This window comes from Pelagerythrobacter aerophilus (assembly GCF_003581645.1).
Taxonomy (GTDB): domain Bacteria; phylum Pseudomonadota; class Alphaproteobacteria; order Sphingomonadales; family Sphingomonadaceae; genus Pelagerythrobacter; species Pelagerythrobacter aerophilus.
In genome coordinates this window covers 1-53680 of the sequence record NZ_QXFK01000019.1, presented here as the reverse complement: position 1 = coordinate 53680, position 53680 = coordinate 1, and the positions used below count along the sequence as shown (strand labels likewise).

General features: G+C 64.9%; 63 protein-coding genes and 2 tRNA genes (1 of these 65 cut by a window edge). 34 read left to right on the top strand and 31 right to left on the bottom strand.

Annotated features, from left to right (window positions below; genetic code table 11):
- Nucleotides 1-578, bottom strand: partial view of a queuosine precursor transporter gene (locus tag D2V04_RS14115; RefSeq protein WP_119514370.1) — the 5' portion only. 169 nt of this gene lie to the left of the window's left edge; the window shows 578 of its 747 coding nt (coding positions 1-578); the start codon lies at nt 576-578; its stop codon lies off the left edge, out of view.
- A gap of 57 nt (nt 579-635) precedes the next feature.
- On the opposite strand from D2V04_RS14115, the gene D2V04_RS14110 reads away from it, so the two are divergent.
- Both D2V04_RS14110 and D2V04_RS14105 read left to right on the top strand, forming a co-directional pair.
- A tRNA-Arg gene (locus D2V04_RS14110) sits at nt 636-712 on the top strand.
- 226 nt (nt 713-938) lie between these two features.
- Nucleotides 939-2678 carry a DEAD/DEAH box helicase gene (locus D2V04_RS14105; RefSeq protein ID WP_119514369.1) on the top strand — a complete coding sequence of 580 codons (1740 nt, stop codon included), beginning with the start codon at nt 939-941 and terminating at the stop codon, nt 2676-2678.
- A 24-nt stretch (nt 2679-2702) separates the two neighbouring features.
- Here the strand turns inward: D2V04_RS14105 and D2V04_RS14100 are convergent, their stop codons facing one another.
- The 11 genes from D2V04_RS14100 to leuC all read right to left on the bottom strand — a co-directional run bounded on the left by D2V04_RS14100 (nt 2703) and on the right by leuC (nt 10041).
- Nucleotides 2703-3476 (bottom strand): NUDIX hydrolase, encoded by a 774-nt coding sequence (locus D2V04_RS14100; protein WP_119514368.1) that lies wholly within the window; start codon nt 3474-3476, stop codon nt 2703-2705.
- A gap of 272 nt (nt 3477-3748) precedes the next feature.
- Nucleotides 3749-4075, bottom strand: coding sequence for a Grx4 family monothiol glutaredoxin (gene grxD, locus D2V04_RS14095; RefSeq protein WP_119514367.1), 327 nt, complete (start codon nt 4073-4075; stop codon nt 3749-3751).
- 38 nt (nt 4076-4113) lie between these two features.
- The gene (locus D2V04_RS14090) at nt 4114-4347 is read right to left on the bottom strand and encodes a BolA family protein (protein WP_119514366.1); all 234 of its coding nucleotides are present in this window, start codon (nt 4345-4347) and stop codon (nt 4114-4116) included.
- A 22-nt stretch (nt 4348-4369) separates the two neighbouring features.
- Nucleotides 4370-4693 carry a DUF1476 domain-containing protein gene (locus tag D2V04_RS14085; protein WP_119514365.1) on the bottom strand — a complete coding sequence of 108 codons (324 nt, stop codon included), beginning with the start codon at nt 4691-4693 and terminating at the stop codon, nt 4370-4372.
- Between the two features lie 226 nt (nt 4694-4919).
- Nucleotides 4920-5930 (bottom strand): NADPH:quinone oxidoreductase family protein, encoded by a 1011-nt coding sequence (locus tag D2V04_RS14080; RefSeq protein ID WP_119514364.1) that lies wholly within the window; start codon nt 5928-5930, stop codon nt 4920-4922.
- A complete protein-coding gene (gene leuD, locus D2V04_RS14075; protein ID WP_119514363.1) occupies nt 5927-6529 on the bottom strand; it encodes a 3-isopropylmalate dehydratase small subunit in 603 nt (200 codons plus the stop codon). The genes D2V04_RS14080 and leuD overlap by 4 nt, the downstream gene beginning before the upstream one ends.
- On the bottom strand, nt 6529-6699 hold the full coding sequence (locus D2V04_RS14070; protein ID WP_119514362.1) for an isopropylmalate isomerase: 171 nt from the start codon (nt 6697-6699) through the stop codon (nt 6529-6531). Before D2V04_RS14070 ends, leuD begins: the two co-directional genes overlap by 1 nt.
- A 39-nt stretch (nt 6700-6738) precedes the next feature.
- Nucleotides 6739-7233, bottom strand: coding sequence for a DNA-deoxyinosine glycosylase (locus tag D2V04_RS14065; protein WP_119514361.1), 495 nt, complete (start codon nt 7231-7233; stop codon nt 6739-6741).
- Nucleotides 7230-8051 (bottom strand): N-acyl homoserine lactonase family protein, encoded by an 822-nt coding sequence (locus D2V04_RS14060; RefSeq protein WP_119514360.1) that lies wholly within the window; start codon nt 8049-8051, stop codon nt 7230-7232. Before D2V04_RS14060 ends, D2V04_RS14065 begins: the two co-directional genes overlap by 4 nt.
- Nucleotides 8052-8105: 54 nt before the next feature.
- Nucleotides 8106-8510: a GFA family protein gene (locus tag D2V04_RS14055; protein WP_119514359.1), complete on the bottom strand. Its 405-nt coding sequence runs from the start codon at nt 8508-8510 to the stop codon at nt 8106-8108.
- A gap of 97 nt (nt 8511-8607) precedes the next feature.
- Nucleotides 8608-10041, bottom strand: a complete 1434-nt coding sequence (gene leuC, locus D2V04_RS14050) for a 3-isopropylmalate dehydratase large subunit (RefSeq protein ID WP_119514358.1) — start codon at nt 10039-10041, stop codon at nt 8608-8610.
- Between the two features lie 127 nt (nt 10042-10168).
- Here leuC and D2V04_RS14045 point away from each other — a divergent pair, with 127 nt between their 5' ends.
- Both D2V04_RS14045 and D2V04_RS14040 read left to right on the top strand, forming a co-directional pair.
- Nucleotides 10169-10570: an acyl-CoA thioesterase gene (locus tag D2V04_RS14045; protein WP_119514357.1), complete on the top strand. Its 402-nt coding sequence runs from the start codon at nt 10169-10171 to the stop codon at nt 10568-10570.
- Between the two features lie 18 nt (nt 10571-10588).
- Nucleotides 10589-11107 carry a sterol desaturase family protein gene (locus D2V04_RS14040; RefSeq protein ID WP_119514356.1) on the top strand — a complete coding sequence of 173 codons (519 nt, stop codon included), beginning with the start codon at nt 10589-10591 and terminating at the stop codon, nt 11105-11107.
- Between the two features lie 3 nt (nt 11108-11110).
- Here the strand turns inward: D2V04_RS14040 and D2V04_RS17985 are convergent, their stop codons facing one another.
- From D2V04_RS17985 to D2V04_RS17980, 13 genes are all read right to left on the bottom strand, one after another.
- Entirely contained in the window at nt 11111-11251 is a 141-nt protein-coding gene (locus D2V04_RS17985) for a hypothetical protein (RefSeq protein WP_182849763.1), read from the bottom strand.
- Nucleotides 11252-11278: 27 nt separating this feature from the next.
- The gene (locus tag D2V04_RS14035; protein WP_119514355.1) at nt 11279-11938 is read right to left on the bottom strand and encodes a hypothetical protein; all 660 of its coding nucleotides are present in this window, start codon (nt 11936-11938) and stop codon (nt 11279-11281) included.
- 81 nt (nt 11939-12019) lie between these two features.
- Nucleotides 12020-12367 carry a YbaN family protein gene (locus D2V04_RS14030; protein ID WP_119514354.1) on the bottom strand — a complete coding sequence of 116 codons (348 nt, stop codon included), beginning with the start codon at nt 12365-12367 and terminating at the stop codon, nt 12020-12022.
- A gap of 1 nt (nt 12368) precedes the next feature.
- Complete coding sequence (locus tag D2V04_RS14025) at nt 12369-12788, bottom strand: SufE family protein (RefSeq protein ID WP_119514353.1); 420 nt, start codon at nt 12786-12788, stop codon at nt 12369-12371.
- A 131-nt stretch (nt 12789-12919) separates the two neighbouring features.
- Entirely contained in the window at nt 12920-13162 is a 243-nt protein-coding gene (locus D2V04_RS14020) for a hypothetical protein (RefSeq protein WP_182849762.1), read from the bottom strand.
- 41 nt (nt 13163-13203) lie between these two features.
- Complete coding sequence (locus D2V04_RS14015; protein WP_119514351.1) at nt 13204-13458, bottom strand: hypothetical protein; 255 nt, start codon at nt 13456-13458, stop codon at nt 13204-13206.
- Nucleotides 13458-13742 (bottom strand): hypothetical protein, encoded by a 285-nt coding sequence (locus D2V04_RS14010; protein ID WP_119514350.1) that lies wholly within the window; start codon nt 13740-13742, stop codon nt 13458-13460. The genes D2V04_RS14015 and D2V04_RS14010 overlap by 1 nt, the downstream gene beginning before the upstream one ends.
- Complete coding sequence (locus D2V04_RS14005; protein WP_119514349.1) at nt 13739-14086, bottom strand: hypothetical protein; 348 nt, start codon at nt 14084-14086, stop codon at nt 13739-13741. The genes D2V04_RS14010 and D2V04_RS14005 overlap by 4 nt, the downstream gene beginning before the upstream one ends.
- Nucleotides 14083-14388 carry a hypothetical protein gene (locus tag D2V04_RS14000; RefSeq protein WP_119514348.1) on the bottom strand — a complete coding sequence of 102 codons (306 nt, stop codon included), beginning with the start codon at nt 14386-14388 and terminating at the stop codon, nt 14083-14085. The genes D2V04_RS14005 and D2V04_RS14000 overlap by 4 nt, the downstream gene beginning before the upstream one ends.
- A gap of 28 nt (nt 14389-14416) precedes the next feature.
- Complete coding sequence (gene pspC / locus D2V04_RS13995) at nt 14417-14794, bottom strand: envelope stress response membrane protein PspC (RefSeq protein WP_119514347.1); 378 nt, start codon at nt 14792-14794, stop codon at nt 14417-14419.
- Nucleotides 14791-15087 carry an envelope stress response membrane protein PspB gene (gene pspB / locus D2V04_RS13990; RefSeq protein ID WP_119514346.1) on the bottom strand — a complete coding sequence of 99 codons (297 nt, stop codon included), beginning with the start codon at nt 15085-15087 and terminating at the stop codon, nt 14791-14793. The genes pspC and pspB overlap by 4 nt, the downstream gene beginning before the upstream one ends.
- A gap of 3 nt (nt 15088-15090) precedes the next feature.
- The gene (gene pspA / locus D2V04_RS13985; protein ID WP_407672110.1) at nt 15091-16023 is read right to left on the bottom strand and encodes a phage shock protein PspA; all 933 of its coding nucleotides are present in this window, start codon (nt 16021-16023) and stop codon (nt 15091-15093) included.
- Nucleotides 16020-16172 (bottom strand): hypothetical protein, encoded by a 153-nt coding sequence (locus D2V04_RS17980; protein ID WP_182849761.1) that lies wholly within the window; start codon nt 16170-16172, stop codon nt 16020-16022. Before D2V04_RS17980 ends, pspA begins: the two co-directional genes overlap by 4 nt.
- A 155-nt stretch (nt 16173-16327) precedes the next feature.
- On the opposite strand from D2V04_RS17980, the gene pspF reads away from it, so the two are divergent.
- Nucleotides 16328-17365, top strand: coding sequence for a phage shock protein operon transcriptional activator (gene pspF, locus D2V04_RS13980; protein WP_119514345.1), 1038 nt, complete (start codon nt 16328-16330; stop codon nt 17363-17365).
- Here the strand turns inward: pspF and rnk are convergent.
- Complete coding sequence (rnk, locus tag D2V04_RS13975; RefSeq protein WP_119514344.1) at nt 17362-17766, bottom strand: nucleoside diphosphate kinase regulator; 405 nt, start codon at nt 17764-17766, stop codon at nt 17362-17364. The two genes, pspF and rnk, sit on opposite strands and share 4 nt — an antisense overlap.
- A gap of 373 nt (nt 17767-18139) precedes the next feature.
- On the opposite strand from rnk, the gene rimP reads away from it, so the two are divergent.
- The 14 genes from rimP (at nt 18140) to D2V04_RS13905 (ending at nt 33066) form a co-directional block, all read left to right on the top strand.
- Nucleotides 18140-18706 carry a ribosome maturation protein RimP gene (gene rimP / locus D2V04_RS13970; protein ID WP_119514343.1) on the top strand — a complete coding sequence of 189 codons (567 nt, stop codon included), beginning with the start codon at nt 18140-18142 and terminating at the stop codon, nt 18704-18706.
- Nucleotides 18706-20370, top strand: coding sequence for a transcription termination factor NusA (gene nusA, locus D2V04_RS13965; RefSeq protein WP_119514342.1), 1665 nt, complete (start codon nt 18706-18708; stop codon nt 20368-20370). Before rimP ends, nusA begins: the two co-directional genes overlap by 1 nt.
- A complete protein-coding gene (locus D2V04_RS13960) occupies nt 20351-21106 on the top strand; it encodes a DUF448 domain-containing protein (protein ID WP_119514341.1) in 756 nt (251 codons plus the stop codon). The genes nusA and D2V04_RS13960 overlap by 20 nt, the downstream gene beginning before the upstream one ends.
- Before the next feature lie 8 nt (nt 21107-21114).
- Complete coding sequence (gene infB / locus D2V04_RS13955; RefSeq protein WP_119514340.1) at nt 21115-23655, top strand: translation initiation factor IF-2; 2541 nt, start codon at nt 21115-21117, stop codon at nt 23653-23655.
- Nucleotides 23656-23852: 197 nt separating this feature from the next.
- Complete coding sequence (rbfA, locus tag D2V04_RS13950; RefSeq protein WP_119514339.1) at nt 23853-24248, top strand: 30S ribosome-binding factor RbfA; 396 nt, start codon at nt 23853-23855, stop codon at nt 24246-24248.
- 135 nt (nt 24249-24383) lie between these two features.
- On the top strand, nt 24384-25313 hold the full coding sequence (locus D2V04_RS13945) for a bifunctional helix-turn-helix transcriptional regulator/GNAT family N-acetyltransferase (RefSeq protein WP_119514338.1): 930 nt from the start codon (nt 24384-24386) through the stop codon (nt 25311-25313).
- Nucleotides 25314-25366: 53 nt separating this feature from the next.
- Complete coding sequence (locus D2V04_RS13940; RefSeq protein WP_119514337.1) at nt 25367-25951, top strand: thymidine kinase; 585 nt, start codon at nt 25367-25369, stop codon at nt 25949-25951.
- 63 nt (nt 25952-26014) lie between these two features.
- Complete coding sequence (locus D2V04_RS13935; protein WP_119514336.1) at nt 26015-26698, top strand: site-2 protease family protein; 684 nt, start codon at nt 26015-26017, stop codon at nt 26696-26698.
- A gap of 67 nt (nt 26699-26765) precedes the next feature.
- Nucleotides 26766-27269, top strand: a complete 504-nt coding sequence (locus D2V04_RS13930; protein ID WP_119514878.1) for a DUF2239 family protein — start codon at nt 26766-26768, stop codon at nt 27267-27269.
- Nucleotides 27266-28258 (top strand): tRNA pseudouridine(55) synthase TruB, encoded by a 993-nt coding sequence (gene truB / locus D2V04_RS13925; protein ID WP_119514335.1) that lies wholly within the window; start codon nt 27266-27268, stop codon nt 28256-28258. Before D2V04_RS13930 ends, truB begins: the two co-directional genes overlap by 4 nt.
- Nucleotides 28259-28263: 5 nt before the next feature.
- Complete coding sequence (gene rpsO / locus D2V04_RS13920) at nt 28264-28533, top strand: 30S ribosomal protein S15 (RefSeq protein ID WP_119514334.1); 270 nt, start codon at nt 28264-28266, stop codon at nt 28531-28533.
- Nucleotides 28534-28747: 214 nt separating this feature from the next.
- Complete coding sequence (pnp, locus tag D2V04_RS13915) at nt 28748-31036, top strand: polyribonucleotide nucleotidyltransferase (RefSeq protein ID WP_119514333.1); 2289 nt, start codon at nt 28748-28750, stop codon at nt 31034-31036.
- A gap of 196 nt (nt 31037-31232) precedes the next feature.
- Nucleotides 31233-32294, top strand: coding sequence for a class I SAM-dependent methyltransferase (locus D2V04_RS13910; RefSeq protein ID WP_119514332.1), 1062 nt, complete (start codon nt 31233-31235; stop codon nt 32292-32294).
- A gap of 88 nt (nt 32295-32382) precedes the next feature.
- Nucleotides 32383-33066 carry a spermidine synthase family protein gene (locus D2V04_RS13905; RefSeq protein ID WP_119514877.1) on the top strand — a complete coding sequence of 228 codons (684 nt, stop codon included), beginning with the start codon at nt 32383-32385 and terminating at the stop codon, nt 33064-33066.
- Nucleotides 33067-33070: 4 nt separating this feature from the next.
- Here the strand turns inward: D2V04_RS13905 and D2V04_RS13900 are convergent, their stop codons facing one another.
- Complete coding sequence (locus D2V04_RS13900) at nt 33071-33595, bottom strand: DUF1993 domain-containing protein (protein ID WP_119514331.1); 525 nt, start codon at nt 33593-33595, stop codon at nt 33071-33073.
- A 130-nt stretch (nt 33596-33725) separates the two neighbouring features.
- Between D2V04_RS13900 and D2V04_RS13895 the strand changes: the two genes are divergently transcribed.
- Nucleotides 33726-34262, top strand: a complete 537-nt coding sequence (locus D2V04_RS13895; protein WP_119514330.1) for a metal-dependent hydrolase — start codon at nt 33726-33728, stop codon at nt 34260-34262.
- Here the strand turns inward: D2V04_RS13895 and D2V04_RS13890 are convergent.
- Nucleotides 34233-34913, bottom strand: a complete 681-nt coding sequence (locus D2V04_RS13890) for a GcrA family cell cycle regulator (RefSeq protein WP_119514329.1) — start codon at nt 34911-34913, stop codon at nt 34233-34235. The genes D2V04_RS13895 and D2V04_RS13890 overlap by 30 nt on opposite strands.
- A 74-nt stretch (nt 34914-34987) precedes the next feature.
- Here D2V04_RS13890 and D2V04_RS13885 point away from each other — a divergent pair, with 74 nt between their 5' ends.
- Nucleotides 34988-35890: an ABC transporter permease gene (locus D2V04_RS13885; protein ID WP_119514328.1), complete on the top strand. Its 903-nt coding sequence runs from the start codon at nt 34988-34990 to the stop codon at nt 35888-35890.
- 14 nt (nt 35891-35904) lie between these two features.
- Here D2V04_RS13885 and hspQ read toward each other — a convergent pair whose 3' ends face one another.
- The gene (gene hspQ / locus D2V04_RS13880; RefSeq protein ID WP_119514327.1) at nt 35905-36285 is read right to left on the bottom strand and encodes a heat shock protein HspQ; all 381 of its coding nucleotides are present in this window, start codon (nt 36283-36285) and stop codon (nt 35905-35907) included.
- Between the two features lie 163 nt (nt 36286-36448).
- On the opposite strand from hspQ, the gene D2V04_RS13875 reads away from it, so the two are divergent.
- From D2V04_RS13875 to D2V04_RS13830, 9 genes are all read left to right on the top strand, one after another.
- Nucleotides 36449-36538: transfer RNA gene (locus D2V04_RS13875), tRNA-Ser, on the top strand.
- Nucleotides 36539-37675: 1137 nt separating this feature from the next.
- On the top strand, nt 37676-38176 hold the full coding sequence (locus tag D2V04_RS13865; protein ID WP_228766460.1) for a sigma-70 family RNA polymerase sigma factor: 501 nt from the start codon (nt 37676-37678) through the stop codon (nt 38174-38176).
- Nucleotides 38177-38269: 93 nt separating this feature from the next.
- A complete protein-coding gene (locus tag D2V04_RS13860; protein WP_119514324.1) occupies nt 38270-39265 on the top strand; it encodes a FecR family protein in 996 nt (331 codons plus the stop codon).
- 185 nt (nt 39266-39450) lie between these two features.
- Nucleotides 39451-42513, top strand: coding sequence for a TonB-dependent receptor (locus D2V04_RS13855; RefSeq protein ID WP_228766459.1), 3063 nt, complete (start codon nt 39451-39453; stop codon nt 42511-42513).
- On the top strand, nt 42513-43403 hold the full coding sequence (locus tag D2V04_RS13850) for a Slam-dependent surface lipoprotein (protein WP_228766458.1): 891 nt from the start codon (nt 42513-42515) through the stop codon (nt 43401-43403). Before D2V04_RS13855 ends, D2V04_RS13850 begins: the two co-directional genes overlap by 1 nt.
- 100 nt (nt 43404-43503) lie before the next feature.
- Nucleotides 43504-45015 carry a surface lipoprotein assembly modifier gene (locus D2V04_RS13845; protein WP_228766457.1) on the top strand — a complete coding sequence of 504 codons (1512 nt, stop codon included), beginning with the start codon at nt 43504-43506 and terminating at the stop codon, nt 45013-45015.
- Between the two features lie 47 nt (nt 45016-45062).
- Nucleotides 45063-45659: a biliverdin-producing heme oxygenase gene (locus tag D2V04_RS13840; RefSeq protein ID WP_119514322.1), complete on the top strand. Its 597-nt coding sequence runs from the start codon at nt 45063-45065 to the stop codon at nt 45657-45659.
- Nucleotides 45643-46065, top strand: coding sequence for a YbaN family protein (locus tag D2V04_RS13835; protein ID WP_228766506.1), 423 nt, complete (start codon nt 45643-45645; stop codon nt 46063-46065). Before D2V04_RS13840 ends, D2V04_RS13835 begins: the two co-directional genes overlap by 17 nt.
- Nucleotides 46062-46910, top strand: coding sequence for an energy transducer TonB family protein (locus tag D2V04_RS13830; protein WP_228766456.1), 849 nt, complete (start codon nt 46062-46064; stop codon nt 46908-46910). The genes D2V04_RS13835 and D2V04_RS13830 overlap by 4 nt, the downstream gene beginning before the upstream one ends.
- Nucleotides 46911-47548: 638 nt before the next feature.
- Here D2V04_RS13830 and D2V04_RS13825 read toward each other — a convergent pair.
- Nucleotides 47549-48436, bottom strand: a complete 888-nt coding sequence (locus D2V04_RS13825; RefSeq protein WP_119514320.1) for a LysR substrate-binding domain-containing protein — start codon at nt 48434-48436, stop codon at nt 47549-47551.
- A gap of 234 nt (nt 48437-48670) precedes the next feature.
- On the opposite strand from D2V04_RS13825, the gene D2V04_RS13820 reads away from it, so the two are divergent.
- Nucleotides 48671-48991, top strand: a complete 321-nt coding sequence (locus D2V04_RS13820) for a UrcA family protein (protein WP_119514319.1) — start codon at nt 48671-48673, stop codon at nt 48989-48991.
- A gap of 358 nt (nt 48992-49349) precedes the next feature.
- Here D2V04_RS13820 and D2V04_RS13815 read toward each other — a convergent pair whose 3' ends face one another.
- A complete protein-coding gene (locus tag D2V04_RS13815) occupies nt 49350-50393 on the bottom strand; it encodes an aromatic ring-hydroxylating dioxygenase subunit alpha (RefSeq protein ID WP_119514318.1) in 1044 nt (347 codons plus the stop codon).
- 399 nt (nt 50394-50792) lie between these two features.
- Here D2V04_RS13815 and D2V04_RS13810 point away from each other — a divergent pair, with 399 nt between their 5' ends.
- The 3 genes from D2V04_RS13810 to D2V04_RS13800 all read left to right on the top strand — a co-directional run.
- The gene (locus D2V04_RS13810) at nt 50793-51929 is read left to right on the top strand and encodes an acyl-CoA dehydrogenase family protein (RefSeq protein WP_119514317.1); all 1137 of its coding nucleotides are present in this window, start codon (nt 50793-50795) and stop codon (nt 51927-51929) included.
- Nucleotides 51930-51955: 26 nt separating this feature from the next.
- Entirely contained in the window at nt 51956-52702 is a 747-nt protein-coding gene (locus D2V04_RS13805) for an electron transfer flavoprotein subunit beta/FixA family protein (protein WP_119512998.1), read from the top strand.
- Nucleotides 52703-52811: 109 nt separating this feature from the next.
- On the top strand, nt 52812-53680 hold an 869-nt coding region (locus D2V04_RS13800; protein WP_147391810.1), incomplete at its 3' end, for an electron transfer flavoprotein subunit alpha/FixB family protein.

Below are 53680 nucleotides of genomic sequence, written 5' to 3'. Positions count from 1 at the left end.
AGTTCGACCGGCCATCCCGCGAGGCCCCAGAAGGCGAGGGGATAGAAGATCAGGCTGTCGAGCCCCTGGCCGACAACGGTCGAGCCGATCGTCCGCGCCCAGAGCGCCTTCCCGGCCGTCCAGACTTTCATCTTGGCGAGCACGAAGCTGTTGGCGAACTCGCCGGCCCAGAACGCCACCATCGAAGCGATCACGATGCGCCACGAATTGCCGAACACGAATTCGTAGGCCTCCTGTCCGGGCCATCCCTCCGCCGGCGGGAGGGCGACGACGATCCAGGCCATCACCGCCATGAAGGCGAGAGCGGCAAAGCCGGTCCAGATGACCCGCCGTGCCCGTGCGTAGCCGTACACCTCCGTCAGCACGTCGCCGATGATGTAGCTGATCGGAAAGAACAACACGCCAGCGCCGAACGACCACTCCATGCCCCCCGGCAGCGTCACGTACGACGGCTTGGATGCCCCGATGATATTCGACAGCAGCAGGATTGCGACGAACGCGGCCATGATCAGATCGTAGTAGCGGAAGGCCGGCGGCGGGCCTCGCCCCGTCTCGATGCGCTGCGGTGTCTCGTCCATGGCGCTGCCTATCGCGATTTGCGCCTCCGGAAAAGCGCGCTATGGCGCATGGCGCGCGCGCCCGTAGCTCATCTGGATAGAGCGCGAGACTTCTAATCTTGAGGCAGCAGGTTCGAGTCCTGCCGGGCGCGCCACTTGCTCCAAGCTGTCCAATTGTGGGTGCTTCGGACCACAGGATCGGCGGGGCGAAATCAGGGGAAGCCAAACGGGTGCGGATCGTGTATGGAGCCGCCGTCGCCATTGAGGCGACCGGCCGGCGAAGCGGCCGCAATTTCCATGACCGAGGCCATAGGGTCCGCTTGCCGCGAACACCCTCCGCCCCGCCGTCCTTTGTGGCGGCTTGGTCCATTAGTGAGCATCATGACCTTTCCCAATCTTCCGCCAATGCTTGGCGAAGCACTCGCCGAGCGCGGCTATGCCGAACTGACTGCCGTCCAGACAGCCGTTCTCGCTCCCGAGGCTGCGGCCCGCGACCTCATCGTCTCAGCCCAGACCGGTTCGGGCAAAACCGTCGCATTCGGCCTTTCGATGGCCTGCGATCTGCTCGAGGACTTCGGGGCGCCGACCCAGTCGCCTCTCGCCCTGGTCATCGCGCCGACGCGCGAACTGGCCCTGCAGGTCAGCCGAGAGCTGGGCTGGCTCTATGCCAAGGCCGGCGCGCGCATTGCGACCTGTGTCGGCGGCATGGACGCTTCGAAGGAGCGGCGCGTGCTGCGGGCCGGTCCGCACGTCGTCGTCGGCACGCCCGGCCGTCTGCGCGACCACCTTGAGCGGGGTGCGCTCGACCTGTCGAATCTCAAGGAAGTGGTGCTCGACGAAGCGGACGAGATGCTCGATATGGGCTTCCGCGAGGATCTCGAGGAGATTCTCGATGCGACTCCGGCGGAGCGGCGCACGTTGCTGTTCTCGGCGACGATGCCGAAACCGATTGTTGCGCTGGCCGAACGCTACCAGCGAGGTGCGCTGCGGATATCGACCGCGGGCGACGATCGCGGCCACGGCGATATCGCCTTTCAGGTGATCACGGTTTCACCCGCGGAGGTCGAGGCGGCAGCGGTCAATCTGCTGCGTTTCCACCAAGCCGAAACGGCCATTCTCTTCTGCGCCACCCGCGATAATGTCCGCCGGCTTCACGCGACGCTGCAGGAGCGGGGCTTCGCCGTCGTCGCGCTGTCGGGCGAGCACTCGCAGTCGGAGCGCAACCAGGCGCTCCAGGCCCTGCGCGACCGCCGTGCGCGTGTCTGCGTCGCGACCGACGTGGCGGCGCGCGGTATCGATCTGCCAAGCCTCAGGCTCGTCGTCCATGTCGATCTCCCCCGCGATGCGGAAACGCTCCAGCACCGCTCCGGCCGGACCGGCCGCGCCGGGAAGAAGGGCACTGCGGCGCTGATCGTGCCGTTTCCGCGGCGCAGGCGGGTGGAATCGATGCTACGCGGCGCCAGGATCAAGGCCGACTGGATCGATGCTCCGACTCCGGACGCGATCCGCACGCGGGACCGCGAGCGTCTGCTCGCGGAACTCCTGCAGCCGGCCGAGTTCGACGACGAGGATCGCGCGCTGGCCCAGCGCCTCCTTGCCGAACGCTCTCCGGAGGATATCGCCGCCGCTCTGGTGCGCGTGCATCGCGCCGCGATGCCGCAGCCGGAGGAGATGCTGGAGAACACGCCCGAGGCGCGCCGTGCCGCGCAAGAGGAACGGCATCGCCCGGGTTTCGAGGATACCGTCTGGTTCCGCATGGATATCGGGCGCCGGCAGAACGCCGACCCGCGCTGGATCTTGCCTTTGCTATGCCGCCGCGGCCACATCACCCGCAACGAGGTGGGGGCGATCCGCATCGGCGCCAACGAAACCCATTTTCAGATACCGCGAGCCATTGCCGAGAAGTTCGGTGCCGCGCTCCAGCGCACGGCGCGGGACGAGAGCGAGGATGAGGTCGTGCGGATCGAGCCTTCGGAAGGCCCGCGTCAGGCGGCTCATGCCAATCGGAGCGTCAAGCCTAACAAGTTTTCGCATAAGGGCCGGAAGGCCGGCCCGGGCGCTCCGAAAGGACGGCCCGGCGGGAAGCACAAGCCGCGTGGCCGCAAGGAGCGGAATGTGTGACGATGATCCTGTCTCGCGCGTCGACTAGCCGCGATTGACGCCCCGCAGGCGTTCGCGGGTGACGGGGTAGCCGGCATCGTCGGGAATGCAGATCCAGCCTTCGCCGTCATGCTCTTCGAAAAAGGGGGTGATCGTACGCGGGGGGTGAGCGGCGCAGTCGCTCAGGGCGGCGTCGAAATCGTCGAATTGTGCCAGGCGTTCCAGATTGCGGCGGGTGGGGAAGATCACCGTGAGCTCGCCGCGTTCGGCGGCTGCGAGGGCTTCGCGTGCGGTGACCCAGAACAGGTGCGTGTTCTCCGTCGCGTCGACCGCGATGTCGACGGCGCCGGTGCCGAGGTCCGCGAGATAGAAGCGCGTGTCGAACACGCGCGGCAGCCGCTCGTTCTTGGGGAACCAGCGCGCGAAGGGGACGATCGCTGCGAGATCGAGCGACCAGTCCATCGCCTCGAGCACGGGCGCCAATGTGCCCGCCTCGAGCAGCATCTGCCGCGCTTCGGCAGCGCGCCCTGCGTCGATTTCGCCGATCACTCCGATGGCGAGTCCGGTTTCCTCCAGCGTCTCGCGGATCGCGGCGATGCGGTGGGCGGCTTCGTCCACATCCTCGATTCCGGACAGGCGCTTGGCGAGATCGCGATCCGCCGGATCGACACGGCCGCCGGGGAAGACGGCAGCGCCGGCGGCGAACTTCATGAAATTAGCGCGTGTGACCATTAGGAGTTCGGGGGGGGCGCCCCCGGGGCCGCGGCGGAAGATCACGAGGGTGGCGGCGGGGATTCCGTCTGCGGGGGTGTCGCTCATCGGAAGGACTGTGGGGCCGCGCGGGCGGGATGCCAAGAGGGTGTCGGAATTTCTGACACTCGCCCCGCAGGGTTAATGCCTCTTCACCTTCGCCTGCCGCGCATTCGCGCGATTCCGGCGAACTGGCACGCGGGATGCATCGCAGGCCGCACCCACAATGGTCTTCGAACGAGGCGGCGCCACCCCCCAGTCTCCGGCGCCGTCTCCCCGCAAGCGAAAGGGCCCGCCCGAGAAATCGGACGGGCCCTTTCTGCATCCGCCGGGGCGGAACGTCAGGCCTTGGCGACCTGCTTGTCGGTGAGAAGTTGCTGCAATTCGCCGGCTTCGAACATCTCCATCATGATGTCGCTGCCGCCGACGAATTCGCCCTTCACATAGAGCTGCGGGATCGTCGGCCAGTCGGAGAAGGCCTTGATCCCCTGCCGGACCTCCATGTCCTGCAGCACGTCGACGCTCTCGTACGAGACGCCGCAGTGATCGAGGATGGCCACCGCACGGCTGGAAAAGCCGCACTGCGGGAACAGCGGCGTGCCCTTCATGAAGAGGACCACATCGTTCCCGCCGACGATGCCGGAAATGCGTTCATTGGTATCGGACATTGGAAAAACTTCCGCTCAGGTAATTCAAGTCGTGAGAGTCAGGTGGGCGCTTGGGTGGTCAGTTGCAAGGCATGGAGCACGCCGCCCATCTTTCCGCCGAGCGCCTCGTAGACCATCTTGTGCTGCTGCACCCGGCTCTTTCCGGCGAAAGCGGGGGAGACGACGTGCGCCGCGTAGTGATCCCCGTCGCCGGCGAGATCGCGGATCTCGACTTCGGCATCGGGCAGGGCGGACTTGATCATCCCTTCGATTTCGGCGGCGCTCATCGGCATGGCAGGTTCCTCGACGCGCCGATCAGCTTTCGCTCATCAACTGGCGCTTGGCCTCGACGGTCTTCTCGTCGAGCTTGGCACGAATGTCGGCTTCGTTGACGTCGCATTCGGCGGCGGTGAGGTCGCCGAGCAGCTTGCGGACCACGTCCTCGTCGCCAGCTTCCTCGAAATCGGCCTGGACGACCGCCTTCTTGTAGGCATCGGCTTCCTCGGCGGTGAGGCCCATCAGGCCGGCGGCCCATTCGCCCAGCAGGCGATTGCGCCGCGCCGCAATGCGGAACGCGGTCTCCTCATCCATCGCGAACTTGGCTTCTTCCGCGCGCTCGCGATCCTTGAAGTCGGTCATGCAGTCCTCTCGGAGTTGGGATAGGAGGTGGAGATAGTCACCTGCCCGCGCTCGGGCAAGTCACTCCATTGCCCGCATATGCGAGCGCGGTCTTTCCCCCCTCCCGCCTGCGGGAGAGGTCGGGGGGTGAGCAGCGGCGTCGCAACAGCCCGCCCCGCTGCGACTAGGTTCGCTGCGCTCACCCAAGTCTTGCTGCCCCTCCCGCAAGCGGGAGGGGAGAGGATGTTCAAACGGACCCGCTACCCATCGTCACGACGAGCTTGCCGACCGCCTGCCGGTTCTCCAGCTTGGCGATCGCCTCGCCGCCGCGTTCGAGCGGGAACGTCTCGGAGATCAGCGGGTCGATCCGGCCAGCTTTCAGCAGGTCGAACAGCTCGTCCACCTGGGCGCGGAACCGCTCGGGCTCGCGCGCGGTGAAGGCGCCCCAGAACACGCCGCAGATGTCGCACGATTTCAGCAGGGTGAGGTTGAGCGGCATCTTCGCGATACCCGCGGGGAAGCCGACCACCAGGAAGCGCCCCTCCCACGCGATCGCGCGCAGGGCCGGTTCCGAATACTGCCCGCCGACGACATCGTAGACGATGTTCGCGCCTTCCGGCCCGCAAGCGGCCTTGAATGCGTTGGCCAGTTCCTTGCTGGCCGCCTTGTCCATTTCGCCCTTGGGATAGATGACCACTTCGTCCGCCCCGGCCTTGCGGGCGACTTCGCCCTTCTCCTCGCTGGAGACGGCGGCGACCACGCGCGCGCCGTAGGCCTTGCCGAGCTCGACTGCGGAGAGGCCGACGCCGCCCGCCGCGCCGAGCACCAGCAGCACGTCGCCTTCCTTGATGTGGCCGCGATCCTTGAGACCGTGGATCGTCGTGCCATAGGTCATCATCAGAGAGGCGGCCTTTTCGAACGGCACCCCTTCCGGCACGGCGAACATGCGCCCGGCGGGCACGCAGACCTTCTCCGCCAGCCCGCCGTTGCCGATCCCGGCGAGTACGCGGTCGCCGACCTCCCACCCTTCGACGCCTTCGCCGATCGCCTCGATCACGCCAGCGATCTCGCCGCCCGGTGCATAGGGGCGCTCCGGCTTGAACTGATAGAGGTCGCGGATCATCAGCGTGTCGGGGAAATTGATCGCGCAGGCCTTCACGTCGACCAGCACCTGCCCCTTGGCCAGCTGCGGCACCTCCACTTCATCGAGCGTGAGGGTGTCGGCTCCGCCGACGGCGTGGGTGCGCAGGGCTTTCATGCAGCTCTCTCCATAGGTTTTGCCAGCCAGGGCAATTCCTGCGCCTGGTGCTTCTCGTAATCCGCGATTGCCGCGTCGCGAGTCAGCGTAAGGCCGACTTCGTCGAGCCCTTCCAGCAGGCAGTGCTTGCGGAACGGATCGATCTCGAACGTGAAGCGATCCTGGAAGGGCGTGGTGACGGTCTGGTTCTCGAGATCGATCGTGATCGGGTGTTCGCGCGCCACTTCGAGCAGGCGGTCGACCTGATCCTGCGGCAGCGCCACGGTCAGGATACCGTTCTTGAACGCGTTGCCGCCGAAGATGTCGGAGAAACTGGGCGCGATCACCGCGCGGATGCCGAGGTCGAGGATCGCCCATGCGGCATGCTCGCGGCTCGACCCGCAGCCGAAGTTGTCGCCCGCGATCAGGACCGGCGCGCCGGCGAACTCGGGATCGTCGAACACATTGCCGGGCTGGGCCCGCACCGTCTCGAACGCGCCGCGCCCCAGGCCTTCGCGGGTTACCGTCTTGAGCCAGTGGGCCGGGATGATCACGTCGGTGTCGACGTTCTTGGCGCCGAACGGGATCGCCCGCCCCTCGATAGTCGAGACCGGCTCCATCAATCGGTCTCGGGCTTCTCGCCCGAGGGAATCGGGCCGGGCTGGGTCGGCTCGTTCTTCGGCTTGCGCTTGGAGGCGTAGAGCAGGGCGGCCGCGACGGCTGCGGATCCTATGGCCGCGCCTGCGAGCGCCGCCTTTCCGCCGAGCGATGTGGGGAGCTTCTTGGTCATCGGGCTTTCATGCGAGGCGCATGGATTCTTGGCAAGGGGTCAGGCGAGGAAATCGGCTAGGCGCGCCCAAAGGCGCTCTTTCTCGGCCAGCGGCATGGCGGCGTAGGCGGGCGAGGAGGAGGGCAGGTCGATCAGCGCCAGATCGCTGCCGGCAAGCTGCGGCCGGCCGATCGCGGCGCTCTTGCGGCCGTTGAAGGCGACGGCGCGCAAGTCGGGCAGGGTGGCGAGGAGCTCGGCGAGCGGCGCGTGCTCCGCCTCGCGGATCGCGGCGTCGCCGCTGCCGATCCGGTGCGCCGAGGCGACCGTGTCCCACAGTGCGATCCGGTGCGCCTTGAGGGCTTCGAGCCGATCGTCGTAGTCGAGCGCAGCGAGGTCCACCCCGATCGCCCCGCCGACCAGGTGCCAGAACCGGTTCTGCGGATGCGCGTAGTACCGCCGGGCGGCGAGCGAGGCTTCGCCCGGCAGGCTGCCGAGGATCAGCACCCGCGCATCGGGCGCGGCGACCGCCGCGAAGGCGGACTTGCGCGCGGTCAGCGGGCGGCCTCCGGAAACGCGGGCAGCTTGGCGACGTCCGCCGGTTCGTGCTGGATGATCACTTTCACGCCGAGGTTCTTCGCCATCTTCTTTACCCGGTCGAACGAGGCGAGGGTGTCGGCCCGGTTGGTGTTGTAGGTGGGCACCCCTTCACGCTCGTAGTTGGCGGTGAAATGCGCGACGTCGCCGGTGAGCAGCACCGGTCCGGTCTCCGGCAGACGCACGAGCAGCGAATGGTGCCCGGGCGTATGACCCGGCGTGGCGAGGATGCGCACGCTGCGGTCGCCGAAGACATCCTTGTCGCCGGAAAATGCCTCGACTTTCGCCTGGCCCGACACCCAGGCGGGAAAGTGCGCAGGGTTGGCGTTGCCGAGCGGCGGATCGTGCGTGATTGCCTGCCAGTCCTCCTTGCCGATCAGCAGGGTCGCCTGCGGGAAATCCTTCGCCTGGCCGGTGTGGTCGTAGTGGTAATGGCTCACGCCGACGAACTCGATGTCGGCGGGGGCGATGCCGAGCTGCGCCAGTTGGTCGACCAAGGTGCGATCGAGAAAGAAGCCTCCGTCGGGATCTCCGCTGGTGGCCGGGTCGATGCCCGTGTCCCAGATCATCAGTCGCTCGCCGTGCCGGATGAGGTAACACGATCCGACGATGGCCTTCTTCATGCCGTCCGCGCCGCCGGTGTCGTCGAACGAGTCGAGCGGCCAGGGCTCGGTGGCGCGCCCGCAATCGAGCCGGGTCAGGCTCACGTCGGGCGCGGGTTCCGCAGCAGTTGCCGCGATCGAGGTGCAGGCGAGTGCGACGGCCAGAATGTGTTTCATCGGCTTGTTTCTCCCTGCCTCCGGTTGTGCCGTGCAGGGCGCCTGGGTCAAGCGTCAGAAGGCCTTGCCGTCGCCGATCTGTCCGGTGGCGGTGGTGATGAAATCGTCCGTCTCGTCGATCACGCCGCGCCCGTCCTGGTAGCGGACCTCGATCCCCTCGAGCTCGTCCTGCGCGAAGAGCCGCATGTTGACGCCGATGCGCCCGAGTTCGGTGTTGCCCGTCGGCGTCCAGTGCGTGGCGCTGCCGCAGCGCGGGCAGAAGTGCGTGGTGAGCCAGACATCGGGTAGGTCGTCGCGCTCGAAGCCCTTCGTCTCGCCGGTGACCGTCAGTTCCTCGGGCGCGAAGTAGCCGTAGGCGCCGCCGGTCGAGCGGCACAGGCGGCAGTTGCAGATGTTGATGTAGTCGGGCCTGCGCGGCAGTGCCAGCGTGACGCCCCCGCAGACGCAGCTTCCCTTCATTGCCCTGCTCCTCCCGCACGCCGTTGGCCCACCGCCAGCCCTATATCACACCTTCGCGTCATCCCAGCGAAAGCTGGGATGACGAGTCCTTGGTATCTCAGCGGGCCAGCTCGCGCACGTCCGTCAGGCGGCCGGTCACTGCGGCGGCGGCGGCCATGGCGGGGCTCATCAGATGGGTGCGGGCGCCGGGGCCCTGGCGGCCGACGAAGTTCCGATTGCTGGTGGAGGCGCAGCGTTCGCCCGCCGGCACCTTGTCGGGGTTCATCGCTAGGCAGGCCGAGCAGCCCGGCTCGCGCCATTCGAAGCCGGCGTCGGTGAAGACCTTGTCCAGCCCTTCGGCCTCCGCCTGATGCTTCACCAGCCCCGATCCGGGGACGACGATCGCCCACCGGACGCCGGCGGCCTTGTGCCGGCCGCGCAGGACCTGAGCGGCGGCGCGCAAGTCCTCGATCCGGCTATTGGTGCAGCTTCCGATGAAGACGTTCTCGATCGCCACGTCGGCGAGGCGCTGGCCGGGCTCGAGGCCCATGTAGGCGAGGCTCTTGCGCGCGGCTTCCTGCTTGGAGGGATCGGCGAAGCTTTCGGGGGCGGGGATGGTCCCGCCGATCGGGGCCACGTCCTCCGGGCTGGTGCCCCAGGTCACGGTCGGCTGGACGGCGGCGGCGTCGATCGTCACCGACTTGTCGAACACGGCGCCCTCGTCGGTCCGCAGCGTGCGCCACCAGGCGACCGCCCGGTCCCATTCCTCGCCCTTGGGGGCATAGGGGCGGCCTTTCAGGTATTCGAATGTGACATCGTCCGGCGCGATCAGGCCGGCGCGGGCGCCGCCTTCGATGCTCATGTTGCAGACGGTGAGGCGACCTTCGATGCTCATCTGCTCGAACACGCGGCCGCGGTATTCGATCACGTGGCCGGTGCCGCCGGCGGTGCCGATCACGCCGATCACGTGGAGGATCAGGTCCTTGGGCGTGATCCCGGGGCCGAGATCGCCCTCGACGCGGACTTCCATCGTCTTCGAGCGCGTGAGCAGCAGGGTCTGGGTGGCGAGGACGTGCTCGACCTCGCTGGTGCCGATGCCGAAGGCGAGCGCGCCGATCCCGCCGTGCGCCGCGGTGTGGCTGTCGCCGCAGACGATCGTTGCGCCGGGGAGGGAGAAGCCCTGCTCGGGCCCGACGACGTGGACGATGCCCTGCTCGGGCGCGGTCGCGCTAATGTAGCGGATGCCGAAATCGGGCGCGTTGCGCTCGAGCGCGGCGAGCTGCGCGGCGCTCTGCGGATCGGCGATCGGGATCGCGTTGCCGGCCGCATCGCGCCGCGGGGTCGTCGGCAGGTTGTGGTCCGGCACGGCGAGCGTGAGATCGGGGCGGCGGACGGTGCGGCCGCTGGCGCGCAGCGCGTCGAAGGCCTGCGGGCTGGTGACTTCGTGGACTAGGTGGCGGTCAATGAAGATCAGGCTGGTGCCGTCGTCGCGGGTCTCGACGACGTGCGCGTCCCAGATCTTTTCGTAGAGCGTGCGGGGGGCGTTGGGCATGCCTCTCGGGCTATGCCTGCCGCGTGCGCCCGACAAGATGGGAAAACTTGGCCGCGCTCAAGGATCGGCGCGACGACGTCCCGAGATTTGCAATGCAATTGCAACGGAAATCTGATAGCTTACACGTATGTCAGCAAGGTCATTCGCATTTCCGATCAAGGTCCAGCCCGCCGATATCGATTTCATGGGGCACGTGAACAACGCGCGCTATCTTGGCTGGGTGCAGGACGCGGTGCTCGCGCACTGGCGCAAGCTCGCCCCGTCGGATGAGGTGGCGAGCAAGGCCTGGGTCGCGCTCAAGCACGAGATCACCTACCGCAAACCCGCCTTCCTGGAGGACGACGTGATCGCGCGCACCGTGCTCGAGAGCATCAAGGGCGCGCGGGCGTTCTACTCCACCGTGATCCAGCGCGGGGAGGACGTGCTGGCCGAAGTGAAATCGAGCTGGTGCTGCATCGACGCCGAGACCCTGCGCCCGGCGCGCATCGGCGAGGACATCTCGCGCTTCTTCTTTCCCAAGGACGACTAGCGTATAGTCGCGCTCGTCATGAGCGTGATTGTGCCCGCCCTGATCGTTCTCGCCACCGTCGTTGCGATGGAGGGGGTTGCCTGGGCGAGCCACAAGTACGTCATGCACGGGTTCGGCTGGGCCTGGCACCGCGACCATCACGAACCGCACGACCGGATGCTTGAGAAGAACGACCGCTTCGCCTTGGTCGGCGCGGGGCTGAGCATCGCGATGTTCGCGCTCGGCAGCCCGCTGGTCATGGGCGAGGGCGCGTGGTGGCCGGGCACCTGGATCGGGCTCGGCGTGCTCGTCTACGGCGTGATCTACACGCTGGTGCACGACGGACTGGTCCACCAGCGCTACTTCAAATGGGTGCCCAAGCGCGGCTACGCCCGGCGGCTGGTCCAGGCGCACAAGCTCCACCACGCGACCGTTGGCAAGGAGGGCGGGGTGAGTTTCGGTTTCGTCTTCGCCCGCGATCCGGCCCGACTGAAGACCGAACTGAAACGCCAGCGCGAGGCTGGGCTGGCGACGCTGCGCGACAGCGCCGGGCGCTGAAACTCAGTCCAGCCGCACGCCGAGGCTGACCCCCGCGCCGACATCCGCCGGGCCGTTCACGCCCGCGGAACCGTATACGCCGAGCGACAACCCGCTGCCCAGCGCGGTGTTGACCCCGCCGAAGACCCGCTGCTGATCGTCCACCAGGCCGCTCGCGTTCTCCTCGTAGCTTTAGCCCAGATGGGCCGAGGCCGACCTGCCGAGGCGCACGGCGGCGCCGGCATGGCCGGCCAGCGTATCCTCCAGATCGTATTCGGCCGGATCGCCGACTTTGGTGTAGCTCACCCCTGCGAATGGCGTCACCGCTCCGACCGTCTTGGAGAGATCGGCGCCGACGCGGTAATCGGTCTTGCCGGTGCCGAGGCCCTTGTCGGTCGAGGCGGTCGGAAGCTTCACCCCGCCGCTCAGTGAGGCGTTCACCCCCTGGATCGGAAGTTGGTAGGCCGCATCGACCCGTACATCGCCGATCCCCTCGCGCGTGCTGACTTCGGGCGGCCCGGCCGGGTCGACGAGGATGGGAAGGCCGAGCGGACCGCTCGGCACCACCACGTCTCCCGGCGCCTTCACGCGCATGTAGGGGACCTGCGCGGTCACGCGCACGCGCCCCGCGATCACTTGCGCCGCAACGGGAATCGAGAACTTCTCGACCTTGCGCCCGTCGTTCAGCTCGATCTCTTGAAATTCCGCACCGGTGAAGAATTCTACCGCGGTGTCGTCACCCTCGGTGGTGGCCTCGGGTTTGACCTCCTCACGCTGCTGTGCGGCAAGCGGCGCGGCGAGGACGAGCAGAGGTAAAGGCAGCAGGCAGGCGCGAAGGTAAGGCAAGATCATCGTCTCCGATCAGCAGAACAGGTTCCGATCGGACAACGGATGGCAGGCTCGGTTTAATCCCTCTCGCCGCGCCTCGCCGGTTTATTCGTTGCGGGTCGCGATCCAGCTTCCGGCGACAACGAGGATCGCAATCGAGATCCAGTACCACGGGTGGCCGAGCGTGTACCAGGTGAACACCGCGCCGATGGTCATCGCGCCGATCGCCATCGTCTTGGCCCGGCGGGAGATCGCGCGGCGTTCGCGCCAGTCGCGCACTTGCGGGCCCCAGTGCGGATGGTCGAGAATGCGCTGCTCCCACTCCGGGTTGCTGCGCGCGAAGCAGTAAACCGCCAGCAGCAGGAACGGCACCGTCGGCATGATTGGCAGGAACGCACCGACCGCCCCGAGCCCCACCGATACGATGCCTCCGATGAGGAAGAGGCGGCGCATGTCAGCTCGTCGGCCCGCTCTGGGCGATCCGCGCGGCGTGATCCTTCACCAGCGCGATCATGTTGGGCACGCCCTGCGTACGGTTCGAGCTGAGCTGGTTCTTGAGGTCGAACGGCGCGAGCGCCGCCGTCACGTCCATCGCGGCGACTTCGGCGGCCGGCTTGTCCTGCACCGCGGCGATCACCAGCGCGACGATCCCCTTGGTGATCGCGGCATTGCTGTCGGCGAGGAAGTGTAGTTCGCCGTTCCGCTCGGTCGGATAGACCCAGACCGCGGCGGAGCAGCCGCGCACCAACGTGGCGTCGGTCTTGAGCGCCTCCGGCATCGGCTCGAGCTCGCGGCCGAGCTCGATCAGCAGGCGATAGCGTTCGTCGCCTTCGAGAAACTCGTATTCTTCGCGGATATCGTCGAGCGTTCGCATGATGGGGCAGTTAGGGGGGCGAGGGCGAAAACGAAAGCCCTGGCAGCGGAGCGTTGTCGGGGGAGGGGAGCGGCCTCCCGTTTTCTCCGTGGAAAAGGGCGTGCCATCCCGGCTTTCGCTGTGACGAAGGCCTACAGGTCCACTCCGCTGGCGATCGCCTCGAGCCTGCGGATGCGTTCCTTGAGATCGGCAATCTCGATCCGTGCGCCCCCCATTTGCGCGCCGCCTTCGATCTCGCGCAGGGGCCGCGCGCCGACGCGGTCGAGTTCGCGCTCCTTGAGAGTCAACCAGCCCTGCCAGCCGCGCAAGGCGGCGAGCGCGATGATGCCGATGGCGACGAGCGCTGCGGCGGCGATGATGATCTGGTCGCTCATATGCATTGCTCCTTCCCTTGCGATTCCTTGTGGGGCCGGGCCTACCTGTCGCGCAGCCGCTCGATTTCGTCGGCGATCGCCTTGGCCTCGCGCCCGTCGACGGTGATCTGTTCCAGTACCTTCACGCGCTCGCGCAGCTCCTCCAGCTCGCGCTGGGTGCCGGGATCGGGCTGCGGTGCGGCGAGATCGTTCCCTCGTTCCGCGTGCCGGTGTCTGCGGCGTGCCTGCCGCGCCGCCATGACCTGCACGAAGCCCCAGATGGCGGCGATTACGACCAGAGCGGTCCAGAAATTCATCACACCTTCTCCCGGCTGTCGATATCGTGGCGCAGACCCTCGATCTGCATGGCCAGATCCTGGCCGCGATCCGTGGCGATCCGTTCGAGGACGCGCAGGCGGCTTTCCAGCTTGGTCACGTCCGCGTCGCCCGTCCGGCTCCGCGCTTCGGCTGCGCGGGCCTGCAATTCGAGCTCGCGCTCACGGTTCGTCAGGCGCCGCTTGTAGGCATCGAGCCAGATGCCGGCGCCCGAGATCAGGCCGATGACGAGCGCGCAGAAGGCGATGGCTTCAGCAATGTTCACTGCACCTTCTCCTTGCCTTCGCGCAGACGGTCGATCTCATGCGTGAGCTGATAGCCGCTGTCGGTGACGATCCGCTCCACATTGGCGAGCCGGTCCTTCATCGATCCGACCTCGGCGCGCAGCTCGGCGTTCTCCTGCGTCAGAAGCCTGATCCGCTCGGCGGCCTGGGCATCGGTGCTCGGCTTGAGCGACTGGCCCCACATGCCTTCCAGCGGATAGCCGTGCTTGATCCGCAACCGGGTGGTGTGGATCCACCCGAACACGCCCGCCAGACCGACGGCGGTTGCGCCGGCGATGATCCAGGGCAGATAGGGGAGAAGTTCGATGCCCTGCACTTGCATCATGCGTTCTCCCGGTTCGGCATGCGAAGCGGCACACCGGTGTCGCGTTCCTCGACCTCGCGCTTGTCGCGCAGGGCTTCGATCTGGGTGGCGATGTCGTAGCCGCGGTCGGTGACAATGCGCTCGAGCACCTGGACCCGCTGTTCGAGCTCGGCAACGCGGCTGGAGTATTGCGCGGCCTGTTCGGCGGTCTGGCTGGCGGTCGCGGCGAGGCGCTTCTCCTCCAGCTTGCTGTGCTTCACGATCCAGACGATGCCGAGCACCATCAGGAAGGGTGCCAGCGGTACGAGAATTCCAAGGTCCATTCAGACTTCCCCTTCCTTGCGTATGGTCTCAGCGCAGCCGCTCGATTTCGGCGGTCAGGCGCGGGTTGGACGAGACGTAGTAGGTTTCGACTTCGGCCAGGCGCCGGTCGATGTCGCGCATCCGGGCGCGGATCTCGCGCGCCGTGCGCTTCGGGCTCTGCCGCACGCGCTGCCAGTACTGCTGCTCCTCCCGGTCGACGTAGAGGTGCGGCGGCTTCTTGTTCAGCAGCAGGCCGGCGATGAAGTAGAACGGTATGGTACCGCCGCCAGCCACGAAGGTCAGGCCGATGAACCCGAGCCGGACCCAGAGCGCGTTGACCCCGGTATAGTCGGCGATCCCGGCGCAGACGCCCATCAGCTTGGCGTTCTGCTTGTCGCGGTAAAGCGTGGTGCGCGGGCTGTTCACTGGTGGGCTCCCTTCTTCTCGGCGAGCATACGGTCGAGCTCGCGCAGCTTTTCGTTGTCGATTTCGCGGTCGTGCATCAGCCGGGCCGGCTTGAAGTCCGGGTTGTCGGAAGCCACCAGCCGCTCGACCGTGTCCATCCGCTCGTCGAGCCGCTTGGCGAGGCTGTAGAGCTCCTCGAGGAGGGCCTCGTCGTCGGTGGTGATCGTGGCGGAGGTCTTCCACTTCGTGACGTAGTGGAAAATGATCCACGGGAGCGCGATGAAGATCGCGACGATTGCCAGTACTCCTTCCATGGATCAGTCCCCCTTGTTTGCGGCGTCGCCCTTGCCGAGCGCGCGCTTCATCTCTTCCAGTTCCTCGTCGACCCGGTCCGAGTCCTCGAGCGAGGCGATTTCGTCGGCGAGCGAGAGCTGACCGCTGCCGTCGGACAGCGAGAGCGCGTCGGCGCGCCCTTCGGCGTAATCGACGCGGCGTTCGAGCTGGTCGAAGCGCGCCAGCGCCTCGTCGGTCCGCTCGGTGCTCATCAGCGTGCGCAGCTTGACCCGGTTTTCGGCGCTTTCGAGGCGCGCGGCGATCGCGGTCTGGCGGCTGCGGGCCTCGCGTAGGCGCTGCTGCAGCTTGGCGATGTCCTGCTCGTAGGCGCGCAGCGCGTCGTCGAGCACCGCGATTTCCTGCTTGAGCTGCTCGCCCATGTCGGCGGCCTTCTTCTTCTCGACCAGCGCGGCGCGGGCGAGATCCTCGCGATCCTTGCTGAGCGCGAGCTGGGCCTTCTCGCCCCAGTCCGCCTGGAGCCGGTCGAGCTTGACCGTATGGCGATGCATCTCCTTCTGGTCGGCGATGGTGCGCGCGGCGCTCGCGCGGACCTCGACCAGCGTCTCCTCCATCTCGAGGATGATCATGCGGATCATCTTGGCCGGGTCGTCGGCCTTGTCGAGCATGTCGTTGAAGTTTGCGGCGATGATATCGCGGGTACGGCTGAAAATTCCCATCAGGGGCACTCCGTTGAAATTGAACTCGCTCGACCAGCCGCCGCCTGCACGTGCGTGTGACCGGCCCTGCGTCGGCCTTCCCTGCGTCGGGGTCGGGCTGGTACGCAAGCGCTCGACTTCCTCGTCGAGACGCGACAGGCGGCTATGGGCCGAAGCGCGATCGGCGCGCTGTCCGGCGCCGCGGGACTGGGGGGACTCGCGCTCCGGCCCAAAGGGATCGAGATCGGTCGGCTTGGTCACGCCAGTTCGACCTGTTGGCAGCCGATCGTCGCGGCCATGGCCGGGGTCGCCTGCATCTGGCCGCTCAGCGCCACGAACAGGGCCATCGCGGTGACGCTGGCGAGGGCTGCCTGTCCCAGCTTGGTCTGAAAGAAGCGGCGGTCGTACATCGTGTGGGTCCTCCCGGAACTCGGTTACGGAAACCATTTCGCAAGAGGTGTGCCAAACTCGCAGAGTGGTGGAATTTCAACTGCTTACCGGTATGTCGCAAGCCGGGTGTTGGTTTATGTTGCCAACAATCGGCGAATTTCACTATAGATTGGCCATGGATCGCGATAACCAGTTCATCGGTCAATCGAGCGCGTTTCTCGACGCGGTCGAGCGCGCCAGCCGCGCGGCTCCGATGCGCAGGCCGGTGCTGGTGATCGGCGAGCGGGGGACCGGCAAGGAATTGATCGCCGAACGCCTCCACCGCCTCTCGACCCGCTGGGACGAGCCGCTCGTGACGATGAACTGCGCCGCGCTGCCCGAAACGCTGATCGAGGCGGAGCTGTTCGGCCACGAGGCCGGAGCCTTCACCGGCGCTACCAGAGTCCGCGCGGGAAGGTTCGAGGAAGCCGACAAAGGGACGCTATTTCTCGACGAACTGGGCACGCTGTCGATGGCGGCACAGGAGCGGCTGCTGCGCGCGGTCGAATATGGCGAGGTCACGCGAATCGGATCGAGCCGTCCGATCCGGGTCGACGTGCGGATCGTCGCCGCGACCAACGAGAACCTGCCCGAGCTCGCGGAGCGCGGCGAGTTCCGCGCCGACCTGCTCGACCGGCTGAGCTTCGAGGTGATCACCCTGCCGCCGCTGCGCGTGCGCGAGGGCGATGTCGAGGTGCTCGCCGAATACTTCGGCCGGCGCATGGCGGCGGAGTTGCACTGGGAAGGCTGGCCCGGTTTCGCCGAGCATGTCGCGCGCCAGCTGGAGGAGCATTCCTGGCCAGGCAATGTCCGCGAACTGCGCAATGTGGTCGAGCGGGCGGTCTATCGCTGGGACAGCTGGCGCGAGCCGATCGGGCACGTTCAGTTCGACCCGTTCGATTCGCCGTGGAAGCCGTTCTCGCCCGCCACGCGCAAGGCGCAGACCGGCGCGTCCGCCCCGGCAGCGCCCGCGCAGCCGGGAGGAGCCGATCTCGATGGGATCGAGGACCTGCGCGCCGAAGTCGATGCGCACGAGCGCCGCATCGTCGAGCATGCTCTCGGCAAGCACCGCTGGAACCAGCGGCAGACCGCGAAGGCGCTCGGCCTCACTTACGACCAACTCCGGCACTGTATCCGCAAGCACGGCCTGGCCGAGCGGAACGACGAGGACTAGCCCGGCCGGGCGACGTTCCCGATCGTCAGCAGCCGTTCCTCCCCGCTGCGGTCGGGCCAGCTTATCGACTGCCCCACGCGCAGGCCGATCAGCCCGGCGCCGACGGGGGTGAGGATCGAAAGCCGCCCCTCGGCGATATCCGCATCCTTCGGGTAGACGAGCTTGACCGTTCGCCGTTCGCCCGTCTTCTCGACGACGAACTCGACCGTCGAGCCCATGGTCACCACGTCGCCGGGCACCTCTTCGGCGGGCAGGGTCTCGGCCCGGTCGATCTCCTCCAGCAGCATGCGGCTGACGTTGGGATGGCGGGTGCGGATGCCGAAGGCGAGATCGGCGAGCGCATCGGCTTCGCTTTCGACGAGGGTGATGGGAGGCCGTTCTGCGGCCTGCTGGACGTTCATGGATCGAATCTTTCGAGGAAGGTGCGAAAAAGACGCGCGCCGGCGCGTCAGAAGGCGGACTGCTCGCCCCGGGACCGGGGCGTGCGCGCACCGAACCCGGGGCTAGATGCCCGCGAGAAGCTGTCCCCCGTGATGTCGAAAGTACGCCCTTGTCATCGTGCGAAGCTGTCACCTTGGCGGTGCGGTGTCAAATGGAAGCGGCGCCCGGCCGAAGCGATGAGTCGAATGCAGTTGCAAATGGGGCGGGCCGAGTCTATCTGCCCATCAATCCCGACATTGTCGCGACACTGGAGGGGCTGGCGCCGCAAGGGGCCGGCCAAAGGGCCATTGAGCAACCTGCTTGTCGCATCCGTCGTGTAAACATGGAGACCGAATGGCCGATCTGACGCGCCTGACCGAGATTATCGAGCCCGAAGCGAACGCGCTCGGCTTCGATCTCGTGCGCGTGAAGATGATCGCCTCCGAAGCCGGCGACGGCGGGCAGGCGCTGCAGGTGATGGCGGAGGACCCGGCGACCGGGCAGCTCGTGCTCGACCAGTGCGCCGCGCTCTCGCGCCGCATCTCCGACCGGATCGACGAGCTCGAGGAACAGGGCACGGTGCTGGTCGAAGGCGCCTATCACCTGGAAGTCAGCTCCCCCGGGATCGACCGGCCGCTCGTCCGGCCGAAGGATTTCGAGAACTGGGCGGGGCACGAGGCGAAGATCGCGCTCGCGGAGAAGATCGACGGGCTGCGCAACCTGCGTGGCGCCCTGGGCGGTCTTCAGGACGGCAAAGTGCTGATCGAGGACCGCAAGGGGGGCGCCATCGCGGTGCCGCTCGACGCAATTCATTCGGCGAAGCTCGTCCTGACCGACGAGCTTATCGCCGCAACCAGACCGCTCGACACCACCGGTGCCGAGGAAATCGACGAAGTCACAGAAGAGAAGGCTGACGACTGATGGCCAGTGCAATTTCCGCCAACAAGGCCGAGCTGCTCGCGATCGCGAACGCGGTCGCCTCGGAGAAGATGATCGACAAGGCGATCGTCATCGAGGCGATGGAAGAAGCGATCCAGAAGAGCGCGCGCAACCGCTACGGCGCCGAGAACGACATTCGCGCCAAGCTCGACCCGCAGACCGGCGACCTGCGCCTGTGGCGCGTTGTGGAAGTGGTCGAGGAAGTCGAGGACTACTTCAAGCAGGTTGACCTCGAAGCAGCCAAGAAGCTCGACGCCGAGGCCAAGCTGGGCGACTTCATCGTCGATCCGCTGCCGCCGGTCGACCTCGGCCGTATCGACGCGCAGAGCGCCAAGCAGGTCATCTTCCAGAAGGTCCGCGATGCCGAGCGCGAGCGCCAGTACGAGGAATTCAAGGACCGCGCCGGCGAAGTCATCACCGGCGTGATCAAGTCGGTCGAATTCGGCCACGTGATCGTCAACCTCGGCCGGGCCGAGGGCGTGATCCGCCGCGATCAGCAGATCCCGCGCGAGGCCGCGCGTGTCGGCGAGCGCGTGCGTGCGCTGATCACCAAGGTCGAGCGCAACAACCGCGGGCAGCAGATTTTCCTCAGCCGCGCGCATCCCGAATTCATGAAGAAGCTCTTCGCGCAGGAAGTGCCCGAGATCTACGACGGCATCATCGAGATCAAGGCCGCCGCCCGTGACCCGGGCAGCCGTGCCAAGATCGGGGTGATCAGCCGCGACAGTTCGATCGATCCGGTCGGCGCGTGCGTCGGCATGAAGGGCAGCCGCGTCCAGGCGGTCGTGCAGGAGCTGCAGGGCGAAAAGATCGACATCATCCCCTGGAGCGAGGACACCGCGACCTTCGTCGTCAACGCGCTCCAGCCGGCCACCGTCAGCCGCGTCGTGCTCGACGAGGACGAAGGGCGGATCGAAGTCGTCGTGCCCGACGACCAGCTCAGCCTCGCGATCGGCCGCCGCGGCCAGAACGTGCGTCTCGCCAGCCAGCTCACCGGTCACCAGATCGACATCATGACCGAGGAAGAGGCGAGCGAGAAGCGGCAGAAGGAATTCGCCGAACGCTCCAAGATGTTCGAGGAAGAGCTCGACGTCGACGAGACGCTGAGCCAGCTTCTCGTGGCCGAAGGCTTCGCCGAACTCGACGAAGTCGCCTATGTGGAGCTCGACGAGCTCGCCTCGATCGAAGGCTTCGACGACGAACTCGCCGAAGAGCTGCAGAGCCGTGCGCTCGAAGCGATCGAGCGGCACGAGGAAACGGCGCGCACCGAGCGCCGCGAGCTCGGCGTCGAGGATGCTCTGGCCGAGATCCCGCACCTGACCGAGCAGATGCTCGTCACGCTGGGCAAGGCCGGCATCAAGACGCTCGACGATCTGGCCGACCTCGCCACGGACGAGCTGATCGCCAAGAAGCGCGAAGCCCCGCGCCGCCGCAACAATACCGACGGTCCGCCGACCCGGCGCCCCCCGGTGCGCGAGCAGGACAAGGGCGGCGTGCTCGGCGAATACGGCCTGAGCGAAGAGCAGGGCAACGAGATCATCATGGCCGCCCGCGCGCATTGGTTTGAAGATGAGGAGCCGGCTCCCGCGCCGGCTGCCGAGGAACCCGCCACCGAGGAGGCCGCCGATGCGGACTCCGAACAATGAGCGCCTGACGTCCGACATCGCTGACGCCGCCGGCGCGGGGAAATCCGCGCCGGAACGGCGATGCATCCTCTCAGGGGAGCATGGCGCGCGCGATGCGTTGATCCGCCTCGCGATCTCGTCCGATGGCCTGGTGTTGCCCGATCCGCTCGCCAAGGCGCCCGGCCGCGGTGCCTGGATCGGCGTCACGCGCGCCGCGCTCGAAGGAGCGGTGGCGAAAGGCCGGCTGAGCGGAGCGCTGGCGCGTGCGTTCAAGGGCGCGCCGCTGACGGTGCCCGAGGACCTGCCGCAGAAAGTCGACGATGCGCTGGTCCGCGTGCTGCTCGACCGGCTGGGACTCGAAATGCGCGCCGGAAAGCTTATCTTGGGGTCCGACCGGATTGCCGAGCACGCGCGCAGCGGCCGCGTGGCTCTGCTGCTCCATGCCGCGGACGCCAGCGAAGACGGGACCAGGAAGCTCGACCAGGCCTGGCGCGTCGGGCGCGAGGCGGAAGGGACCGGCGAGAGAGGCATCCGCTTGCCACTGGACCGAGCGGCGCTGTCTGTGGCATTGGGCCGCGACAACGTCGTCCACTTGGCGCTGGCCGGTGATGCTGCGGCCGAGCGGATCCGAGCGATCCTCGCGCGCCTGTTGCATTTCAGGGGTCTTGCGACCGTTGACGATGACGGTGAACCGGCTGCCGGTTCACCGCGATCCCCGGTCTCGGCCGGGGACAAGCTGATTGATTTGAAGGATTGACGAGTTTTATGAGCGATAGTGACAACCAGCGCCCCCGCAAACCGCTCGGCCTGAAAAGGTCGGTGGATGCGGGCGAGGTCAAGCAGACCTTCAGCCACGGCCGCACCAACAAGGTGGCGGTCGAGGTGAAGCGCCGCCGCAAGCTCGTCAAGCCGGGCGAAGCGGCGCCGCCTCCGCCTCCTCCGCCGCCACCCCCTCCGCCGCCCCCGGCGCCGGAGCCGGCCGCGAAGAAGGCTGCGCCGAAAAAGGCGCCTCCGGGTGAGACCCCGCAGGAACGCGTCGCGCGCCTTCAGCGCGAGGCCGAGGAAGAGCGCCTGCGCCTCGCCGAAGAGGCACGCCGCCGCGACGATGCGGCCGCGCGTCAGGCGGCCGAGGACGAGAAGCGCCGCGCCGAGGAGAATCGCAAGGCGGCCGAGGAAGCGGAGAAGCGCGCGGCCGAGGAAGCCGCAGCGCCTGCCCCCGAGCCTGCTCCGGCCTCCGCCGAAGCGGAAGACGTGCCGGCTTCGGCCGAGACTCAGCCGTCATCCTCTCCGGAAGCCAAGGCTCCCGCGCCGCGCCGCTTCACTCCGGTCGCGCGCCCCGAGCCGAAGAAGCCGGAAAAGAAGAAGAAGGACGACAAGCGCGGCGGTGGCAGCGCTGCCACGGAGCGCGTCGACAAGCGCCGCTCGGGCAAGCTGACCGTCACCAAGGCGCTGAACGAGGACGAAGGGCGCCGTGCGCGTTCGCTCGCCGCGCTCAAGCGCGCGCGGGAGAAGGAGCGCCGGACGCAGGGCGGACCCTCGAGGCCACGCGAGAAGCAGGTGCGCGACGTCGTCGTGCCCGAGGCGATCACCGTGCAGGAACTCGCCAACCGCATGGCCGAGAAGGGCGCCGACTTGGTGAAGGCGCTGTTCAACATGGGCATGATGGTCACCGTCAACCAGACGATCGACCAGGACACCGCGGAGCTGCTGGTCGAGGAGTTCGGCCACAACATCAAGCGTGTCAGCGAGAGCGACGTCGACATCGACACGACCGTGGACGTCGATCCGGACGAGGCACTCCAGTCGCGCCCGGCGGTGGTCACGATCATGGGCCACGTCGACCACGGCAAGACCTCGCTGCTCGACGCGCTGCGCGGCACCAATGTCGTGAAGGGCGAAGCCGGCGGCATCACCCAGCACATCGGCAGCTATCAGGTGAAGACCAAGAGCGGCGACAGGATCACGTTCCTCGACACGCCGGGCCACGCCGCGTTCACCGAAATGCGCGCGCGCGGCGCCAATGTGACCGACATCGTCGTGCTGGTGGTTGCGGCCGACGACGGGATCATGCCGCAGACGATCGAGGCCATCAATCACACCAAGGCGGCGGGCGTGCCGATGATCGTCGCGATCAACAAGGTCGACAAGGAAGACGCGAATCCGCAGCGGATCCGCGAGCGCCTGCTCGAGCACGAGGTTGTCGTCGAAGAGATGTCGGGCGACGTGCAGGACGTGGAGATTTCCGCGCTCAAGAAGATCGGCCTCGACGATCTGCTCGAGAAGATCGCGCTCCAGGCGGAACTGCTCGAACTCAAGGCGAACCCCGACCGTGCGGCCGATGCGACCGTGATCGAGGCGCAGCTCGACAAGGGCCGCGGCCCGGTCGCGACCGTACTCGTCACGCGCGGTACGCTCCGGCGCGGCGACACTTTCGTGGTCGGCACCGAGAGCGGCCGCGTGCGCGCGCTGATCGACGATCAGGGCAAGCAGATCAAGGAAGCCGGCCCCTCGATGCCGGTCGAGGTCCTCGGCCTCGGCGGCGTGCCGATGGCGGGCGACCAGCTCACCGTGGTCGAGAACGAGCAGCGCGCCCGCGAGGTTGCGCAGTACCGCCAGGAGAAGGCGACCGAGAAGCGCACCGCGCTCGCCCCGACCAACTTCGACACGATGTTCAGCAATCTTCAGTCGAACGTCGTCGAATTCCCGGTGGTGGTGAAGGCGGACGTGCAGGGCAGTGTGGAGGCGATCAATTCGGCACTGCACAACCTCTCGAACGATCTCATCAAGGTCCGCGTGCTTCATGCGGGCGTGGGCGCGATCACCGAAAGCGACGTGCAGCTCGCCGCCGCCTCGAAGGCACCGATCCTCGGCTTCAACGTGCGCCCGAATGCCAAGGCGCGCCAGCTGGTCGAGCGCGAGAAGGTGCGGATGATGTACTACGACGTCATCTATCACCTGACCGAGGAGATCGCGAAGGAGATGGCGGGCGAGCTCGGCCCCGAACGGATCGAGCATGTCGTCGGCCGTGCCGAGGTCAAGCAGGTGTTCCCGGCGGGCAAGAAGGACAAGGCCGCCGGCCTCCTCGTGGTCGAAGGCGTCATCCGCAAGGGTCTCCATGCGCGTCTCACGCGCGAGGACGTCATCGTCAGCGCGACGACCATCGCCTCGCTGCGGCGCTTCAAGGACGACGTGGACGAAGTCCGCGCCGGCCTCGAGTGCGGCGTGGTGCTTAGCGACACGAACGACATCAAGCCGGGCGATCATCTCGAAGTGTTCGAGGTCGAGGAACGCGAACGGACGCTGTAGGATTTCGCCGAAAGTGACTTTCGGCGAGGAGGTGAGATGCCGAAGAGCCGGACGCGAAAGAGGAAGGTTTCCGAGCGTCCGGCTCGCAAGCGTTCGTGGTGGTCGCGCAACTGGCGCTCTGTGGATAGCGGCGTCACCTATGGCTGCCTGCCGGCGGTCGCATGCATTTTGGTATTTCCGCTTGTGATTATGCTCTGATGGCCCGCAATCAATCCACCCCCGAACAGCAGTCGGTCCGTGTCCTCAAGGTGGGGGAGCGGGTGCGGCATATCCTGTCGGAACTGCTCGCGCGCGGCGAGGTGCACGACGAGGTGCTGACCGCGCATTCGGTCAGCGTCACCGAAGTGCGGATGACGCCGGACCTGCGCAACGCCAATGCCTACGTGAAGCCGCTGCTGGGCGAGGATGAGGATGTGGTGCTCAAGGCGCTGCGCACCAATACCGCGTTCTTCCAGCGCGAAGTCGCCAAGCGTCTCGGCCTCAAGTTCGCGCCCAGGCTGCAGTTCAAGCCCGACGAGAGCTTCGACGAAGCCGAGCGGATCGAGCGATTGCTGAACGATCCCAAAGTCGCACGGGACCTGGGCGACACCTGACTCGCCGCGCGGACGGGTGGGCAAAGTTCCCGCTGCCCGCTCCGAAGGACCGATCACCAGCCTTCCACGTTTCGCTCCCCGTCTCTGCGGGAACCAATACTTGACATAGGCAACTAAATCCTGTGACGAGGAGGCATGGAACTCGGGAGCTCCCATTCGATCGATCCGATCGTGCCGCGCGTGCGGGCGTTCAACCGCGACTTCTCGCAACTGATGGGTCTGCTCGAGCCCCGCTACATGGGCAGTGACCTGTCGGTCGTGGAAGCGCGGGTTCTGTATGAAATCGTCCAGCGGGAGCCTGCTCTGGCGCGCGATATCGCTGCGGCGCTGCGGCTCGACCCAGGCTACCTCAGCCGCCTGGTCGCGCGCCTGCTCCGGCGTGGGTTCGTGGAGCGCGGGCGCGGGAAGGACGCGCGGGAGCGGCCGCTTTCGCTGACGCCCGAGGGGCGATCGGCATACGCGGAACTCGACCGGACGACGGCCGAGCAGACGGCGCGCATGATCGCGCCGCTCGGCGAGGACGGCGCGCGGCGCCTCGGCACGCTGCTGGGTGAGGCAAGCGCGCTGCTGTTCGGCGCGGCACCCGGCGAATGGTCGCTTCGCACGTTCCGCCCCGGCGATATGGGTCTGATCACCGCGCGGCAGTCGATCCTCTATCACGAAGGCTATGGCTGGGGGCGCGGCATGGAGGCGCTGATCGGGGAGATCACCGCCGCATTCCTGCGCGATTTCAAGCCGGAGCGTGAGCAGTGCTGGATCGCTGATCGCGACGGACGAATGCTCGGCTCGGTCTTTCTCGTCGAGGACGACGCGGAGATTGCGCGCCTCCGCCTGCTCTATGTCGAACCCGAGGCGCGCGGGATGGGCGTCGGGCAAGCGCTGGTGAAGCAGTGCACGGCGTTCGCGCGCGAGGCTGGGTACCGCCGGATCGTGCTCTGGACTCACGCCGTGCTCGAAAGCGCCCGGCGGATCTACGCAGCGGAAGGCTACCGGATCGTCGAGACGCACACCCATGACGATTTCGGCAAGCCGGAACTGAGCGAGAGCTGGCTGCTGGAACTGTGAGCAATCGCGGCGTCGCGATTGGCAGGCGCGTGCCGGATGCCTAGCCAGCGCAGATGGCCAAGCTCTATTTCTACTACGCCAGCATGAATGCGGGGAAATCGACCACATTGCTGCAGGCCGATTTCAACTACCGCGAGCGCGGCATGCACACGATGCTGTGGACCGCCGCGCTCGACGACCGGGGCGAGCATCAGGCGATCGAGAGCCGCATCGGCCTCGGTGCCGATGCGCAGCGCTACGATGCGGAGACCGACCTGTGGCAGCGGGTGACCGCGGCGCACAAGGCGGAACCGCTGGGCTGCGTGCTGGTCGACGAGGCGCAATTCCTGACTCGGGCGCAGGTCTGGCAATGCGCCCGGCTGGCGGACGAGGCCAATATCCCCGTGCTGTGCTATGGCCTGCGAACCGACTTTCAGGGCGAGTTGTTCCCCGGATCCGCGGTCCTGCTCGGGATCGCCGACGCGCTGATCGAGCTCAAGGCCGTGTGCCATTGCGGCCGCAAGGCGACGATGAACTTGCGGGTGGATGCGAGCGGCGCGGCGGTCAGGCATGGCGCTCAGACGGAGATCGGCGGCAATGACCGCTATGTCGCGCTGTGCCGCCGGCATTTCTCGGCGGCGCTCGGCTCTGCCCGCTGACGATACTCTTTTATCCGAAATGAGCAGGATGTTTTCCGGCTCGGGAGCGACTATCTACCCGCCATGACGGAAACCCTCATTCTAGCCGCGATCCTGATCCCCTGCCTGGTGATCGCGATCGTGTTCCACGAAGTCGCACATGGATGGACCGCCCTCGCGCTCGGCGATCCGACGGCGAAGGAGCAGCGGCGGCTGTCGCTCAATCCGATCCGCCATATCGATCCGATCGGCACGCTGATCGTGCCGGGCGCGCTCGCGCTGTTCGGCGGGCCGGTGTTCGGCTGGGCCAAGCCCGTGCCCGTGCGCAAGAACCGGCTCGACAATCCGCGCTATGGGATGATGGCGGTCGCGGCCGCCGGGCCGGGGAGCAATCTTCTCCTCGCGGGTGTGGGCGCGGTCGCGCTCGGGCTCGTCGCGACCACGCTGACGCTGCCGCCCAGCGGCGGGGTGGAATGGGTGCTGACGGGGCTCAACTACTTCATCGTCATCAACATCTTCCTCGCGCTGTTCAATCTCCTGCCGATCCCGCCGTTCGACGGCTCGCATATCGTGGAGGGGCTGCTGCCGCGGTCGATGGCGGCGCAATATGCGCGGCTGCAGCAAGTCGGGATGTTCCTGCTGATCGCGCTGATCGCGATCACCTGGGCTTTCCCGGGCAGCGGAATCATCGAGAATGTCGTCTGGCCGCCTGTCGAATGGTTGCGCGAGAAGTATCTCGCACTCGCGCTGTGGGTCGCCGGCGGTTAAATTCACCCGGATAAAATTGACGATTTCACCCGGGTGAATATATATGCCCTCCGAACGGAGGCTGAAGATGACGCTGACTGTGTTTCTCAAGGACGAGATCGTCGCGCGCGGGCCGGCTGAGGAGGTCGTGCCGACGATGCGCGCGCTGCAGCCGCTCGAGCGCAGCTCGGACCTGCTCGCATTCGACGATGAGACCGGGCGCCAGATCGATCTCGACCTGCGGGCCGAGGCGCAGCCCGCGCCGCGCCCGCGGGGGCGCCCGGCGCTCGGTGTCGAGGCGAAGGAAGTCACGCTGCTGCCGCGCCATTGGGAATGGCTGGCCAGGCAACGCGGCGGCGCCTCCGCGACCCTGCGCAAGCTGGTCGAGGATGCGCTGCGCAAGGGACGCGCGCCCAAGGACAATCACGATACGGCCTATCGCTTCCTCAACACGATGGCGGGGAACCTGCCGCACTTCGTGGACGCGGTGCGCGAGATATATGCCGGAAACAAGGTCGGCTACGACCACTTCAGCTACGAATGGCCGCCGGCAATCCGCGACCACGGACGGAGGCTCGCATTTCCCGAATGACGCAACTTCACGGCTGGCTCATCCTCGACAAGCCGCGCGGCCTCGGCTCGACCCAGGCGGTCGGCGCGGTCAAGCGCAACTTGCGCGAGGGCGGCTATGCCAAGACCAAGGTCGGGCATGGCGGCACGCTCGATCCGCTGGCGGAGGGCGTGCTGCCGATCGCGCTGGGCGAGGCGACCAAGCTCGCCGGGCGCATGCTCGACGCGAGCAAGGTCTATGAGTTCACAGTGCAGTTCGGCGAGGAGACCGACACCCTCGATACCGAAGGCGAGGTGATCGCACGGTCCGATCATCGGCCGCCGATCGCTGCGGTCGAGGCAATTCTGCCGCACTTCACTGGCGAGATCGAACAGATCCCGCCGTCCTATTCGGCGGTGAAAATCGATGGCAGGCGCGCCTATGATCGTGCGCGGGCGGGGGAGGACGTCGCGATGCAGGCGCGGCGGGTGACGGTGCACGACCTTCACGTTTTTCGCGAGCGAGAGGAGAAGGGCGAGAGGCTCGAGTCGGCATTTGCGACGGATGCCGGCCGGCTCGGTCCGTTCGACCCCACAGTGCCGCTCGAACTGGCCGACAGCATCACGCTCGTCGCCCACGTCAGCAAGGGTACGTACATCCGGAGCCTGGCAAGGGACATCGCGCGCGCACTTGGAGCGGTTGGTCACGTCACCTATCTCAGGCGCATCAAGGCCGGTCCCTTCGTGCAGGATCAGGCGATTTCGCTGGACACGCTCAACGAAATCGGTAAGGGCGCGCGCCTTGAAGACCATCTTCTGCCGCTCGAGGCTGGGCTGGACGGTATCCCGGCCCATCAACTCGATCCGGAAAGCGCGCAGGCGGTCCGACAGGGCCGGGTCCTTTCCGGAATGCCCCATCCCGACGGGCTCCTCCTTGCGAAAGCCGGCACTGTTCCGGTGGCGCTGATGGAAGTGACGGCGGGGACGGCGAAAGTCGTCAGGGGTTTCAACATCCCCGATACCGCGGAGTGAAGAGAATGTCGGTTACTGCCGAGAAGAAGCAGGAAATCATCAAGGACAATGCCCGCGCCAACAACGACACGGGCAGCCCGGAAGTCCAGGTCGCGATCCTCACGGAGCGTATTCGCAACCTGACCGAGCACTTCAAGGGCCACCACAAGGACAATCACTCGCGCCGCGGCCTGTTGACCATGGTCAACAAGCGCCGCAGCCTGCTCGCCTACCTCAAGAAGACGGATGTCGAGCGGTACAACAGCCTGATCCAGAAGCTGGGTCTGCGTAAGTAAGAGTTTAGCAAGGGCGGCTCGGTGAGCCGCCCTTTTCGCATCTGGAAGCATCGCGCCAAAACCGCCGATGTGACCAACCAGACAGGGTCGTCCTTCGCACTCCGGCGGAGGGGCCTTGGGGCAGGAAAAGGCCCCGCACCGGGCCGGGACGGTATCCCCCGGCATAGAGGCCCCGCCCTGCAATAGGGCACGGCGGGTTCACGAAGGAAAATCAATGTTCGACACGAAAACCGTATCGCTGGAGTGGGGCGGAAAGACCCTCACTCTGGAAACCGGGCGTATTGCCCGTCAGGCCGATGGCGCCGTGCTGGCGACCTATGGCGAGACCGTGGTGCTGTGCGCCGTCACCGCCGCCAAGTCGGTCAAGGAAGGGCAGGATTTCTTCCCGCTCACCGTCCACTACCAGGAAAAGTTCTCCGCCGCCGGGCGCATCCCGGGCGGCTTCTTCAAGCGCGAGGGCCGCGCGACCGAGAAGGAAACGCTCACCTCCCGTCTGATCGACCGCCCGGTGCGGCCGCTCTTCCCGGAAGGGTTCTACAACGAGATCAACGTTATCGCGCAGGTCCTCTCCTATGACGGCGAGACCGAGCCCGACATCCTTGCGATGATCGCGGCCAGCGCCGCGCTGACCATTTCCGGCGTGCCCTTCATGGGCCCGATCGGCGCCGCGCGCGTCGGCTTCGTCGACGGCGAATACGTGCTCAACCCGAGCCAGGACAAGGCGCTGGAAGACGGCCGCCTCGACCTCGTCGTCGCCGCGACCCAGAACGCGGTGATGATGGTCGAATCCGAAGCCAAGGAACTGACCGAGGAAGAGATGCTCGGCGCGGTGATGTTCGCGCACGAGGAATCGAAGAAGGTCATCGGCGCAATCATCGACCTGGCCGAACAGGCCGCGAAGGAGCCGTGGGAGCTTCCCGCTTCCGACGATCATTCGGAGATGAAGGCCGCGATCAAGGCGATGATCGGCGACGATATCGCCAAGGCCTACAAGATGACCAGCAAGGCCGACCGCCGCGACACGATCGATGCCGCGCGCGAGAAGGTGAAGGCGCACTACTCGTCCGACGAGTTCAACGGCCAGCAGCTGATGACCGCGATCAAGCTGACCAAGAAGCTCGAGGCGGAAATCGTGCGCGGTGCGATCCTCAAGGAAGGCACCCGCATCGACGGCCGCAAGGTCGATCAGGTCCGTCCGATCGAAGCGATGGTCGGCCTGCTGCCGCGCACGCACGGTTCGGCGCTGTTCACCCGCGGCGAGACCCAGGCGATCTGCACCACCACGCTCGGCACCAAGGACGCGGAGCAGATGATCGACGGGCTCGAGGGCCTGTCGTACAACCACTTCATGCTGCACTACAACTTCCCGCCCTACTCGGTCGGCGAAGTGGGCCGCTTCGGCTTCACCAGCCGCCGTGAGACCGGCCACGGCAAGCTCGCCTGGCGCGCGCTGCACCCGGTCCTGCCCAAGCATGAGGACTTCCCCTACACGATCCGCATCCTCAGCGACATCACCGAGTCCAACGGCTCGAGCTCGATGGCGACGGTCTGCGGCGGGTGCCTCTCGATGATGGACGCCGGCGTTCCGATCGAGCGCCCGGTCTCCGGCATCGCGATGGGCCTGATCCTCGAAGGCGAGGAGTTCACCGTGCTCAGCGACATCCTCGGCGACGAGGATCACCTCGGCGACATGGACTTCAAGGTCGCCGGCACCGAAGCGGGCATCACCTCGCTGCAGATGGACATCAAGGTCGCCGGCATCACGCAGGAGATCATGACCCAGGCCCTGGCGCAGGCCAAGGAAGGCCGCGCGCACATCCTGGGCGAGATGACCAAGGCACTCGGCTCGGCACGTACGGACGTGTCCAAGCACGCCCCGCGCATCGAGACCATGCAGATCGACAAGTCGAAGATCCGCGACGTCATCGGCACGGGCGGCAAGGTGATCCGCGAGATCGTCGCCGAAACCGGCGCCAAGGTGGACATCGACGACGAGGGCGTGATCAAGATCTCGTCCAGCGATCTCTCGCAGATCGAGGCGGCCAAGAAGTGGATCGCCGGGATCGTCGAGGAAGCGGAAGTCGGCAAGATCTACGACGGCAAGGTCGTCAACATCGTCGACTTCGGCGCATTCGTGAACTTCATGGGCGGCAAGGACGGTCTCGTCCACGTCAGCGAAATGAAGAACGAGCGCGTCGAGAAGCCGACCGACGTCGTGTCGGAAGGCCAGGAAGTGAAGGTCAAGGTCCTCGAGATCGACAACCGCGGCAAGGTCCGCCTGTCGATGCGCGTGGTCGACCAGGAAACCGGCGAGGAGCTGGAGGATACCCGTCCGCCGCGCGAACCTCGCGGTGACCGTGGCCCGCGGGGCGGCGGTGGCGGCGATCGTCGCGGCGGTGGCCGTGGCCCGCGCGGCGGGGGCGATCGCGGTCCACGTCGCGATCGCGGCGACCGGAACGAAGGTGGCGGCGAGAGCCATGTCCCCGACTTCCTGAAGGACTGATCGCTCACCGGGATCAACGACATGGGGCTGCGGTATTCCGTGGCCCCTTTTCGTTGGGGCGGGGGCGTCAGACTCCCCCGCCATCGGGCACTGTGATAATGCGGGTTCGCGCAGTGGCGGCGCTGCCGCCCGCCGCCAAGAAGAGACATACCAGCCGGGTCGCCGGGTCGCTTGTCCAGTAAATGGAGAGCGAGAAATGAGCGAGCAAATCGACATGGCCAAGGTCGAGGCGATGGCCGGCAAGGTGATCGGCGACGTCGCCGGCGCCATGAGTCTCTTTATGGCCTACCTCGGCGACAGGACCGGCATCTTCGACGCCCTCGACGGGGCAGGTCGCGTGACGGTCGCCGAACTGGCGCGCAAGACCGGGCTCAACGAGAAGTACCTGCATGAATGGCTCGGCTCGGTGAGTGCAGCGGGCTACGTCACCTTCCATCCCGACGACGAGACCTTCTCGCTGCCGCCCGAGCAGGCGCTCGTGTTCGCGCGCGAGGGTCAGCCCGCCTGCATGCAGGGCTTCATCCAGGCGATCGTATCGCAGTACGAGGAGTACGAGCAGTCGGTCGAAATCTTCCGGTCGGGCAAGGGCAAGCCGTGGGGCGAGCACACCCAATGCCTGTTCTGCGGCACCGACCGGTTCTTCCGACCCGGCTATCAGGCGAATCTGATCGATATCTGGATACCTTCGCTTGCGGGGGTGGAGGAGAAGCTGAAAGCGGGCGCCAGGGTGGCCGACATCGGTTGCGGTCACGGCTCCTCCACCGTGCTGATGGCGCAGGCCTTCCCCAACTCCACCATCTGCGGGATCGACTACCACGCACCCTCGATCGAGGAGGCGCGGCGCAAGGCGGAGGCTGCAGGGGTGACCAACATCGAATTCCAGGTCGCCACCGCGCAGGATTTCGCAGGTAACGACTTCGATTTCGCCTGCATCTTCGACGCCCTGCACGACATGGGGGACCCGGTGGGCGCCGCACGTCACATTCGCGAGACGTTGAAGAAGGACGGTACGTTCATGCTGGTCGAGCCGATGGCCGGCGACACGATGGCCGAGAACATGAACCCGCTGGGCCAGATCTTTTACGCCTTCTCCACCACGGTCTGCACACCGAACTCGCTGTCGCAGGACGTCGGGTTGGGGCTGGGCGCGCAGGCCGGCCAGAAGCGCCTGACGGAGGTGCTCGAGGAAGCCGGGTTTGCGAAGGTGCGCCGCGCGGCCGAGACGCCGACCAACATGGTGCTGGAGGTCACGGGCTGAACGAAGCGGGCTTTCTCGCAGCGCCGCCTGCGGTTAAGGGGGGCGGCGCTACCCGTGGTGGGCGGCCGCACCGCATCGGAGATTGCCCATCCTTCCTCGCGAAACCCTCGCCACCGCCCGCATCCCTAGAGGCGATACGCTGACGCTGGTCAGCCACGGCCGCGACTTCGTGATCATGCTCGGTCGCGACGAGCTGATGGGCACGCGGATGCGCTTTTCCGAAGAGCAACTTGCCGAACTGACGCTCGAGCAGCTCACGGCAAAGCGGCCGCGCGTGCTGATCGGCGGTTACGGCATGGGTTTCACCTTTCGCGCCGCGCTCGCGCACCTGCCGCAAGATGGCAGAGTGGTCGTGGCCGAAGTGGTACCCGAAATCCTCGAATGGGCGAAAGGGCCCTTGGCGGCGCTTACGGGCGACACGCTGTCCGACCCGCGCGGCGAGGTCGTGATCGCCGACGTCGCCGCCCTGATCGACGATGCGGTCGACGGCACGAGCGAGCGCTATGACGCGATCCTGCTCGATGTCGACAACGGCCCGGACGGCATCGTGCGCGACGGAAACGAGCGGCTCTACGGCCGCGGTGGGCTGGCCCGGGCGCACGATGCGCTCAATCCCAGCGGTGTGCTCGCGGTGTGGTCGGCGGCGCCCGACCCGCGCTTCACGCGGCGGCTGAAGGACGCCGGCTTCATGGTGGAGGAGCGCACCGTCCGCGCCCGCCCGAACAACAAGGGCCCGCGCCACACGATCTGGTTCGCCCGGCGGAGCGCGTGACGGGTCAGTCGCGCTTGATCCGCAGCTTCCCCATAAAGTCCCGCTTGCCGACGCTCACGCCCTTCATCCGCAGGATGTCGTAAGCGGTGGCGGCGTGGAAGTAGAAGTTGGGCTGGCTGAAGCTGAGCAGGAAATCTTCCACGGTGAAGTCCATCGTGAAATCGCGCATCTGGAAACGCATCGGCGCCCCTATCTTCGTCTCCAGGTCCGCTTCGGAGACCCCTTCGAGCGTCGCGATCGCATCGTCCAGCCGCGTGCGCAGCCCGGCGAAGTCGTAGGGAGGTTCCTGCAGGTGCGGTGAGAACAGGCCCGCCCCGACAGCTTCTATCGCGCCCGCCGTATGCACCGCGACGCTCTTCACCTGATAGGCGAAGGGAAGCATGTCGTCGTGGATGTGCGCGTAGACGATCTGCTCAGGATCGCAGCCTTCCTCGCTGCACCATTCCTCCGCACGGTCGATCAGATGATGCGTGGTGCCGAGCATCTGGAGCGCGCTTGGGACAAAGGCGGCGTGAAGCGAGAGCGGCATCGCAATTCCCCTGGTAACCCGGTTCGATTCTGCGACTTATATGCGGCCTATGTCGCGGCGGCCAGCATCGCGGCCATGCATCGGGCCGGCTGCGGTCGACTGCCTTCCGCCAAGAGGTTACCAGATCGCGATGCCGACGATTATCACCCATGCCGCCGTCCCCCTCGCGCTTGCCGCTGCGATGGGGCCCCGCAGGATTGTACTGCCGGTCGCGCTCGTCGGTGCAGCTCTCGCTGCCGTGCCCGACGCGGACGTCATCGGATTCAAGTTCGGAGTCGCCTACGCCGATGCCTGGGGGCATCGCGGAGCGTCGCACTCGCTCGCCCTTGCAGCCTTCACAGCGGCTTTCCTGGCCCTGTTCTGGCCAAGAGCGCGAACACTTCCAGCGGCGCTATTCCTGTTTGTCGCAATGGCCTCGCACGGAGTGCTGGACATGGCGACCGACGGCGGCCTGGGTGTCGGGCTGGCCTGGCCGTTCGAGACCGGACGCCATTTCCTCCCGGCGCGGCCGATCCGGGTTTCCCCGATCGGCGCGGAGTTCTTCAGCGCGCGCGGGGTCGAGACGCTGCTATCCGAACTCGTTTGGGTCTGGCTTCCCTGCGCCGTGCTGGCGCTTACCGGTCTGCGGCGACCAGTCCTAGCGGACGCGCGGGCCACCGAACGGTAGCGGGGGAGGGGGTCTGCGGGCACCGCGCGGAAGCTGTGCTTGATAGGCGCGCCCGCAATGCTCGACGCAATAGGGGAAGCCCGGGTTCACCGGCCCGCCGCAGAAGTGGAAGTCCGGCTCGCCCGGATGGCCCATCGGCCAGCGGCAGACCCGGTCGTTGAGATCGAGCAGGCTGGTCTTGTCCGCTATCTCCGGGCTCGGCTTGGCCGGAACGAGGCGGCGCGGCGGGGCCGGCGGGATCGGAGCCTGCTGATCTCCGGGGCCTTGGCGCAGGAAGCCGCCGGGGCCGACAGAAACGATTTTGGGCAGGTTGGAGCTCGGGTTCGGCAGCGGCTGCGCGGGCGCACCCGTTCCGGCGCTGGCCGGCGGGCGTGCGGGAGCAGCGGCCGGGGCGGGCTCGGGCGCCTTGGTCGCAGCCGGGCGCGGCGCGGGTTTCCGCGGTGCGGGAGCAGGGGCGGCCGCCTTCTTCTCCACCTTCTTCGGCTCGTTCGCCTTGACCGGCGACGGGCGCGACTTGAGGCCGAGGCGGTGCGCCTTGCCGATCACCGCGTTGCGGCTCACGCCGCCGAGTTCGTCGGCGATCTGGCTCGCAGTGGCGCCGCCTTCCCACATCTTTTTCAGCGTGGCGATCCGTTCGTCGGTCCAGCTCATTCGGTTTCCATTCGCAATAAAATCTATCGGGGTGCGGCTTGCCAGCGAAGGCGCAGAGCACTAGTCGCGCCACCATGGCCGATCAAGCCCGCACACCCGCCGGTTCGCCCCTCGATACAGGCTCGTTCCCCGTTGACGAAAATGCCGGCGACATGAGCCGGTTTCCGCCGCGCGGCGTGCCCGTGTTCGACGGGATCAACCGCATCGGTTTGTGGAGCCTCTATATGAAGGAGGTTCGGCGATTTCTCAAGGTGCAGACGCAGACTGTGTGGGCGCCGGCCGTCACCACGCTGCTGTTTCTGGTGATCTTCACGGTCGCGCTGGGCCGCTCGGGGCGCGAAGTGCTCGGCGTGCCGTTCGCTACCTTCGTCGCGCCCGGGCTGATCGTCATGGGCATGATGCAGAATGCCTTTGCCAATTCGAGTTTCACGCTGCTGGGCGGCAAGATCCAGGGCACGATCATCGACGTCCTGATGCCGCCGCTCTCCGAAGGCGAACTGATGGCGGGAATCGTCGGCGCCGCGGTGACGCGTGCGGTCATGGTCGGCGCCGCAGTTGCGCTGGCGATGGCGTTCTATCCGGGCGTCAGTCTGGCCATGGAGCATGTCTGGGCGGTTGTCTGGTTCGGCCTGATGGGCGCGGTGATGCTCTCGCTGATGGGCCTGCTGACCTCGATCTGGGCCGAGAAGTTCGACCACAACGCGGCGATCACCAACTTCGTCGTCGCCCCGCTCGCGCTGCTTTCGGGCACCTTCTACGTGATCCACAACCTCGCGCCGGTGTTCCAGTCGATCAGCCGCGCCAACCCGTTCTTCTACGTGATCTCGGGCTTCCGCTACGGCTTTCTGGGCCAGAGCGATATCGGCAATACCGATGCGGCACTGGTGAAGAGCGCGATCGGCCTCGGCCTGTTCAACCTCGCGCTGGCGTACGTCTGCTACCGCGTGCTGAAATCGGGCTGGAAGCTCAAGGACTGAGCCGGCGTCGGCGCTCAATGCGTCAGCGAACGGCGCATCCGATAGCGGCCATTGCGGAATTCCTCGAACAGTTCGGGCACGTTCGGGTGATCGACCGGCCCGCCGTCGGCGTCGGACAGCAGGTTCTGCTGGCTGACGTACGCGACGTAGGACGAATCCTCGTTCTCCGCGAGCAGGTGGTAGAACGGCTGGTCCCGGCGCGGACGCATGTCCTGCGGGATGGCCTCGTACCACTCCTCGCTGTTGGAGAAGACCGGGTCGATATCGAAGATGACCCCGCGGAAATCGAACATGCGGTGGCGCACCACGTCACCGATTCCGAACCGCGCGGTGGCATGACGCGGCATCTCGATGAAGCGACCCGCCTGGGCGGAGAAGAACTGCGAACGTTCCATTACAGCCGGAAATATAGGGTGTCGCATCCGCCAGACAAGCGCAGCACGCGCGTCATCCCCAGTCATGTCGAACAAGGGGCTTGGCAAGGCGGCGGACCTCGGCTAACCGCCGCCCTCCCGAACGCGACCGGGGCGCCCGCGCGCCCTATGCGCTTCCTCGTGCGGAGAGGTGCCGGAGTGGTCGAACGGGACGGTCTCGAAAACCGTTGTGCCCTTACGGGTACCGTGGGTTCGAATCCCACCCTCTCCGCCATGAATCCCCTCGCAGGGGTTCGCAAACGTCCACCGAGATTGACGTTTTCCCCCTGAATTCCGAGACTTAGCGGCTCGATCGGTTCGCGACCGTTCGGAGGCCTTCGCTCGCCCGTTGGCCTCAAAACGTGGTCCTGGAGGGTCTAAAACGTGGACCCAGGCCGGAAAAAACGTGGTCCCGGAGATGAACATGCTCAGCGATGCAAAAGTCCGCACAGCAAAGCCGCGAAAGAAGCCCTACAAGCTCACAGATAGTCACCGCCTCTACCTGCTGGTGAAGCCCGGCGGATCGAAGTGCTGGCAGCCTACGTTCCGATCCGCGGCGAGAGAATGGGCTTTCTGGTCTGCCTCTGTTGCCGCGCCATCGAGATGTTCTCTGTCTCCGATCTTACCTCGGCACTGGACACCTCTTGCAAGGCAGCAGGCTTCTCCCCGCGGCGATCCCTGTTCGAAGTGCCGGGCCTGTGCGACGAATGTGCACAGAGCAGGGATGACGCGAAGGAGCCTCTCCGACAAATGCAGCGCCCACGGGTTCGCGCGCGCGATCCGGGCGAGATCGACGGGGAGTCGGTGTGAGCTGAGGCGGTGCCTGGCGCGCGAACTCGTCAAAACGAGGCGCTCCTACACCACCGCATCGGTACTCTTCGGTTTCGGTCGTGAACGGCTGACGAATAGCCCGGGACTGGCCAACAGCGAAATGCATGGTCATCGCCAATCTGTTCGATGCAAGGCCGCCACGCATTGTCGGCAGCGTGTTGGGATAGGATCCCTACAACACACCGTCCAACCCTCGCACGATCGGCCCAATGCCCACTAAGCGCTTCTGAAGCTAATTCCTGCGGTTCGTCCCGTCAGCATCTCAATGGAACTGACGGCACGCTTTCAGGGCGAGCGCAAACCTGTTCGAACGATCGGCGACGGACCACGGTGATGCAGCAATTGGGCCCGGACTATTTCACACGCACTGCATACCGGCCTCTCGACTCCCTGACCGCTTCATAGAACTTGGTCCGATGCAGCGTTTACCCAGGAGTGGCGATGCGGCACCGCACATTTGCGATTGGTTCGCAATAATGAAAGTGCTACTCGGCTTAGACGATATCTCAGCCAGATTTAGGAGCAACGCCGGGTGTCTAAGATGGATACCCTTCAGGTCTTCCTTGCGGCGCAAGCGGAACTGCTTCGTTACGCCGTCAGGATCACGGGAGACACCGTCGAGGCGGAAGATGTGGTGCAGGAGGCCTGGCTACGATTTCGTTCGATCACCAGTGCGCGCGTGCTCGAAGAACCCAATGGCTATCTCTTCCGGATCGTCCAGAATCTCGCGCTGGACAGGCAACGGCGCAAAAAACGGGAGACACAGATTTTCGCCCGGGGGGATGCAGCCGCAATAGCCCTCGTGCCAAGCGACCGGCCTTCGCAACACGTCGGCGCCGAGGCGAAAGATGAACTCGCCGCGCTCCGACGCGCGCTGGCGCAACTGCCGGAGCGGACACGCCGAGCATTTGAAATGCACCGTTTCGAGGAAATGAAGCTGGTCGAGATCGCGGCCGAGCTCAGAATTTCCAAGAGCCTGGCACACTCGCTCGTGATCGATGCAGTTGAATTCTGCAAGGCGGCGCTGCGCCGCGATTGGTGATCGATTGCAGAAACTCCCGGAATTGTAGCCTCCCCGTTCGTTGTATGCGTAAAGCCATGGAGTTTCGTCCGCCGAGCGCTAGCAGTCACGAATATGGGAACGGGAATGAGCGCAGGAACTGAGGCTGATCGGAGGCGCGACGATCTCAGTCGTCAGGCCGCCGCTTGGCTGGTTCAGCTAGCAGACGAGCCGGACAACGCCGCGCTGCAGCTAGATTTCATGGATTGGCTCGGCACCAGCTCCGCTCATCTCGAGGCCTGGGAGGAAACGGAGCGTGTTTCCCGCCTGATGACGGCCGCGGGCTCTGTAGTCCGGCCTCGTCCCATTACGGCGTCGATATGGGCTAGAGCGGGTCGTTTCCGACGTTTGTCGCCCGCTAAAGCGCTGGCGTCTGCCGCGCTGGCGGCCTGCCTCGCCTGGGCGGTTGTGCCTGACCTCGCGCTGCACCTCCAATCAGACGAGATCACCAGGACAGGCGAACTGCGCGTGGTTGAGCTCGACGACGGCAGCACGGCATTTCTGGCACCTGATACGGCTATCGCGTTCGACGACAGCGCAAAGAGTCGGTCCCTGGAGCTTCTTCGTGGAGAAGCCTGGTTCGATGTCGCGCACGACAAGAGCCGACCGTTCACGGTCGCCGCGGGCGAAAGCACCGTCACCGTCCTTGGCACCGCCTTTTCGGTGCGCCAGATCGATTCCGGAGCGGAGGTCGCGGTGCAGCGCGGCAGGGTTGCAGTTATGCCGCCTCGCGGCGTAGAGCCGGCCCGGATAGAATTGACGGCGGGCCAGTCCGTATCGGTCGGCAGCGCCGGCGAAGCCGCCCGCGGCGAGATCCGGCCCGATCATGTGGCGAGCTGGCGCGAGGGCGTGGCGATCGTCAACGATCAGCCAATTGGTAACGTCATCGACCTCCTCCGCCCCTGGTACGAGGGCTATATCCTTGCGCGCGGGCCCGGGCTCGAGACGCGCCATGTCAGCGGGCTCTACGATTTGCGCGATCCTGACCGCGCGCTGGAAGCGCTAGCGCGGGTACAGAACGTGACTGTCACGCGCGTATCGCCGTGGCTGCGGATTGTGACGATCCGCTAGCCTGCGCCAGCTTTTTTCGCCTGAAGCATTTTCTTTTTGGAATTCACCGCTGCCGGCTCGTTGAAGTCATGCAACTCATTCTCATTAGCGAGTGAGAACCGTGAATTTCGGCAAGAGGAATACGATACGTGAATTCCGGGGGAGCCTTCCAAGAATCTACAAAGCGGCGGTTGAGGGCAAGCGCGTTGTTCGCGTCGGCAGCGATCGGCGTGCTCGGCGCGCCGATGGCCGCACAGGCGCAGGCTCAGGCCGCTGCTTCGGAAGAAGCCCGGTCGTTTGACGTAGCGCCGCAATCAGTCGTCGATGCCCTAGCCGCGTTCGGACGGCAATCGGGCCTGCAGGTTAGCGTGGAGGCGAGCGAGGTCCGAGGGCTTTCGACGCAAGGCGTCAGGGGGACAATGACGCCGTCGCAGGCGCTGGACCGCCTGCTGGCGTCCACCGGCCTGGTGGGGCGAATTGCGGATGGGATCGTTTCCGTTCGCCGGATTTCGACCGGTGCGGCCGATCCGGACGCGTCCGGATCGGTCGTGCTGGGACCCCTTCGTGTCGAGGGAGTGACCACGACAGCCGGCGAGACCGGAGCGCAACAAGATGCTCGCGGGCACGATGAAGTTTACGATCTCGACGTTTCGTCCTCCTTCGCGGGCAAGGAAGAAGTCGAGCGCTACAAGGGTGTGAATACCGCCGATGTGCTGAAGGGCATGGTGAATGTTTTCAGCGGCGATGCCCGCAATGGCGGCGCGCTCGATCCCAGCATTCGCGGTGTCCAAGGGCCGGGGCGCGTGCCGGTCATCATCGACGGGACCGAACAGGCGCTGACAGTCTGGCGCGGTTATAATGGCGCAAGCAACCGCAGCTATGTCGATCCCAGCCTCATTTCGGACGTTCAGGTCCTCAAGGGGCCGGTGTCCATCCGGGGGGTGAACGGTTCGACCGGCGGCGCTGTCGTCATCAATACGCTCGATGCCGATGACATTTTGAAGCCGGATGAGACCTTCGGCGTCGAATTCAGACTCGAAGGCGGGAACAACTCGACCAATCCGCGCCTGCCGACGCTCCTCACCGGGCAGGACTACAGGGACGTGCCCGGCTTTACGGACGGAGGAATCGGCCCCACCTATCCCTATGGCGACCCGTCGTTGCGGATAAACCTCCGAACGGAGGACGACAACGAAGCCTTCTCCTTCGGCGATCGCGCAATCCGCATCGCCGCGGCGGGCCGGATCGGCGATTTCGACCTGTTCGGCGCTTATGCCTTCCGCGAGCGCGGCAATTATTTCTCCGGCACGACGGCGCCGGATTATTATCAGCAAGAGGAACTGCCGGCTAACCTCTCCGACAACTATGTTCGCAGGCTCGGGCTGAATTACGAGCCGGGCAACGAGGTTCCCAACACATCGAGCGAGCTGGAATCATTTCTGCTCAAAGCCACCTGGCGGATCGCTCCCGACCAGTATCTTCAACTCGGCTTCCGCGACAGCCGAACCAAATTCGGCGAGATCATGCCCACGCGCATATTCAGCGGTAGCGTCGATTCCTTCGGCAATGTGCAATGGCCGCTCAGCAAGGTTCATGCCCAGGCTTACAATACCGAATACAAATGGCAGCCCGAAAGCCGCTGGATCGACCTCGAGGCCAATCTGTGGGCGACCGATACGGTCAGCGATACCTATAGCGCAGGCGGGTTTCCGAACTCGGCATCCGAAGAAGATCCGATCATCATCAACAGCGCGGTCTCCAATGCCGATAATGACCGTTACGGCTTTACCGCTAGCAACCGGTTTAGCCCGACCGCCGCGCTCGATTTCCTGCTCGAAGGCAGCTGGCAGCATGAGAAACTGCGATCGGACGACCAGTATACCGATGCGGTCGCGAATGGCTGGAGGCAGTATCCACGCGCGGGCCGGCGCGAGGAATATCGCATCAGTTTCAGCGGTGAATGGCGTCCTGCGTCGTTCCTGAAACTTAGTGCCGGGCTTACCTATTCGGGCTATTGGGCGAAAGACGATTTTCTGCCCGAACTTCTGGAATATCGCGGCGGGTCGATCACGCAATCTGTAACGCCCAGCTTTGATACCGAATATGCAACCTCCGAATTTGGCGCGGAAGCTTATGAAGCATATCTAAGGGAAAGATATGCCTCTACTGGCGCCACGCAGGAACAAATTGACAGAATTGTTGCGCGAAATCTTGAACGATACATCGCCAACCCCACTCCCTTCGAAGTGCAGCATACCGGCATATGGGAACCGGATGCTGACGGCAATTTCCGCCGCGCCGACAATCCCTGCCTAAATGGCTCGCTGGACTCACTAGAGAATTATATCGACGAAAGCTGCGTCGTCAGCGCCAACAATGTGGCCGTTTCCGTTACCGAAGCCAAGCGAAGGTCCGGCCATGGATGGGCGCCGACTGCCTCGGCGACGGTCTATCTGAGCGGCGGCAGCCGCGCCTATCTGCGCTATGCGCAGGCCTATCGCTTCCCCAGCATGTTCGAAAGCACGATCGGCTTTTCGGCATCGCTCAATCCCCTCGCTGACCTCAAACCTGAACGGATTCATTCCTGGGAAGCTGCCTTCATTCAGGACCTCAGGCCACTCTTCCACCTCAACGGCGAGCATCAGCACGCTGACCTGAAGCTCACCTGGTACCACAACACGACCCATGACGTGATCGAACGGGACACAAACCTGCAGTTCAGCAATCTGGACAAGCAGGTGATCGCCGGTTTCGAGTTGCAGGCCCGCTATGACAATGGGGGTTTCTTCACCGATCTTAGCGCCGGTCATATGACCACCAACAAGGCTTGCGACGAAAGTGTCGCCGCAACCCTGGATCCGTCACGAGGGCGCGTGCCCGATTGCGTGAAATACGGTTTTCTCGCCAGCTTCCTGCTCACTCAGGCGATACCGGAAGACTCGGTCAACTGGACCATTGGCGGTCGCTTTCTCGACCGGCGCCTGGAAGTGGGCGGCCGACTGACTTGGTATAGCGAATATGACAATCCTCAGCTCGACGAGTTCACGGACCCCGACGACTGCGTTGGCGGGTGCGTGCTGAACATCCCGTTCACCTGGGATGAGATCCTCACCTTCGATGCCTATGCAAAATTCCGGATTAGCGAGCGCTTCAGCGCGGAACTGACCGGCCTCAATCTCACCAACCGCTATTATCTGGATCCCCTGTCGCGGTCGCTGCTGCCTGCTCCCGGGCGCACCGTGCGGCTCAGTCTGACCGGGAAGTTCTGATGCACCGAATTCAGGGCCGCCACCCCATCTATCAATCTGCTCAATCGGAGATGCCGGTGGCGACCCTGGATGACAGCGCCCGAATGGTCGGGTGCCTCAACTCAAGGAGAATTACCATGTTGAATGCGCATCTCAAGCTCGCTGCGGCTGCGCTCCTGGCGTCCGCCGCCTTTGCCGGCAGCACCCATGCCCAGGTCGTGGGCGATTCCAGCAACACCGCCAAGGTCAAGATCGACGAGAGTACCGTCAATGGCGGGCCGCACAGTTCTGGCGAGGTCGGGATCAACGTGCCCGCCCTGACATCTACCCAATATGTCGACTTCCTGGGCTTGCAGAATGTCATTGGCACCGATGGAAATGGCGTCACGACATTCACGGCCACGACGACCGACGTCGACGATCATAGCACCTATGGTCGCTTCGACTTCGCCAAAGTCGGCTCGCACGACATCTATTTCGGTGAATGGTCGCAGACCGGCAGCGCCACGGCAGGCGATCACACCGTCTATTATGGCGGCACGGGTGCCACCGCGGCCGGCAATATGCCTAGCAGTGGTACAGCTACCTACACAGTGAAGGGCATAAGCAACTATGCCTCGAGCGGCACGCCGCTAAGCGGCACATTCACGGCCAATTTCGGCACCGATACGGTGACCGGGTCGATCCAGAACTCCGCCCTTAAGGTCAATATCGGAACTGCCGATATCGTCGGCTCTGAGATTCTGGGCTTTGGCACCGCCACTGCAACAAACCCGAGCACATCCGCCACTCTCGCCAGCAACGGCGACGTCAGCGGGCAGTTCTTCGGATCGGCGGCGCAGGCTCTGGCCGGCATCGTGAGCTTCAGCAGCAATCAGTACGACACCGCTTTTGGCGGCACGAAGAACTGATCGCTCCTGAATGACTTGGGCCAGAGCCGCTTCCCTCCGGCTCTGGCCCTCCCTCCCTCCATGTTCCGAATGAGCGCCGCGTTTGCCCCAACGACCGATCATGTATGCAGCAGCCTGGCAATTCCGCCTCGCACAGCGCGCTGGGGCCGTGTTCCTGTGCCTTGGCGTGATGATCGCCCCCACGGCCGCCGTGGGGCAGGCGACGACCGATCAGGATACGCGCATACGCCTCGACCAACAGATTGAGCGGCAGAAGCGCGACACAGAATCCGATCTGCTTGAAGATGCAGAGTCTTTCGACCGTCCAGCTTCGCTCGAAATCGACGGCCAGACCTATTCCGTTGACGACAATGTCAGTGACGTGGGCAAGGCGCTCTACATCTCTGTCGCCCGTCAGCAATGGCGCGATGTTCGCCGCTTCCTTGCCGCTTACGAGCGCTTTTCCGACCGCGATCCTATGCTTGTCCACTATGCAAAGGGGGGCCTCGCCCGCCACTCCGGCGACCTGGACGTGGCGGAAGGGCACTACCGCGAGCTGCTGACGTTGCAGCCCGATTTCCCGCTCGGGCAACTCGAACTCGCGCGCGTCCTGTTCGAAAATCGCAAGGACAGTGAGGCACGCCATGCCTTCGAGCACGCTCACCTACTTCTGACTGAAGAAGGGGACAGGGCTGCCGGCGTCCGGCGCACGATCGACGCATTTCTGAACGCGTTGAAGCGCAGGCGCGGTTGGCAAGGCACGATCGCCATCGGGCCGGGCTACAGCACGAATCTGAACCAGTCCTCGGCAAGCTACACCTGCCTGCTCGAAGCCGACGACGGGACATGCCTCTTCGATCGCAAGGTGCCCGATCCGATCAAGGCGGCAGGCGTGAATTTCGAGGCTACGCTGGGGCGTGATGTGCCGCTCGGCGGCCATCACGGCATTAGAGCGCGGGGCCTGCTCTTCGGCGACGTCTATCCCGATCATCACGACTATTCACAGGTGACGGCGATCGCCCGCCTTGGCTACCAATACCAGACCGCCCGAAACACCGTCACTCTCGCGCCCTCGTTCGAGATCGGCTCACTCGGATCATCCGTGCTGTACGATGCTCCCGGCGTGAACGCGGAATGGACGCATGTCGCTTCGCCTCGCGCGATGCTCCGGATTGAGGGCAATTACCGGGATTTTCGCTATCGCCGGCGAGCCTATGATGCGCAGAGCGGCCCCCTGACGGATATCAACCTCACGGGATGGTACTCGCTGTCCTCGAGCTGGACGCTGTTCGGGGGCCCGGACTTCGCGGCCAAGGACACCGACGATCCCGTTGACTCCTATCGGCAATGGGGTGCGCGGCTCGGCGTCAACAAAATCTTTGGTGCCAGTGCGAGTCTGCTTTTGCTAGGCTCATACCGGCATCGCAAATACCGCGCGTACAGCGAATTGTTCGAAGCGCAGCGCCAGGACGACCAATTCAACGCCACCGCAATCGCGCGCTTTCCGGCCCTGAAGTTTGCCGGCCTCGTGCCCGAAGCCGTGGTCCAGCACAACCGCGTCAAGAGCAACATTGACTGGCTCTATTCCTACAACCGCACGACCGCGAGCCTGAGGCTCAGCCATGCCTTCTAGCGGTTCACGGCTCCCTCATTTTGCCACCAAACAGGAGTGACATGCCAATGACCGCGACCATCGCCGACCTGTCTACGAGCCGCGCCAAGCGGCTCAAGGCGCTCACCCAGCACGTCCATGAGAGAGTTGATCGTTCGATCATGTCGGCCGCTTCGTTCGACGATCTGGACCGCTACAAGAGGTTCCTGGCGGTTCAGTATCTCTTCCACCGCGACGTCGCCGCGCTCTACGAGGATGCCCGGTTACAGGCATTGGTTCCTGGTCTGAGATCGCGCCAACGTTTGGCGCTTGTGACTGCGGATCTGGCGGACTTGCAGACCGCCCCGCCGTCGGCGGCGGCGCCTAGCTTTGCGTCAGGCGATACACTTGACGTACCTACTGCGCTGGGATGGCTTTACGTCGTGGAAGGCTCGAACATGGGTGCAGCCTTGCTCCGCAAGGAAGCGGCGAAGCTCGGATTGTCGGATAGCCACGGCGCACGGCACCTTGCTCCCGCGCCTGAAGGGCCCGCGGCGCACTGGCGCACGTTCACCAGCGCGCTCGATAGCGCAGCCTTGAACGCAGGCGAAGAGGGCCGCGTTACCGACGGGGCCATCGCTGCCTTCGTGCGGGTCCTGAATCATGTCGATGCGAACCTTGGCTGAATCGTCGGCAGACGAGGTGGTCCGCGGCGGCCGTATGGTTCGCACAGGATGGCTGCTGCTCGGCTTCATCTGCATTGGCCTGGGGTTCGTCGGTGCGGTGGTGCCCCTGATGCCTACGACGATATTCATGATCCTGGCGGCGGCTTGCTTCGCTCGATCCTCGCCGCGTCTCGAGGCGTGGATGCTGAAACACCCTCGCTTTGGCCCCGGTCTTCGGGCTTGGCGGAACGAAGGCGCGGTGCCGCGCCAGGCAAAGTTTGCAGCCTGCATCGGCATGGCGATCGGTTATCTCGCGTTCTGGTGGATGGCGCATCCCGGTGCGATCGCAGCTATCGCGGTGGCGATCGTCCTGTTTGCGAGCGGTGGGTGGATACTAAGTCGCCCGCTACCGGGGGATAGCCAATGAGATACGCCCGGTTCGACGAACGTCTCGGCGCGGAGGGCTACAACAAACCTGCTTTCTCCGGCGACGCCATCATGGTGACCCGCAATAATGATCGAGCGCCTCGATCTCCCATGGCCGACGATGTGCCATGGGCGCGCGGCGGTCGTTATTGCGATCAGCCAACAAACTGGCGCACACGCTTGTTCGGTCTGGTTGGAACGGCTCTGATAGCAGCGCTCGTCCTTGCAGGGGCGCTTGTCACTTGGCCGATGGTCACCCCTCCCTCCGTCACGCAGTCGTCACCGCCGCTGATCGTCGTCGATCTGCAGCCGATGGCATCGCCGCCCGAGCCGGTGCGCGAAGTGGCTCCGGGCCCCGAACAAGTCGAACGGCAGGAGAAAAAGCCTGAGCCGGCTCCGGACACGCTGATGCTGCCGCCTTTGGTGCAGCTTCCCCGGCCCAGCATTCCAAGCGCGCCGCCGCGCCCACCCGTTGAGATCGTCGACCCTGGCCCCGTTGTGCCGGAGACCACCGCACCGCGACGGATCACGGCGCCTGCGGCAAGTCAGGTCTCCAACAATGCCAAGCCGGATTGGGAAGCCTTGCTGCTCGCTCATCTGGAACAATTTCGCCGCTATCCCGCGCGTGCGCGCGCTGCGCGGCAGGAAGGCACAGCCTACATCCGTTTTACGATGAATCGCGCAGGCGAGGTGCTGTCTGCGACCGTAGCGCGAAAATCGGGCCATTACGCGCTCGATCAGGCAGCGCTTGACACGCTTAGACGCGCACAGCCGCTGCCGGCGATTCCAAAAGACAAGCCAGATGTCCTCGAACTGACCATCCCAGTGGAGTTCTATTTGCGTTAGGATGTATACTCGTAAGTGCTGACATCCGGAGATCGGTCCTCTACCGAATCCGATCGCAGCCAAACTTGTCGGCTCCTGAGCACCAGCCACTGGTTTTGATGCTGAGCAACCGAGTGGGTCGTGCTTTTCATTTGTGATCACGAAGGCGGATATTTCACCGTTGCTCCTGGATGCCTTCCTCCCGGTATGTGAACGAATGGCCGCTTTGCGGTGTCGATGTCGATGTCTGAGCGTCAGCCATGTCGGCGAGAGAGACCTAAAGTGCTTGAACTGGAGCGACGGCGGCTGTCGGTACTTGGCAGCCCAGGAGCCGCTAGTCCGCTCCGGATGCAAGCTGCCACCCCCCCGAAGCGCATTCCTGTGCGACGATCTGCAGGTGATCGGTCGCGTCTGAACGCGGCCCTCGGGCGCAGGAGCCACCGGGTCGCTCTCCGGGTGAGCCATCGGTCAGCAACGCGCATGACCAAGATTGACGAAGAAGCCTAGGAAGAGGCGTTTGCATTTACTGCAACGGGCTCCTTCCCTTTTTGCGATGGCAATGCGGTGCCAAATCCTCGAAGCCGGGGTCGTCGGAAGGATGTTCCTTCAGGCACCTCTCCCAAGACTTATGCTGGAGGCGCCACGGCGCCTCCAGCTTTTTACGGGAGCCTTGCCTGGCTTTCCTTGCGAGTCTCCTCGATGATCCAGCTGTAGAAGCGATCGACCGCGTGGACGCTCCCCGATGCGGGTTTCGCTGCAATCGCGTAGCTGAACGGCGTGCGGACATATTCGCCGAATGGCCGAACCAGACCCGCCGCATTGCCGTAGAAGTTGACCATGTCTTCGAGCACGAGCGCCATTCCCAGTCCGCTCTGCGCAGCCGCGATCAGCAACGGACCGTCATCGAACGAGTCGATAGTCGGCTCGACATCCTGTGGTAACTTAAGCTCGGCTACCCAGGTTTCTAAGATGTGTGGCAGATGGCGGTGTACCAGCAACGGCGTGCTGCGCAGCGCTGCCTTCAAACCGTCGAGAGGATCCACGATTCCCTCTCGAGCTACGAGAAAAGCTCCCTGCGGACGAAGCTTCTCGAACGCGACTCGCTCTGCGCCGTCCTCCGCGAAGAAGATGATCATATCGAGGCTTTCACCGAGCTTTTCGATCGGAGATCCGGATGTGTCCAATCGAAGATCGATGTCGGGATTGCCCTTGCGAAAGTGATCGAGCCGAGGAATCAGCCATGCCGTGGCGAACGAGGTCGGAACGCCAACGATCAGTCCCTTCCTTCCTGGCGAGGCGCGTCGTTCGAACGCAGACGCGATCTCATCCAAGGGTCGCTCGATTTCAGCGAACAATCGGCGGCCCTCGTCATTCAAGCGGTACTCGTTACCCCCGCGACTGAAGAGTGCGCGCCCCGCGTGCAGTTCGAGCTTCTGAACACGGCGGCTCAAGGCAGATACCGATAGATTGAGGTCCTCCGACACTTTGCGAAGGGAGCCGGCGCGAGCGGCCGCAATAAAGGCTTCCAGCGAACCGGTGGGGGGCAAGCGGCGAATGACAAATTCCTTGTTGCTGACCGGTTATGCCCGACCTCGTTGCATTGCACAATTTCCTCCTGAGCTGGCATCCTTCAAGAAGACATCCGCTTTGCGCAGTGGATAATCGTGGAATATCAGGATCATTTTGCAAACTTTCTAGGATTGCAACGGCCATTGATGTCTTTGCGATGGAACACAGCATCCCCCTCTTTACACTGCAGTGCAGCATGAAAGGAGACTCGTATGCCAAGTTCCAAGACACTCCTCGCCGTCGGGCTGTTGGCCGTGACTGCACCCTTCGTCGCCAACGCAGGCGAGCGGGTCGACTTCTCCTTCAGGGAGGGCGAACTGGCGACCCCCGCCGCACGCCAGTTGCTTCTCGAGCGTATCGAGAGAGCATCCCTACAATCTTGCGGGAGCGCTTCGGCACTCGTGACGGAAGTTGCGACGAAGCGTTGCGCCGACGATCTCACCGATCAATTTGTTCGAGCGATCGCCAACGAAGCCCTTTCGTCGCTCGCAGAGTCGAAAGCCCGGGCAGCTTACCGGACTGCCCGCCGATGAGGCGCGCCTACGGCGAAGCTGGAGGCTCCGGCTTGCAAGTTCCTGCCGGAGCCGCAGATATTCGGCGAGGTGTCGTGACCGGCAAGAAGTGTAGATTGCGCATGCGCTAAATGGGCGCGAAGCTGTTGTCGTGACTCACGCTTAATGGAAGGCACCTTGAGGAAACCGACTTGCCCTGGATCTCGCGCGAGATCGAGATCGGCGAGATCCACGAGGCCTATGCAGAGCTGGGGCGCGATCGCGCGCAGCAAGCATCACCATCGTAACACCCCAGGAAAGAAGAAGGGAGCGGTGCCGGGTGCCGCTCCTTTTGAGTCCAGGGTTGCAAAAAGGTCTAAAGACGGCAGTCGCTTGTAGCTCAGGCTGCGATGCCTTGGCCGTTCTCGGCCTCGTACATCGAGCTGAGCAGGCGGCGCGCCTGGTTAACCGCACCGTCGCTGGCGATGCCGACGAAGTTGCGCTCGGGCTCGTCGTCGATCCGCTGCTGCTGCAGCTCCAGCGTCTCCTCGTCCTCGGAGATGGTGTCGAAGAACTGGTCAAAAAGCTTTTCAGGCACACCTGTTGCGGGATCTGCGGTCGTGCAGATCGTCCAGAGGTAATGGCTGGTCGTGTCGGTTTCGGGCGTGATGAAATGATTATTAGCAAGGACAAACCCATTGTCCCGCCGGCCTTCATATGCACCAGTGCCTGCGTCGCAGCCACCAGCATTGACGCGGCAGGTCATGCCACGGCCGGGTTCGAAGCGAACCTCCTGCCAGCGGTCAACCCGGCCCTTGAAGCCGCCCGCATCGATGTAGGAACGTGGCGGCACCGAATTGGGCATCTTGCGTAGCAGTTCGACGCGCTTGCCGTCGAACTCGACCTTGGTGTCCGCGCCGTAGTGCTGCTCCGGATTTCCGCCGATCGTCCCCGCATGGATATAGGGCACGTGAGTGAGATCCATGATATTGTCGATAATCAGCTGCCAGTCAGCCTTGACCGGGAAATTATAGGGGCGCCATGTCCATGCCGGATCGTTATGCTCAGGATTGTCGATGATCTGGGCGGGATTTGCCAGTTCGGCATCGCCCATCCAGATCCAGATCAGGTGATCTTTCTCGATCACAGGATAGCTTCTGACATTGGCCGCTGGAGGAATGCGTTCCTGATTAGGAATGCGAACGCATGAACCCTTCGCGTCGAATTCGACACCGTGATAGGCACAGCGGATCCGACAACCGTCAACATGTCCGGCGCTCAACGGCATGGCACGATGGCTGCAGCGGTCTTCCAGCGCGGCAATCTCGCCCTCCTCGGTGCGGAACAGGACGACAGGCTTGTTTAGGAACTTGCGGGCAATGGACTTGCCGGTTTCGATCTCTGCGGCAAATGCTGCAACGTACCAGGTGTTCTTGATGAACATGCCTCTCTCCAGAATTTTCGCGCCGATCTACACGGCATTTTTCTGATCCAGATCAGAATATGATCGCCACATGCGCGCAAGCCAATTTCAATAGAATAATGCCATAAGTTTTCCGGGGCTTAGGGCGGGTGAGTTGGCCGGGCCAAGCGGGCTTGGAGTGTGAGCCAGCTTCCCAATGTCGTCGTCAAAAATGAATGCCAGTCCTGCAAGCTGGCGAGAAACCTACGTAATATCAGTAGCGTGCTGATGACGGATGGTTGGGAACTGATCCGTTCCCAACAGAATGCTTCGCGCAATCTCCCGCCAGATGGCGCCAAAGATTAAGTCGCTACTTGCAATGGTAGGACCATTATGCTTCTCCGCGAAGGAGAGTGAATTGAGACTCCGGAAAGGCCCACTATGGATTTCGAACTCCCCGACGAGATCAAGGATTTCTGCGAAGCAACCCGCAGCATCGTGAACGACCTGCTCCCCCTGGAGCGTGACTTCGTTGAGACCGGCAAGGTTCCGCCGATCGTACGGGAAACGCTGGTCGAGAATGGCTATTTCGGCATGGCGCTGCCCGAGGAATATGGCGGCCTGGGCCTCGGTGCATTGGCGCAAGCAGCAGTGCAGATGGAGCTTGCCCGCCTCCCGCCCCAGTTCTGGACCGAAATCCGCCCGCTGATGGGGCCAGGCGCCAAGAATATCGCCTATCACTGCACAGACGCGCAAAAGGAAATGCTGATACCCGGCATGGCATCCGGGGACCTTCCCGTAGCCTTCGCGCTGACCGAGCCGGGATCCGGTTCTGATCCGGGGTCCATGCGGACTACGGCAACCCGCAACGCAGATGGCTGGGTGGTCAACGGTTCGAAGACCTATATCTCGAATGGCAAGAACGCCAAATATGTCACGGTTTACGCCTATACGGACAAGAGCGCGGGACCCCGTCGAGGTATCTCCGCCTTCCTTATGCCCGCGGACACACCCGGTTTTGCCGTAACCGGAACGATCGAGCTAATGGGAACTTCGCCCGGAGTGTACGAGCTGACGTTTGACGAATGCCAGGTTGGCCCGGACGCGCTGATCGGCGAAGAAGGCAAGGGCTTTCACTACGCATTGGAATGTCTGAACGAAGGCCGCATGAACGTCGGTGCGACCGCCGTCGGCATGGGTGAATACGCACTCGAACTCGCCACGGAAGAGGCCAAGGTGCGTCCCGCATTTGGCAGTGTGATCGCCGATTTCCAAGCTATCCGTCACTACCTTGCTGGCATGGCGACCGACATGCGTGCTGCGCGTCTGATCCTGCTGGATGCCGCATGGCGTTATGACCAAGGTGAAAAGCGGCGCGAACTGGCGTCCATGGCCAAATTGTTCGCGACCGAGGCGGGCAGCCGCACGGTCGATACCGCACTGCAGATCTTTGGCGGTGCCGGCTACTGCAAGGGCTACGCGATCGAGCGGCTTTACCGTGATATTCGCATCACGCGTATCTACGAGGGATCTTCCGAAATCCAGAAGAACACCATTGCCCGCGAATTGCTGCGCTAAGCCTGCCAGGCGGAAAGGATAGCTGCATGAAGATCCTCGTGCCCGTGAAACGGGTGATCGACTACAACGTGAAGCCTCGGGTGAAGGCGGACGGTACGGGTGTCGATCTTGCGAACGTCAAGATGAGCATGAACCCGTTCGACGAGATCGCGGTCGAGGAAGCGCTGCGAATCAAGGAAGCCGGCAAGGCCGAGGAAGTGGTCGCGGTTTCGATCGGTCCGGCCAAGGCCCAGGAAACGCTGCGCACCGCGCTCGCGATGGGCGCCGACCGTGCGATCCTGGTCCAGACCGATGACGAGGTCGAGCCGTTGGCGGTCGCCAAGATCCTCAAGGCGATCTACGAGGCGGAGCAGCCAGGCCTGGTGATCCTGGGCAAGCAGGCGATCGACGACGATTCGAACCAGACCGGCCAGATGCTGGCCGCGCTGACCGGCCGGCCGCAGGGCACCTTCGCCAACGACGTCGAGATCGACGGCGAGAGCGTCACCGTGAAGCGCGAGATCGACGGCGGCCTCGAGACAGTCAAGCTCACGCTTCCGGCGATCGTCACCACCGACCTGCGCCTGAACGAGCCGCGCTATGCTTCGCTGCCGAACATCATGAAGGCGAAGCAGAAGCCGCTCGATACCAAAAGCCCCGCCGATTACGGCGTCGACACTGCGCCGCGTCTCAAGACGACCAATGTCTCCGAACCGCCGGTGCGGCAGGCGGGTGTGAAGGTCGCCGACGTCGACGAGCTGGTCGCCAAGATCAAGGCGCTTGGGATCGCTTGAGCTTAGCAGGTCTGCTCCCGTTCGCCCCGGATCCTGAGCCACGCCGAAGGATCGAAGGGCCGCTCACCACCTCGAGCGCTGCGGGACAACGGAATTTAGGGAAGAGACGATGAAAACGCTGGTTCTGGTCGAACACGACAACGCTTCGGTAAAGGACGCAACGCTGTCCGCGGTCACCGCCGCCGCCAAGCTCGGCGAAGTGCACCTGCTGGTTGCCGGCAGCGGCTGCAGCGCGGCGGCCGAGGCGGCCGCGAAGATCGAAGGGGTGGGCAAGGTCCACGTCGCCGACGATCCCGCCTACGAGCACCAGCTGGCCGAGAACGTCGCGCCGCTCGCGGCCGAGCTGATGAAGGACCACGACGCCTTTCTCGCTCCTGCCACGACCACCGGCAAGAACATCGCCCCGCGCGTTGCCGCATTGCTCGACGTGATGCAGATCTCCGACATCCTGTCGATCGAGGGGGAGAAGACCTTCACTCGTCCGATCTATGCCGGCAACGCGATCGCGACGGTCGAATCGAGCGATCCCAAGCTGGTCATCACCGTGCGCGGCACGGCTTTCGACAAGGCCGGCGCCGAAGGCGGTTCGGGCACGGTCGAGGCGGTCTCCGGCGCCGGCGATGCGGGAATCTCGAGCTTCGTCGGCCAGGAGCTCGCCAAGAGCGAGCGTCCCGAGCTGACCAGCGCCAAGGTGATCGTCTCGGGCGGCCGCGCGCTCAAGGACGCAGCGACCTTCGAGGAATATATCATGCCGCTCGCCGACAAGCTCGGCGCGGGCGTGGGTGCGAGCCGCGCGGCGGTCGATGCGGGCTATGTCCCCAACGACTACCAGGTCGGCCAGACGGGCAAGATCGTCGCACCGGAAGTCTATATCGCGATCGGCATCTCCGGCGCGATCCAGCACCTCGCCGGGATGAAGGACTCCAAGACCATCATCGCCATCAACAAGGATGAGGACGCGCCGATCTTCCAGGTCGC

What these genes read in the sequence shown, in the direction of transcription:
- D2V04_RS14105 (WP_119514369.1), top strand. Translation starts at nt 939, where the DNA reads ATGACCTTTCCCAATCTTCCGCCAATGCTTGGCGAAGCACTCGCCGAG.
- D2V04_RS14100 (WP_119514368.1), bottom strand. Translation starts at nt 3,476, where the DNA reads ATGAGCGACACCCCCGCAGACGGAATCCCCGCCGCCACCCTCGTGATC.
- grxD (WP_119514367.1), bottom strand. Translation starts at nt 4,075, where the DNA reads ATGTCCGATACCAATGAACGCATTTCCGGCATCGTCGGCGGGAACGAT.
- D2V04_RS14090 (WP_119514366.1), bottom strand. Translation starts at nt 4,347, where the DNA reads ATGCCGATGAGCGCCGCCGAAATCGAAGGGATGATCAAGTCCGCCCTG.
- D2V04_RS14085 (WP_119514365.1), bottom strand. Translation starts at nt 4,693, where the DNA reads ATGACCGACTTCAAGGATCGCGAGCGCGCGGAAGAAGCCAAGTTCGCG.
- D2V04_RS14080 (WP_119514364.1), bottom strand. Translation starts at nt 5,930, where the DNA reads ATGAAAGCCCTGCGCACCCACGCCGTCGGCGGAGCCGACACCCTCACG.
- leuD (WP_119514363.1), bottom strand. Translation starts at nt 6,529, where the DNA reads ATGGAGCCGGTCTCGACTATCGAGGGGCGGGCGATCCCGTTCGGCGCC.
- D2V04_RS14070 (WP_119514362.1), bottom strand. Translation starts at nt 6,699, where the DNA reads ATGACCAAGAAGCTCCCCACATCGCTCGGCGGAAAGGCGGCGCTCGCA.
- D2V04_RS14060 (WP_119514360.1), bottom strand. Translation starts at nt 8,051, where the DNA reads ATGAAACACATTCTGGCCGTCGCACTCGCCTGCACCTCGATCGCGGCA.
- D2V04_RS14055 (WP_119514359.1), bottom strand. Translation starts at nt 8,510, where the DNA reads ATGAAGGGAAGCTGCGTCTGCGGGGGCGTCACGCTGGCACTGCCGCGC.
- leuC (WP_119514358.1), bottom strand. Translation starts at nt 10,041, where the DNA reads ATGCCCAACGCCCCCCGCACGCTCTACGAAAAGATCTGGGACGCGCAC.
- D2V04_RS14045 (WP_119514357.1), top strand. Translation starts at nt 10,169, where the DNA reads ATGTCAGCAAGGTCATTCGCATTTCCGATCAAGGTCCAGCCCGCCGAT.
- D2V04_RS14040 (WP_119514356.1), top strand. Translation starts at nt 10,589, where the DNA reads ATGAGCGTGATTGTGCCCGCCCTGATCGTTCTCGCCACCGTCGTTGCG.
- D2V04_RS14035 (WP_119514355.1), bottom strand. Translation starts at nt 11,938, where the DNA reads ATGATCTTGCCTTACCTTCGCGCCTGCCTGCTGCCTTTACCTCTGCTC.
- D2V04_RS14030 (WP_119514354.1), bottom strand. Translation starts at nt 12,367, where the DNA reads ATGCGCCGCCTCTTCCTCATCGGAGGCATCGTATCGGTGGGGCTCGGG.
- D2V04_RS14025 (WP_119514353.1), bottom strand. Translation starts at nt 12,788, where the DNA reads ATGCGAACGCTCGACGATATCCGCGAAGAATACGAGTTTCTCGAAGGC.
- D2V04_RS14020 (WP_182849762.1), bottom strand. Translation starts at nt 13,162, where the DNA reads ATGAGCGACCAGATCATCATCGCCGCCGCAGCGCTCGTCGCCATCGGC.
- D2V04_RS14015 (WP_119514351.1), bottom strand. Translation starts at nt 13,458, where the DNA reads ATGAATTTCTGGACCGCTCTGGTCGTAATCGCCGCCATCTGGGGCTTC.
- D2V04_RS14005 (WP_119514349.1), bottom strand. Translation starts at nt 14,086, where the DNA reads ATGATGCAAGTGCAGGGCATCGAACTTCTCCCCTATCTGCCCTGGATC.
- D2V04_RS14000 (WP_119514348.1), bottom strand. Translation starts at nt 14,388, where the DNA reads ATGGACCTTGGAATTCTCGTACCGCTGGCACCCTTCCTGATGGTGCTC.
- pspB (WP_119514346.1), bottom strand. Translation starts at nt 15,087, where the DNA reads ATGGAAGGAGTACTGGCAATCGTCGCGATCTTCATCGCGCTCCCGTGG.
- D2V04_RS17980 (WP_182849761.1), bottom strand. Translation starts at nt 16,172, where the DNA reads ATGTACGACCGCCGCTTCTTTCAGACCAAGCTGGGACAGGCAGCCCTC.
- pspF (WP_119514345.1), top strand. Translation starts at nt 16,328, where the DNA reads ATGGATCGCGATAACCAGTTCATCGGTCAATCGAGCGCGTTTCTCGAC.
- rnk (WP_119514344.1), bottom strand. Translation starts at nt 17,766, where the DNA reads ATGAACGTCCAGCAGGCCGCAGAACGGCCTCCCATCACCCTCGTCGAA.
- rimP (WP_119514343.1), top strand. Translation starts at nt 18,140, where the DNA reads ATGGCCGATCTGACGCGCCTGACCGAGATTATCGAGCCCGAAGCGAAC.
- nusA (WP_119514342.1), top strand. Translation starts at nt 18,706, where the DNA reads ATGGCCAGTGCAATTTCCGCCAACAAGGCCGAGCTGCTCGCGATCGCG.
- D2V04_RS13960 (WP_119514341.1), top strand. Translation starts at nt 20,351, where the DNA reads ATGCGGACTCCGAACAATGAGCGCCTGACGTCCGACATCGCTGACGCC.
- infB (WP_119514340.1), top strand. Translation starts at nt 21,115, where the DNA reads ATGAGCGATAGTGACAACCAGCGCCCCCGCAAACCGCTCGGCCTGAAA.
- rbfA (WP_119514339.1), top strand. Translation starts at nt 23,853, where the DNA reads ATGGCCCGCAATCAATCCACCCCCGAACAGCAGTCGGTCCGTGTCCTC.
- D2V04_RS13945 (WP_119514338.1), top strand. Translation starts at nt 24,384, where the DNA reads ATGGAACTCGGGAGCTCCCATTCGATCGATCCGATCGTGCCGCGCGTG.
- D2V04_RS13940 (WP_119514337.1), top strand. Translation starts at nt 25,367, where the DNA reads ATGGCCAAGCTCTATTTCTACTACGCCAGCATGAATGCGGGGAAATCG.
- D2V04_RS13935 (WP_119514336.1), top strand. Translation starts at nt 26,015, where the DNA reads ATGACGGAAACCCTCATTCTAGCCGCGATCCTGATCCCCTGCCTGGTG.
- D2V04_RS13930 (WP_119514878.1), top strand. Translation starts at nt 26,766, where the DNA reads ATGACGCTGACTGTGTTTCTCAAGGACGAGATCGTCGCGCGCGGGCCG.
- truB (WP_119514335.1), top strand. Translation starts at nt 27,266, where the DNA reads ATGACGCAACTTCACGGCTGGCTCATCCTCGACAAGCCGCGCGGCCTC.
- rpsO (WP_119514334.1), top strand. Translation starts at nt 28,264, where the DNA reads ATGTCGGTTACTGCCGAGAAGAAGCAGGAAATCATCAAGGACAATGCC.
- pnp (WP_119514333.1), top strand. Translation starts at nt 28,748, where the DNA reads ATGTTCGACACGAAAACCGTATCGCTGGAGTGGGGCGGAAAGACCCTC.
- D2V04_RS13910 (WP_119514332.1), top strand. Translation starts at nt 31,233, where the DNA reads ATGAGCGAGCAAATCGACATGGCCAAGGTCGAGGCGATGGCCGGCAAG.
- D2V04_RS13900 (WP_119514331.1), bottom strand. Translation starts at nt 33,595, where the DNA reads ATGCCGCTCTCGCTTCACGCCGCCTTTGTCCCAAGCGCGCTCCAGATG.
- D2V04_RS13895 (WP_119514330.1), top strand. Translation starts at nt 33,726, where the DNA reads ATGCCGACGATTATCACCCATGCCGCCGTCCCCCTCGCGCTTGCCGCT.
- D2V04_RS13890 (WP_119514329.1), bottom strand. Translation starts at nt 34,913, where the DNA reads ATGAGCTGGACCGACGAACGGATCGCCACGCTGAAAAAGATGTGGGAA.
- D2V04_RS13885 (WP_119514328.1), top strand. Translation starts at nt 34,988, where the DNA reads ATGGCCGATCAAGCCCGCACACCCGCCGGTTCGCCCCTCGATACAGGC.
- hspQ (WP_119514327.1), bottom strand. Translation starts at nt 36,285, where the DNA reads ATGGAACGTTCGCAGTTCTTCTCCGCCCAGGCGGGTCGCTTCATCGAG.
- D2V04_RS13865 (WP_228766460.1), top strand. Translation starts at nt 37,676, where the DNA reads ATGGATACCCTTCAGGTCTTCCTTGCGGCGCAAGCGGAACTGCTTCGT.
- D2V04_RS13860 (WP_119514324.1), top strand. Translation starts at nt 38,270, where the DNA reads ATGGGAACGGGAATGAGCGCAGGAACTGAGGCTGATCGGAGGCGCGAC.
- D2V04_RS13850 (WP_228766458.1), top strand. Translation starts at nt 42,513, where the DNA reads ATGCACCGAATTCAGGGCCGCCACCCCATCTATCAATCTGCTCAATCG.
- D2V04_RS13845 (WP_228766457.1), top strand. Translation starts at nt 43,504, where the DNA reads ATGTATGCAGCAGCCTGGCAATTCCGCCTCGCACAGCGCGCTGGGGCC.
- D2V04_RS13840 (WP_119514322.1), top strand. Translation starts at nt 45,063, where the DNA reads ATGACCGCGACCATCGCCGACCTGTCTACGAGCCGCGCCAAGCGGCTC.
- D2V04_RS13835 (WP_228766506.1), top strand. Translation starts at nt 45,643, where the DNA reads ATGCGAACCTTGGCTGAATCGTCGGCAGACGAGGTGGTCCGCGGCGGC.
- D2V04_RS13830 (WP_228766456.1), top strand. Translation starts at nt 46,062, where the DNA reads ATGAGATACGCCCGGTTCGACGAACGTCTCGGCGCGGAGGGCTACAAC.
- D2V04_RS13820 (WP_119514319.1), top strand. Translation starts at nt 48,671, where the DNA reads ATGCCAAGTTCCAAGACACTCCTCGCCGTCGGGCTGTTGGCCGTGACT.
- D2V04_RS13815 (WP_119514318.1), bottom strand. Translation starts at nt 50,393, where the DNA reads ATGTTCATCAAGAACACCTGGTACGTTGCAGCATTTGCCGCAGAGATC.
- D2V04_RS13810 (WP_119514317.1), top strand. Translation starts at nt 50,793, where the DNA reads ATGGATTTCGAACTCCCCGACGAGATCAAGGATTTCTGCGAAGCAACC.
- D2V04_RS13805 (WP_119512998.1), top strand. Translation starts at nt 51,956, where the DNA reads ATGAAGATCCTCGTGCCCGTGAAACGGGTGATCGACTACAACGTGAAG.